We start from the raw sequence: 49,502 nt of genomic DNA, 5'->3' as shown, positions 1-49,502 counted from the left end.
GGCCCTCCCCGCCCCTGCGGGTCACTCCTCGGAGGCCGGTGCCGACACCGCTCCGGCTCCGCCTTCCTGCTCTGCGGCGGCCGTCTTCCTGGCGGCCGACTTCTTGGCGGCGGTCTTCTTCGCCGTCGACTTCGCGGCCGGCTTCTCCGCCGCCTTGCCGGTCGCCTTCGCGGCCGACTTCGCCGTCGTCTTCTTGGCCGCCGTCTTAGCCGCCGTCTTGGTTGCGGTCTTGGCCGCGGTCTTCTTGGCCGCCGCCTTCTTCGCCGGGGCCTTCTTGGCCGCCTTCTTCCCTGCGGTCTTCTTCGCCGGAGCGACGGCCTCGCCCTCGTCCGCCGGAGCGGTGGTGGTGACCGTACGGGTCACCCGCCGCCGGGGCCGGGCCGGGGCCACGTCGGTGACGACCTCGCCGACCACGGGCTCGGACTCGGCAGGGGCGGCAGCCGGAGCGGCCACCTCGTCCGAGGGGACGACCAGCACGGCAGCCGCGTCGTCACCCGTACGGGGAGCACCGGCCGGTGCGCTGGCCTTGCGCGTCACCCGCCGCCGACGCCGCGCGCCGGTGGCCGGCTCGGCCTCGGCAGGTGCGGCCTCGGGAGCTGCCGACTCGGCCGGGGCCCCGGCCTGCACCGGGGCCGCGGCGGACTCCGGCACAGCGGGCTCTGCGGCAGCGGGCTCGGCGACAGCCGATTCCGCGACCGCAGCCTCGGCGACAGCGGGCTCCGCTGCTGCGGGCTCGGTGACCACCGGCTCGACCACCTCGGCGGTCTCGCGCACCGCGCGCTTGGGCGACCCCGCGGGGGCGCTCGCCTTGCGGCTGCCCCGGCGCCGACGGCCGCCGCGCGAGGCGGAAGCCGCGGCCTCCGCCTCGGCGGCGCTGCTGAACAGCTCCTCGTCCGGTACGAACTCCACCGGTGCGGGTGCCGGAGCCGAGACGTCGGCGGCCTCGGCCACCGCCTCGGCGGGCTCCACGGCGACAGCGGCAGGCGCGGTGGCGGGCGAGGGCTCCGGCTGCGCCGGTGTGGGCTCGACCGGCGCGGGCTCGACGGGGGCCGGCTGCGGCTGTACCGCCTGCTGGGCCTTCGCCTCGGCCTTCTCCGCCTTGCCCTTGCCCTTCTTGCCCTTCTTGCCGCCGCCACCGGTCGCGGCGGCGGCGGTGGCCTGGTCCATGTGCACGATGACGCCGCGGCCGTTGCAGTGCACGCACTGCTCGGAGAAGGACTCCAGCAGCCCCTGCCCGACCCGCTTACGGGTCATCTGCACCAGGCCCAGCGAGGTGACCTCGGCCACCTGGTGCTTCGTACGGTCCCGGCCCAGGCACTCCAGCAGTCGGCGCAGCACCAGATCGCGGTTGGACTCCAGGACCATGTCGATGAAGTCGATCACGATGATGCCGCCGAGGTCGCGCAGCCGCAGCTGGCGCACGATCTCCTCGGCCGCCTCCAGGTTGTTCCTGGTGACCGTCTCCTCCAGGTTGCCGCCCTGGCCGGTGAACTTGCCGGTGTTGACGTCGACGACGACCATCGCCTCGGTCCTGTCGATCACCAGCGAGCCACCGCTGGGCAGCCACACCTTGCGGTCCAGCGCCTTGGCGAGCTGCTCGTCGATGCGGTACGTCGCGAAGACGTCCACGTCCGAGGTCCACTTCTGCAGCCGCTCGCCGAGGTCGGGGGCCACGTGCGAGACATAGCCGTGGATGGTCTCCCACGCTTCGTCGCCGCTGACGATGACCTTGGAGAAGTCCTCGTTGAAGATGTCCCGCACCACGCGGACGGTCATGTCCGGCTCGCCGTAGAGCAGCGTGGGCGCGTTGCCCTTCTGGGCCTTCTTCTGGATGTCCTCCCACTGCGCCTGCAGCCGTTCGACGTCGCGGCGCAGCTCCTCCTCGCTGGCGCCCTCGGCCGCCGTACGGACGATCACGCCGGCGCCCTCGGGGACGACCCGCTTGAGGATCTGCTTGAGCCGCGAGCGCTCGGTGTCCGGGAGCTTGCGGCTGATGCCCGTCATGGAGCCCTCGGGCACATAGACCAGATAGCGGCCCGGGAGCGAGACCTGGCTGGTCAGCCGGGCGCCCTTGTGACCGATCGGGTCCTTGGTGACCTGCACCAGCACCGACTGGCCCGACTTGAGCGCGGTCTCGATCCGGCGCGGGCCGCCCGCCATGCCCAGCGACTCGAAGTTGACCTCGCCCGCGTACAGCACGGCGTTGCGGCCCTTGCCGATGTCGACGAAGGCGGCCTCCATCGACGGCAGCACGTTCTGCACCTTGCCGAGGTAGACGTTGCCGACGTACGAGGTCGACTGCTCCTTGTTGACGAAGTGCTCGACCAGCACGTCGTCCTCGAGGACGGCGATCTGGGTGCGCTCACCGCTCTGCCGGACGATCATCTCGCGCTTGACGGCCTCGCGGCGGGCCAGGAACTCCGCCTCGGTGATGATCGGCACCCGGCGGCGGCCCTGTTCACGGCCCTCGCGGCGGCGCTGCTTCTTGGCCTCAAGACGGGTGGAGCCCTTGATGGCCTGCACCTCGTCGGAGGGCTCGTCCTTCTTCTTGCGCGGCTCGCGGACCTTGACGACGGTGCGCTCGGGGTCGTCCGAGGTGACCGTCTCGCTCGCGGCCTCCGCGTCGCCGGACCGGCGACGGCGCCGGCGGCGACGGCGCGAGCTGCTGCTGGAAGCGCCGCCGACAGGCGCTGCCTCCTCCTCGTCCTCAGCTGCTGCCGCGGCAGGCTCGCCCGCCTCGGTCTCCTCGGCGGCCTCGGAGCGCTCCTCGCGCTCCTCCTGCTCTTCGGCCTCCGCGCCCTCGGGCTGCTCGGCGCTCTCGCCCCGGCGGCGACGGCGGCCACCACGGCGACGACGGCGCGCGGGACGCTCGTCCGCCTGGCCGCCCTCCTGCTCCTCGGCTCCCTCGGCCTCGGGCTCGGGCTCGGCCTCGGGCTCCTGAGCCTGGGCGGCGCCCTCGCGCTCCTCCCGGGCCGCGGGCTGCTCGGCTGATTCCGCGCGGCGGCGACGGCGACGGCGCGGGGCACCGGCGGTCTCGTCCTCGACGGCGGCCTCCGGCTCCGCTTCCGCTTCCGCCTCCTGCTCGGCCTCGGCCCGGCGCTCGGCCTCTGCCGCGGCGGCGGCCGACTGCGGGGTCTGGAAGGCCGGCTCGGTGAAGACAGGCGGCTGGAACATCGCCATGGGCGGCGCGGGCCGCCTACGACGACCGCCCCGCGCCTCGGCCTTCTCGGCCTTGTCAGCCTTGTCGGCCTTCTCAGCCTTGTCGGTCTTCTCCGTCTTCGCGGGCTCGGCCGGTTCGGCGGCAGCGCCCGCCTCGGCCTTCCGGGCCGCCTCGCTCGTGGGGGCCGCGAAGCCCTTGGCCACCTTCGGCTCCGCAGCCTCCGCCTCCTGCGTCCCCTCGGCTGCCTTGGCGCCCTTACGGGTCGCACGGCGCCGGGTACGGGTGGGCGCGGCAGTCTCCTCACCGGCCGCGGGCCGCTCGGCGGCGACGGGCTGCTCGGCGGGGGTCTCGGTCGACTCGGTGACCTCGCTGGCCTCTGCCGCCTCCGCGGAGGCCGGTGCGGTACCGGCACGGGTCGCACGGCGCCGGGTGCGGCCACCGGACGCGGGTTCGGCGGCAGCCGCCGTCCCCGGCTCGGCCTCCGGCTCGGTCTGCGGCTCCTCCGTCACCTGAGCGGCGGCGCCCTTGCGGGTGCTCGCACGGCGACGGCTGCGCGCCTTCGGCGCCTCGGCCCCGGTCTCCGCCGCGGCCGCGGCCTGCGGGCCCTCGGCGCTCTCGCCGGTCTCCTCCGGCCCGGCCGCCGGTGCGGAGGTCTCGCGGGTGCTGCGCCGGCGCCCGGTCTTCGCGGGCTGCCCGGCCGCCGTCTCGTCGGCGTCCTCGGCCGGTGCCGCCCTGCGGCTGGTGGCACGGCGCCGGGTACGGGCCTTCGGCGCCTCGGCCTCGGCTTCGGCCTCGGCCGTAGCCTGCGGGCCCTCGGTGCTCGCGGCGCTGTCGGTGCTGTCGGTCTGCTCGGCGCTCACGGCCTCGGCGGGCTCAGCCGGGGGCGGCGAACCCGCCGGAGCTGTCGCCTTACGGGTCGCGCGGCGACGGCCACCCGACTTCGGCGGCTCCGTCCCCACCTCGACAGTCCCCCCGACAGCCTCAGACGGCGCGGCCGCAACGACCTGCTCAGCACTCCCAGCCTGCTCAGCAGGCTCAGCCGGAGCCGGGGACCCCGCAGGGGCAGTCGCCTTACGCGTCGCACGGCGGCGCGTGCGTGCCGCGGGGGCCGGAGCGGACTCGGCGGGCGCCCCGGTAGCGGCGCCCTCGGGCGCAGCACCCTCGGAGTCGCCCTCCCCGGAGCCGTCCGCCCCGGCGCTGTCCAGCGCGGTCGGCGGCGCCGGATCCGCGGCGGTCACGGCGCCGAGCTCAGCGCTCTCCTCCGGCTCCCCGTCCTCCTCGGTCTGCGGCGCGGCCGGCGGACCCGCGGGGCGGCTGGCGGCGCGGCGACGGCGGCGCGGGGGGAGGGTGTCGCTGGGGGTGCTCAGGGCGCCGCCGGCGGTCTCGGGCGGCCCGGCGGCTCCGCCGCCGACAGTGGCCTCGCTGTCGACGACCGACCCGCCGGACGCGGTCGATCCACCGGGAACGGCGGACGTGGCGGCTTCCGCTGAAGCGGCATGACCCGCTGCGGCTGCCTCGGCTTCGTTGGATTCAGTTGGTTCGAGCATGCGGGCGGTTCTCCCGTCACGCTCCCGGGCGCCGCGCTCTGGATCCGGGGCGACCCACCTCGCGGGCGGGTCGCTCTCCGGGGCGCGGGCGCCGCACGGGAGCTCGTTGTCTCACTCGCCGGTTCCGGTTCTTGTCCGACCCGGCTACGGCAAAAGTCTGCTGGTCTGTGCGCTCGTCTGCCGTACGGCTGCCCGGGTGGCTCCCTGGCGTGCGTCGGCGGCGGCGCGCTTCGGCGGCTGTCCTACGCGGCGCCGCCCGGCACCGTCGCGACGCTGGAGATCCCTGAGCCGATGGGCTCCGGAAGCGCGTCGCGGTCAGGTGCGAACGGGTCGGTCACCGTGCCGCTCTCCTCATCGAGCGGCCCCTGCGCCAGCCTGATCACCGCTGCGGGTGTCGGCGGCGCCAGGTCGGCCGTAGCGCGGAGACCGGACAGGACGTCGTCGGGTCGTACGGCAGGTGTCACGTGTCGTACTACCAGGCGCAGTATCGCACAGGCCCCCTTGCCGGGCCTATCGGTGCTGGTGGCGGCGTCGGCTTCGGCGTGCTGTCCGGTGACCGTGAGTGAGCGGACGGCTGCCCGCGCGTCGAAGGAGCGGATGCCCTTCTTGGTCTGCCGCTGCACCTCGACCGCTTCGGCCGCCAGGAACGCGTCTGCCGCCTTCTGTGCCTCTTGCGGGGTGACGCCGTCGAGCCTCAGCTCCCATACGGATGCCTGGAGCCGGTCGCTGAAGTCGGAGCCCTGTGCCTCGACGGCGTCGACGATGTCGAGGCCGTCCGGCATGCAGCTGTCGAGCAGCGCACGCAGCTGTTCCGGGTCGCGCTGCTGGACGAGGGCGATCTCCAGGTACTCGGCCTCGCTGCCGGTGCCGGTGGGGGCGGCATTGGCGTAGCTGACCTTGGGGTGCGGGGTGAATCCGGCGGAGTACGCCATGGGTACCTCCGCCCGGCGCAGTGCCCGTTCGAAGGCGCGCTGGAAGTCGCGGTGGCTGGTGAACCGAAGGCGGCCTCGCTTGGTGTAGCGCAGGCGGAGGCGCTGCACGGTGGGTGCGGGCGGCGGGCCTTCGGGCTGTCGCTTGCCCAGTGGTTCTCTCCTCGGTGCCGGGCGGCGCGCGGGGCGCGGCCACCCATGTCTTATAGGTCTGTCTTCTGCGTCGCGTACGAAGGCGGAAGTCCGCACCGGCCAGGCGGCGCCCTCGGTGACGAGGCGCCTCACCTGCGGCCGAACCCGCCCGGAGGCGGCGGGACGCCGGGGGCGCTTCCACCAGTACCGGGCCCGGGAGGCTCTCCGGCCTGCGGCCGGGGAACCCCGGGTTGCTGCGGATGATCCTGCTGCCCAGGGTACGCGGCTGCCCTAGGGCAGCCGCTCCCGCTCCTTGGAGCGCGGCGCTCCCCCGGTCTCCGGCCGGGGCGAGCCCCACAGGGCACGCCGTATCTCTGCCCGCGTCGCGCGTACCGATTCCCGCGCTGCCCGAAGAGCCGCCCGCACCGACCGGCCGGCGGCCCGCAGCGCGCCGCCCGCCGCCCGCGCGGCGGAGGCCAGCGGACGCCACAGCCAGTCCCGCAGCACCCGTCCCACCGGCGCCAGCACAAACCGCCACAACCCCACGAACGGGACCACCAGCAGCACGTACAGCACCCGTCCGGCGAACCGGAAGACCGCAGCCGTCACCCGGCCCGCCACCCGCCAGGCGACCACCACAGCGCCCGCGATCTCCCGTACGGCCAGCGCGAGGCCCCGTCCGAGAGGTGTGAGCACCCAGCGGTGGAGGGCCAGTGCGGGCACCACGAGCAGATACCGCCCCAGCCACGCCAGCCCGGCGCCGGCCCCGCGCACCACGGCCACCACCGCGTGCCCCAGCGGCGTGAGCACATAGCGGTAGAGCCCCGCGACCGGCGCCACCACCAGCCACCGCCACAGCCAGGCGAGGGTCGCGGCGACACCCCGGCCCAGCGGGGCGAGCACATACCGCCACAGCAGCACCATGGGCAACAGCAGAAGGTGCCGCCCCAGCCAGGCCAGGCCACGGCCCAGGCCGCGCAGCACGGCCAGCACCCCATGGCCGAGCGGCGTGAGGACGTGTGCGTACACCCACGCCAGCGGCACGACGATCAGCACTCGGACGAGGAAGGCGACGGCGACGGAGATCCCGCGCGCCGCCGGCACCACCACATAGCGCCACAGACCGGCCCACGGCCAGACGAAGAGGGCCTTGCCCGTCCAGACCAGCACCAGCCCGATACCGCGGAACAGCGGTGCCAGGACAGCGCGCCACAGCCATCTCGCCGGGGCCACCACGAGGGTGCGCCACAGCCATCCCAGCCCGCGCCCCAGCGGCACCAGCACTCCGCGCCGCACCGCACGCCCCGCCAGCACCAGCCCGTCCCACGCCAGGCGGACGGGCAGCACGAGCACGAACATCACGATCCGCACCGGCAGTCGTACCGCCGCCGTCAGACACCCTTCGGGTTCCTTCGCGCGCGCGGTGGAGCCGTGGCGTGGCTGGTATGCGTTCACGCAGGCGAGGACGGGAGAAGGCGGGGCACCGGTTCGGCGGCCGGTGTGCGGATCCGGTAACGGGCCGGACTGCGGAGCGGCTACTTGTTGACCACGCTCAAGGGCAGCAGCTTCTTGCCCGTCGGGCCGATCTGGATCTCGGTGTCCATCTGCGGGCACACGCCACAGTCGAAGCAGGGGTCCCAGCGGCAGTCGGGGACCTCGGTCTCGTCCAGGGCGTCCTGCCAGTCCTCCCAGAGCCAGTCCTTGTCGAGACCGGAGTCGAGGTGGTCCCAGGGCAGCACTTCCTCGTAGGAGCGCTCGCGGGTGGTGTACCAGTCCACGTCGACGCCGGTGCCGTCCAGCGCCTTGGCCGCGGACTCCATCCACAGGTCGTACGAGAAGAACTCGCGCCAGCCGTCGAACCGGCCGCCGCGCTCGTAGACCTCGCGGATGACCGCGCCGAGGCGGCGGTCGCCGCGGGAGAGCAGGCCCTCGACGATGCCGGGCTTGCCGTCGTGGTAGCGGAAGCCGATGGAGCGGCCGTACTTCTTGTCGCCGCGGATCTTCTCCCGCAACTTGCCGAGCCGGGCGTCCGTCTCCTCGGCGGACAGCTGCGGCGCCCACTGGAAGGGGGTGTGCGGCTTGGGCACGAAGCCGCCAATGGAGACGGTGCAGCGGATGTCGTTGGACTTCGCTACCTCGCGGCCCTTGGCGATGACGCGGGTGGCCATGTCGGCGATCTGGAGCACGTCCTCGTCGGTCTCGGTGGGCAGCCCGCACATGAAGTAGAGCTTCACCTGGCGCCAGCCGTTGCCGTAGGCGGTGGCGACGGTGCGGATCAGGTCCTCCTCGGAGACCATCTTGTTGATGACCTTGCGGATGCGCTCGCTGCCGCCCTCGGGGGCGAAGGTGAGGCCGGAGCGGCGGCCGTTGCGGGTGAGCTCGTTGGCCAGGTCGATGTTGAAGGCGTCCACGCGGGTGGAGGGCAGGGAGAGGCCGACCTTGTCCTCCTCGTAGCGGTCGGCCAGGCCCTTGGCGATGTCGCCGATCTCGCTGTGGTCGGCGGAGGAGAGGGAGAGCAGACCCACTTCCTCGAAGCCGGTGTTCTTCAGCCCCTTGTCGACCATCTCACCGATACCGGTGATGGACCGCTCGCGCACCGGACGCGTGATCATGCCCGCCTGGCAGAAGCGGCAGCCGCGGGTGCAGCCGCGGAAGATCTCCACGGACATCCGCTCGTGCACCGTCTCCGCGAGGGGGACCAGCGGCTGCTTGGGGTAGGGCCACTCGTCCAGGTCCATCACGGTGTGCTTGCTCACCCGCCACGGGACGCCCGAACGGTTGGGCACGACACGGGAGATCCGGCCGTCGGCCAGATACTCGACGTCGTAGAAGCGCGGTACGTACACCCCGCCGGTCTTCGCCAGCCGCAGCAGCAGCTCGTCCCGGCCGCCGGGGCGGCCCTCGGCCTTCCAGGCGCGGATGATCTCGGTGACCTCCAGCACGGCCTGTTCGCCGTCGCCGATCACCGCCACGTCGATGAAGTCCGCGATCGGCTCCGGGTTGAAGGCCGCGTGCCCGCCCGCCATCACGATCGGGTGGTCCTCGGTGCGGTCCTTCGCCTCCATCGGGATGCCGGACAGATCGAGCGCGGTGAGCAGATTGGTGTAGCCCAGCTCGGTGGAGAACGAGACGCCGAGCACGTCGAAGGCGCCGACCGGGCGGTGTGCGTCGACGGTGAACTGCGGGACGTCGTGCTCCCGCATCAGCTGCTCCAGGTCGGGCCAGACGCTGTAGGTGCGCTCGGCCAGCACGCCCTCGCGCTCGTTGAGCACCTCGTAGAGGATCATGACGCCCTGGTTGGGCAGGCCGACCTCGTAGGCGTCCGGGTACATCAGGGCCCAGCGGACGTCCGCAGAGTCCCAGTCCTTGACGGTGGAGTTCAGCTCGCCGCCCACGTACTGGATCGGCTTCTGGACATGCGGGAGGAGGGCCTCAAGCTGGGGGAAGACCGACTCGACGGGCATCACGGGCGCGCTTTCTGGGGGTACCCCCGGCCGGAGGCTGGGGGAGGGGGACAGGGCCAGTCGTCCAGCGTAACGGTTGGCCGCGCATGCCCCGGCGGGCCGCGGCCCCGCCCCCGGGAAGACCGAAGGGGGCGGGACCGCAAGGTTCATACCCCTATCGGCCGCTGCGTCCGGATCGACTGGAGCAGCCCGACCGCGATCCACACCGCGAACATCGACGTACCACCGTAGGAGACGAACGGCAGCGGAAGTCCGGCCACCGGCATGATGCCCAGCGTCATCCCGATGTTCTCGAACGCCTGGAAGGCGAACCAGGCGATCACCCCGGCCGCGATGATCGTGCTGTACAGCTCCGTCGACTCGCGGGCGATCCGGCAGGCGCGCCAGATCAGCACGGCGAGCAGAACGAGGATCAGCCCGCCGCCCACGAAGCCCAGTTCCTCGCCGGCGACCGTGAAGACGAAGTCGGTCTGCTGCTCGGGGACGAACTGCCCGGTCGTCTGCGTGCCCTCGAACAGCCCCTTGCCGGTCAGCCCGCCGGAACCGATGGCGATGCGGGCCTGGTTGGTGTTGTAGCCGACGCCGGCCGGGTCGAGCGCCGGGTTGGCGAAGGCCGCGAACCGGTTGATCTGGTACTCGTCCAGCAGCCCGAGCGCCCACACCAGCACCGCTCCCCCGGCACCCGCCAGGCACAGCCCGATGACCCAGCGGTTGGAGGCGCCGGAGGCGAGCAGCACCGCGAGCACGATGATGACCAGCACCATCACCGAGCCGAGGTCGGGCATGGCCAGGATGACCACTATCGGCAGCGCCGCCAGGCCGAGCGCGTGCAGCACGGTGCGGTGGTCGGGGTGTTCCTGGTCGCCCGCGTCGACCTTGGCGGCGAGCAGCATCGCCATCCCCAGGATCACCGTGATCTTGATGAACTCGGCGGGCTGGACGGTGAATCCGCCGCCCAGGTTCAGCCAGGCCCGGGAGCCGTTGATGGTGGCGCCGAGCGGGGTGAGGACGCAGACGGCGAGCAGCACGGTGATGCCGTAGAGCACCGGTACGGCGCTGCGCAGTCTGCGGTGGCCGAGCCAGACGGTCCCTATCATCAGCGCGATCCCGATACCGAGGCTGATGACGTGCCGCACCAGGAAGTACCGCGGGTCGCCCTGGTTGAGCTCGGTGCGGTTGCGGGTGGCCGAGTAGACCAGCAGCGAACCGATGACCGCCAGCGCGATCCCGGACAGCATGATGACCCAGTCCAGCCGCCACACGATCGAGTCACGCGCGGTCAGCCGGTCCCAGGCCGAGCGGCGACGGGGGCCATAGCCGCCCAGGGCGAACGTCCGGGTGCTCACGGGCGTTCACCTCCGGCGAGTGCGCGGACGTCGCGGACCTGCTGGGCACCGTCCCGGCGGCGCTGCTGCTGTTCGGCTTCGTTGCGTACGGCCTCGGCCTCGCGGCGGGTACGCGGACTCTCCCCGGGCGGCGAGGCCGAGGGGCTCCCGGAGGGCGAGGCGGACGGGCTCTTGGAGGCGTCGGCGGGCTTGTCGCCGGGCTTTTCGGCCTGCTTGTCCCGCTGCGCGACGATGGTGCCGTCCTTGTCGATCTTCGGCAGCTTGGTCTCCGGCTTGGGCAGCAGCGCCTTCTTCTTGTCGATGTCGCCGTCCTTGGTGACGCCGTACATCGCGTCGTAGATCTTGCGCACGGCGGGCCCGGAGGCGCCCGAGCCGGTGCCGCCCTGGGAGATGGTCATCACGACGGTGAAGTCGTCGGTGTAGGTGGCCAGCCAGGAGGTGGTCTGCTTGCCGGCGACCTCCGCCGTACCGGTCTTGGCGCGCATCTTGATCTTGTCCTGGGGCCAGCCCGCCTCACCGAACCGCCAGGCCGCCGTGCCGTGGGTGGCCACGCCCTGGAGGGCCTTGTCCATCTGCGCGAGCGTCTTCTTGCCCAGCGGCAGCTTGCCGTGCGAGTGCGGCTTGATCTCCTTGACCGAGTCGCCGTCCGGGCTGACGACCGCCTTGCCGAGGGTGGGGTCGTAGAGGGTGCCGCCGTTGCCGAGCGCCCCGTAGATGGTGGCCATCTGGATCGGGGTGACGAGAGTGTCGCCCTGCCCGATGGAGTAGTTCACGCTGTCACCGGCTCGCATCTTCATGCCGGAGACGCAGTTCTCCTTGGCGATCCGCTCCGCGTAGCTGGGCCGGCCCTTGGCGTTGTCGGCCTGCTTGCACCAGGCGTCCTTGTTGGCCTCCCAGTAGTTCTTCTTCCACTTGCGGTCCGGGACGCGCCCCTCGACCTCGTTGGGGATGTCGATCCCGGTCTTCTTGCCGAGGCCGAAGTCGTGCGCCGTCCGGTAGAACCAGTCCTTGGCGCCCTTCTTGGGCAGGTTCCCGCCGTCCTTCTTCCACTGCTTGTAGGCCAGGTCGTAGAAGACGGTGTCGCAGGAGACCTCGAGTGCGCGGCCGAGGTTGATGCTGCCGTGGCCCTCGGACTCGAAGTTCTTGAAGACCTGGCCGCCCACCTTGTAGCTCGGCGAGCAGTCGTACCTGCCGTTGAACGGGTAGCCCGCCTTGACGGCGGCCGTGGTGGAGATGACCTTGAAGACGGAACCCGGAGCCGACAGCCCCTGGATGGCGCGGTTCAGCAGCGGGTAGTTGGACTTCTTCCCGGTGAGCTTGGCGTACTCCTTGCCGGAGATGCCGCCGACCCAGGCGTTGGGGTCGTACTCGGGGTTGGAGGCCATGGACACGACCCGGCCGGTCTTGTTCTCCATCACCACGACGGCGCCCGCGTCGGCCTTGTAGTTGCGGCCGGTGTTCTTGTCGAACTCCTTGCGGGCGTCCTTCATCGCCTTGTCGAGCTGCTTCTCGGCCACCGCCTGGACGCGGGCGTCCATCGAGGTGACCAGGTTGGAGCCGGGGCGCGCCTTGTCGCTCTCGGCCTCGCCCATCACCCGGCCGAGGTTGTCGACCTCGTAGCGGGTGACGCCGGAGGAGCCGCGCAGCTGGCTGTCGTAGGAGCGCTCCAGGCCGTTGCGGCCGATCTCGTCGGAGGCGAGGAACGGCGAGTCGGTGTCCTTGGCCTTCTCGATCTCCTCGTCGGTGACGGGCGAGAGGTAGCCGAGGGCCTGCGAGGTGTTGGCCCCGTACGGCGCCGGGTAGCGGCGGACGGCTTCCGGCTCGGCGGTGATCCCGGGGAAGTCCTCGGACCGCTCCCGGATCTGCAGGGCCTGCTGGGGCTTGGCGTCGTCGGTGACCGGGATCGGCTGGTAGGGCGAGCCGTTCCAGCACGGCTGCGGCGTCTTCGCGTCACACAGCCGGACCTTCTCCCTGACGGTCTTGGGCGACATGCCCAGCACCTTGGCGAGCCGTTCCAGCACCGCCTTGCCGTCGTCGTCCTGCTTCATCAGCTCAGTGCGGGAGGCCGAGACCACCAGCCGGGTCTCGTTGTCGGCGATGGGCACACCTCGGGCGTCCAGGATGGAGCCGCGCGTCGCCGGCTCGACGACCTGCTGGACGTGGTTGCCCTTGGCCTCCTTCTGGTACTCGTCGCCGTTGCGGACCTGGAGATACCACAGCCGGCCGCCCAGCGTCAGCAGCAGCGACAGCACCAGGATCTGGATGGCGACCAGCCGAATGGTGACCCGGGAGGAACGGCCGGTCTCAGGAATGTTTGTCACGGCGCGCAGCGCCTCCTTGAGGGGCGGTGGTCGGGCTGGGGGTACCTCCCGGCCGAAGGCTGGGGGAGGGTGGAATTTGTCACAGCCGCTTGACCCCCTTGATCTTGCCCGTCTTGCCGCCGCCGAGGCTCACCGTCTTGTTGCGCGGGGTGCGCTTGCCGGCCTTCAGCCCCTTGCCGCCCTTGCCCGCCTTGCCGAGCAGGCTGCTCCCGGCGGAGGCGCTGAGGCCGGTTCCCGAGGTGAGCCAGCCGTAGGCGCGCATCCCGCCGTCCGCGCTGCCGCCGCCGGGCTCGGTCCCGATCGGGTCCTTCTCACCGCGCCGGGCCAACGACATGATCAGCGGAACGACGAACGGCGCCAGCAGCAGGTCATAGATGGTCGCCGTGATCAGCAGCCCGCTGAGTCCGACCTGGCGGGCCACGGTGTCCCCGACCAGCGCCCCTACCCCCGCGTACAGCAGCGTGGAGCCGATCGCGGCGGAGGCGACGACGAGCATGGGCACGGTTGCCGAGCGGTGCTGCCCGGCCTCCGGCTTGGTCAGCCCGGCGGCGTAGCCGATCAGGCAGAGCACCAGCGCGTAGCGGCCCACGGCGTGGTCGGCCGGCGGGGCGATGTCGGCCAGCAGCCCGGCGCAGAAGCCGACGACGGCGCCTGCGGTGTGGCCGTAGACCAGTGCGAGGCCGAGGACGACGAGCAGCAGCAGGTCCGGCACGGCGCCCGGCAGTTGGAGTCTGGCCAGCACGGTGACCTGGAGCATCAGGGCGACGACCACGAGAGCGGCCGAGAGCAGCATCCGGTTGAGGTACACGTGGATCAGCTCCTGGGCGAGGGCGTACCGCTGGGCGTCTTGGTCACGGTCACCGTGGGGGCGGGCTTGGGCTTCGGGGGCTTCTTGGCCTTGAGGACCTCGTCGCGCGGGTCCTTGCGAGGCGGCTGGACGACGACGCCGACCACATCGAGCCGGGTGAAGCCGACGTAGGGCCGCACCCGCACCGTCCGGGTGAGGTCGCCCCGGTGCCGGTTGACCTTGATGACCTCGCCGACGGGGACGCCCGGCACGAACGGCTTGTCGTTGCTGGAGCCGAAGGTGACCAGCCGGTCGCCCTTCTTCACCCGGGCGTTGCCGTTGAGCAGCTGGACGTTGAGCGCGTTGCCGCCGCGCCCGGCGGCGAAACCCAGCTCGTTGCTCTTCTCCATGCGGGTGCCGACGGTGAAGTCGGGGTCGTTGGCCAGCAGCACGGTGGAGGTCGAGGAGCCGACGGTGGTGAGCCGGCCGACCAGCCCGTCACCGTTGAGGACGGTCATGTCGCGGCGCAGCCCGTCCTCGCGGCCCGCGTCGATGGTGACGGTCCAGGAGAAGCCCTGGGCCGCGCCGATCGCGATGACCTGGGCGCCCTTGACGCCGTAGCCGCCCGCGCCCGCGGTCTTGAGGAGCTTGTCCAGCTCTCTGGCCCGGGACCGGTTGCGGTCGGTGGAGCCGAGCTTCTGCCGCAGCGCGGCGTTCTCCTGCTCCAGCCGGCTGACGCGCTCGTGATGGGCGCCCGAGTCGCGGACGGCGGCGATGGCGTTGCCGACGGGGTCGACCGCCGAGGCCATTCCGTTCTCGACCGGGCCAAGGACGGAGGCGGCTGATCGCCGCGCACCGTCGAGCGGAGACTGCTCGCCCCCTCTGAGGTCCACCGTGATCAGTGCGAACGCGATGGCGATCAGAAGGACGAGCAGCAGCCGGCTTTCTCGTGTGTCCCTCACGTGCGGCGGCCGTGCCTTTCTCTGGGGCAGCCCCGCGTCCACGGGGTGCAGGGCGGCGGCCGCCACAGCGTTCGAACGACCCGCCGCGTGAACGGTCAGTTATTGCGAACAGGCGTATTCGCCGGCTCGGCGCTCAGCGGCGCGGCTGGGCGTCGAGCACTTGCTGGAGCGCCTCGAACTCCTCCACGCACTTGCCGGAACCCAGCGCGACCGAGTCCAGCGGGTCCTCCGCGATGTGGATGGGCATCCCCGTCTCGCGGCGAAGGCGCTCGTCCAGGCCGCGCAGCAGGGCGCCGCCACCGGTGAGCACGATGCCGCGGTCCATCACATCGCCGGACAGCTCCGGCGGGCACTTGTCGAGGGTGGTCTTGACCGCGTCGACGATCGCGTTGACCGGCTCCTCGATGGCCCTTCGGACCTCGGCCGCGGAGATCACCACGGTCTTGGGGAGCCCGCTGACCAGGTCACGGCCGCGGATCTCGGTGTGCTCGTCCTTGTCCAGGTCGTGCGCCGAACCAATGGTGATCTTGATGCTCTCGGCGGTGCGCTCGCCGAGCAGCAGGCTGTACTCCTTCTTGATGTGCTGGATGATCGCGTTGTCGAGCTCGTCGCCCGCGACCCGGATCGACTGTGCGGTGACGATGCCGCCGAGCGAGATCACGGCGACCTCGGTGGTGCCGCCGCCGATGTCCACCACCATGTTGCCGGTGGCCTCGTGGACCGGCAGACCGGAGCCGATCGCCGCGGCCATCGGCTCCTCGATGATGTGCACCTGGCGGGCGCCCGCCTGGGTGGACGCCTCGATGACCGCGCGCCGCTCGACACCGGTGATCCCGGAGGGCACGCACACCACCACACGGGGCCGGGCGAGATAGCGCCGCTTGTGGATCTTCAGGATGAAGTAGCGGAGCATCCGCTCGGTGATCTCGAAGTCGGCGATGACGCCGTCCTTCAACGGCCTTACGGCAACGATGTTGCCAGGGGTGCGGCCGATCATCTTCTTCGCCTCGGCGCCGACCGCCAGGATTCCGCCTGTGTTGGTGTTGATCGCGACGACGGACGGCTCGTTGAGGACGATCCCGCGACCCCTGACGTACACCAGCGTGTTGGCGGTCCCGAGGTCGACAGCCATATCACGGCCGATGAACGACATGTTGGTTCCCATGGATGCGTCTGGCCTTCCAAGTGGGGCGATGTGGTGTGCGGCTACGGAAGGAGGTGGAGTACCGCGCAAGCATGCTCAAAGCGCGAGGCTTCCATCGTAGACGCGCTTGCTCGAACACGTGGAGACGGTTCCTCCGCCATTGTCGGCGGAAGTCCGAACGGCCACCGTAATGGTGACGTCGTGTCGGAGCCGAGCCCCGGTCCATTCCGCCACAGGCGGCCGATTCGGCGTCGAAGGAGGTCGAGCCCGGACGAGCTCAGGAAAAGCTGGGGAAGAAAATTTTCATCTCCCGCTGCGCGGACTCCTCCGAGTCCGAGGCGTGAATCAGGTTCTCCCGCACGATGGTGCCGAAATCGCCGCGTACGGAGCCGGGAGCAGCAGCGATCGGGTCGGTGGGGCCCGCCAGTGCCCGGATGCCTTCGATCACCCGTTCGCCCTCGACCACCATGACGACGGACGGCCCCGAGGCCATGAACTCCACCAGCGGCTCGTAGAACGGGCGGCCCTCGTGCTCCGCGTAGTGCTGCTCCAGCGTGGCCCGATCCAGCGTACGCAGCTCCATGGCCGCGATGGACCAGCCCGCCTTGCGCTCGATACGGCCGATGATCTCGCCTACCAGGCCACGTCGGACCGCATCGGGCTTGAGGAGGACGAGGGTGCGCTGGCTCATGTGTGCGGCTCCTTGGCTGGGCTCGTACGGTGACCAGAGGTTACCTGCGGCCCACGGATGCGGTGACGCCGGGGATCACTTTCCGCCGCCACCTTGCACCGTCTCGCAGCGCTTAGGCGTCACTTATCAGCCATTTATGCGCCACTTCCGCCATCAGCCCGCGGATTCCGCTCCCGCGGCAGGTTCGGCAGCGGCCGCGAAGCGGGCTTTCGCCTCGTCGATCTTCTTGCCGAAGTGCACCGAAGCCCACCACAGCCCACCGAAACAGGCGCCCAGGAAGAACATCGCGGGAACCACGAATCCACTCGCGATCAGCGCGATCTGCAGCACCCAGCCGAGCTGTACGCCACCCGGACGGGTGAGGACGCCACACAGCAGCAGGCACAGCGCCATGGCGATTCCGCTGACTGTCCAGACGGTGCCCGCCGAAAGGTCACTCGTTCGCATTGCGACCAATCCGGCGAAACCGATGACGAAGAACTCGCCGATCAGCGTGGACGCACACAGCGTTCGCATCTAACGCCTCCCTCCCAGCAGCAGCCGGGCCTCGCCGACCGTGATGACCGAGCCGGTGACCAGCACGCCGGCCCCCGCGTACTCACCCTCCTCCTCGGCGAGGGTGACCGCCTCCTCCAGCGCCGCGTCCAGCCGGGGCTCCACCTGGACCCGCTCGTCTCCGAAGACCTCGACGGCGACGGCGGCCAACTCGTCCACGTCCATGGCGCGGTGGCTGGAGTTCCGGGTGACCACGATCTCCGCGAAGATCGGCTCGAACGCCTCCAGCAGTCCCCGCACATCCTTGCCGTCGCTGGTCCCGACGACGCCGATCAGCCGGCTGAAGTCGAAAGCCTCGCTGATGGCCGCCGCGGTGGCCTGCGCCCCGCCGGGGTTGTGCGCGGCGTCCAGCAGCACCGACGGGCTGGTCCGCACCAGCTCCAGCCGGCCGGGCGAGGAGACCGAGGCGAACGCCTGCCGCACCACATCGATGTCGAGGGTGCGGGCCTGCTGCTGGCCGATACCGAAGAACGCCTCCACGGCGGCGAGCGCCACACAGGCGTTGTGCGCCATATGGGCACCGTGCAGCGGCAGGAAGACGTCCGGGTACTCACCGCCGAGACCGCGCAGCGTGAGCTGCTGGCCGCCGACGGCCAGCTGCCGGGAGACGACGCCGAACTCCATGCCCTCGCGGGCGACCGTGGCGTCCACCTCGACGGCCTTCTTCAGCACCACCGAGGCGGCCTCCACCGGCTGCTGTGCCAGCACCACGGTGGCGTCCGGCTTGACGATGCCGGACTTCTCCTGGGCGATCCGCTCCGGCGTGTCGCCGAGCCGGTCGGTGTGGTCCAGGGAGATGGGGGTGATGACGGCGACGTCCGCGTCGATCACGTTGGTCGCATCCCAGGTGCCGCCCATCCCGACCTCGACGACGGCCACGTCCACCGGCGCGTCCGCGAACGCGGCGAACGCCATGCCGGTGAGCACCTCGAAGAAGGAGAGCCGGTACTCCTGCTGGGCATCGACCATCTCGATGTACGGCTCGATGTCCCGGTACGTCTCGATGAAACGCTCGGCGGAGACGGGCGCGCCGTCGATGCTGATGCGCTCGGTGACCGACTGGACGTGCGGCGAGCTGTAGCGCCCGGTGCGCAGCTCGAAGGCGCCGAGCAGCGCTTCGATCATGCGGGCCGTGGTGGTCTTGCCGTTGGTGCCGGTGATGTGGATGGACGGGTAGGAGCGCTGCGGCTCGCCCAGCACGTCCACCAGTGCGGCGATGCGCTGCACCGAGGGGTCCAGCTTGGTCTCGCCCCAGCGGGTGGCCAGCTTCTCCTCCACCTCGCGCAGCGCCCGGTCCAGCTCGGGGTCCTCGGGCCGGCTGGGCACCACGTCCGGCTGCGGGGGTCCGGCCTGGGCCCGCAGGGTGCGGCTGCCCGCCTCGATCACTGCGAGGTCGGGGTCGCGGTCGGTCTCCTCCCCGACGATCTCCTCGAACGAGGAGGGCTCGGGCGAATCGGGCTCGGGCTCGTGGGGCTGGGGCGTGTCGCTCACGACGCCCAGTCTACGGAAGAGCCTCCGCCGGTTGGGCCGCCGACCATTCCCGCCGCAACGGCGACCGACCACATACGGCGTGCTGGGGGTGCCCCCTGCTCGCAGAGCTTGGGGGAGGTGCCCAACCAGCTCAGGCCGGTTCGGCACCGCCGGTCACCTTGGACGTGGTGCTCGCCGTCGCGGCGGGAAAGAATCAGAGCCGGTCCAACTGCTGCTGCAGCCGCTCGATGTCGGCCTCCGCTGCAGTCTTGCGGGTCCGGATCTTCTCGACCACATGATCCGGGGCCTTCGCCAGGAACGCCTCATTGGAGAGCTTCGCTCCGGTCTGCGCCAGTTCCTTCTCCGCGGCGGCCAAATCCTTGGCCAGCCGCTTGCGTTCGGCCTCCACGTCGATCGCGCCCGACAGGTCGAGGCTGACCGTCGCGCCCGCGACCGGCAGCGAGGCCGTGGCCTGGAAGTCCTCCCCCGCGGGCTGGAGCCGCAGCAGCTGCCGGACGGCGTCCTCGTGGGCCACCAGCGGGGTGCCGTCCAGGTCGAGCCGGGCCGGGACCTTCTGGCCCGGCTGGAGGCCCTGGTCGGCGCGGAAGCGGCGCACCTCGGTGACCGCCTGCTGCACCACGGCGATCTCCTGCTCGGCAGCCGCGTCGCGGAAGCCGGAGTCCTTCGGCCAGTCCGCGACGACGACGGACTCGCCGCCGGTCAGCGTCGTCCACAGCGTCTCGGTGACGAACGGGACGACCGGGTGCAGCAGCCGCAGCGTCACGTCCAGGACCTCGCCCAGCACGCGGCGGGAGACCTCGGCGGGCCTGCCGCCCTTGGCGAAGATGGTCTTGGACAGCTCGACGTACCAGTCGAAGACCTCGTCCCAGGCGAAGTGCCGCAGCGCGTCGGAGAGCTTGGCGAACTGATAGTCGTCGTAATAGCCGTCGACCTCGGCCAGCACCTCGTTCAGCCGGGAGAGGATCCAGCGGTCGGTGGCGGCCATCTCGGACGCGTCCGGCAGCGGGCCGTCGACCGTGGCGCCGTTCATCAGCGCGAAGCGGGTGGCGTTCCACAGCTTGTTGGCGAAGTTGCGGGACGCCTTGACCCAGTCCTCGCCGATCGGCACGTCGGTGCCGGGGTTGGCGCCGGAGGCGAGGGTGAAGCGGAGCGCGTCGGAGCCGTAGGCGTCCATCCAGTCCAGCGGGTCGACGACGTTGCCGAAGGACTTGGACATCTTCTTGCCGTGCTCGTCGCGGACGAGGCCGGTCAGCGCGATGGTGTGGAAGGGCGGCTCCTCCATCACGTACATACCGAACATCATCATCCGCGCGACCCAGAAGAAGATGATGTCGTAGCCGGTGACCAGGACGTCGGTGCCGTAGAACTTCTCCAGGTCCGGGGTCTGGTCGGGCCAGCCCAGGGTGGAGAAGGGCCACAGGCCGGAGGAGAACCAGGTGTCCAGGACGTCCGGGTCCTGGTGCCAGCCCTCGCCGGTGGGAGGCTCCTCGTCGGGGCCGACGCAGACGACCTCGCCTTCGGGGCCGTACCAGACGGGAATGCGGTGGCCCCACCACAGCTGGCGGGAGATCGTCCAGTCGTGCATGTTGTCGACCCAGTCGAAGTACCGGGACGACATGTCGGCGGGGTGGATCCGGACGCGGCCGTCGCGCACGGCGTCACCGGCGGCCTGGGCGAGCGGGGCGACCTTGACCCACCACTGCATGGACAGCCGCGGCTCGATGGTCGTCTTGCAGCGGGAGCAGTGCCCGACGCTGTGCACGTAGGGGCGCTTCTCCTGCAGGACGCGGCCCTGCTCGCGCAGCGCGGCCACGATGGCCGAGCGGGCCTCGAAGCGGTCCAGGCCTTGGTAGGGGCCGTGTGCGGTGATGACGCCGCGCTCGTCCATCACCGTGAGCATGGGCAGCCCGTGGCGGCGGCCGATCTCGAAGTCGTTCGGGTCGTGCGCCGGGGTGACCTTGACCTGGCCTGTGCCGAACTCGGGGTCGACGTGGCTGTCGGCGACGACGGGGATGGAGCGGTCGGTCAGCGGCAGCTTGATCAGCTTGCCGATCAGGTGCTGATACCGCTCGTCGTCCGGGTGGACGGCGATGGCGGTGTCGCCCAGCATCGTCTCGGCGCGGGTGGTGGCGACGACGACGGTGTCTTCGCCCTCGCCGTACTTGAGCTGGACCAGCTCGCCGTCGTCCTCCTGATACTCCACCTCGATGTCGGAGATGGCGGTCAGACAGCGCGGGCACCAGTTGATGATCCGCTCGGCGCGGTAGATCAGCCCGTCGTCGTACATCTTCTTGAAGACGGTCTGGACGGCGCGCGAGAGGCCCTCGTCCATGGTGAAGCGCTGGCGGGACCAGTCGACGCCGTCGCCGAGGCGCCGCATCTGGCCGAGGATCTTGCCGCCGTACTCCTCCTTCCAGCGCCACACCCGCTCGACGAACGCCTCCCGGCCGAGGTCCTGCCGGGACTTGCCCTCCTCGCCGAGCTGCTGTTCGACCTTGTTCTGGGTGGCGATGCCCGCGTGGTCCATGCCGGGCAGCCACAGCGCCTCGTAGCCCTGCATCCGCTTGCGGCGGGTGAGGGCGTCCATGAGGGTGTGCTGGAACGCGTGCCCGAGGTGGAGAGATCCTGTGACGTTCGGGGGCGGGATGACGATGGTGTACGGCTGCTTGCCGCTCTTGGGGTCCGCCTCGAAGTAGCCCCGCTCCACCCAGCGCTCGTACAGCTTCCCCTCTACCTCGGCCGGCGCGTACTGGGTCGGCAGGTCTGCGGGAATGGCGCTGTTCGGCCCGTTGATCTCCGGGCTCTGCTGAGTGTTGTCGGTCACGACGGCCAGTGTACGGGCGCCAATGTCCCGGTCTCGAATCGGTTTGAGGACCGGTGCAGCGCTTGTCGGAGCTATCCGTCACTATAAGCGGAGCGCATTCGACTACTTGTTCACGGAGGGGAAGCGCCGCTCATGAGTAACAACCAGCCCGGCCCTTACGGCCAACAGCCAGGGCAGCCCGGGCCGTACGGCCAGCAGCCGGGCCCGTACGGGCAGCCCCCGCAGCAGGGCGGCCCCAACCCGTACGGCGGCGCCCCCGGCCAGCCCGGTTACGGCTACCCGCAGCAGGGCGCACCGCAGCAGCCCCCGGGACCGCCGCAGCAGGGTTACGGCTACCCGCAGCAGGGCGGCCCCGGCATGCCCGGCCAGCCGGGCCCCTACGGTCAGCCCGGCCCGCCGATGCCCCCGCAGGGCGGCGGCGGCAAGGGCAAGACGATCGGGATCGTCGTCGGCGCCCTGGTGGTTGTGGCCGCCGTCATAGGCGGCGTCGTCCTCTTCACCGGAGGGGACGACGACGAGGGCGGCGGAGGCGGCGGCAAGGGCGGCGGCTCCAAGGTCGCCGACGACGGCAAGAGGTACAAGCTGATCACCCCCGCCACGGTCGCCGGCGAGTACGACAAGAAGCCGGGCTCGGAGAACAGCTCTTCCGGGGGCTTCAGCGAGTCCGACAAGCAGAAGTTCGAGCAGTTCGGCGTCAAGGACCCCAAGAACGTCAACGCCGCCTACAAGAGCGGCACCGGACTCGACACCAAGCAGCTCAACTTCGGTGGCGTCTACGGCGAGATCGAGAACCCCGAGGCCGTCGTCAACGCCGCACTGCTGATGGTGGCCAAGGAGGCCAAGGAGGACCCCAGCACGGGCGGCGGCGGCAAGGCCGAACTGGACGGCGAGCCGCAGGAGGTCAAGCCGAGCGGGCTCGGCGACGACGCGGTGATGAAGTGCCAGAAGGTCAAGTACAGCGCGCCTCCCGGTGACACCTCCGGCATCAAGGGCTTCACGATGCCGTTCTGCATGTGGGGCGACCACAGCACCATCGGCTTCGTGGTGACCGCCTCCTCGGCCGACGTGCTCAGCGGCAAGGACACCCCGGTCTCCGAGGCCGGCGAGACGACCGCCAAGGTCCGCAAGGACGTGCGCGTCCCGATCAACTGACGCCGGCCGCCCCGCGGGGCGTGCGGTAGTGCCGCGCAGCGAGCGATCCTCGACGGCGCCCGGCCGGACTCGGCCGGGCGCCGTCGGCGCTCGAACCGCAGGGCCGCGGCGGATCACAGCGGGCCGCAGCTGAAGCAAGCGGAACATAAGCGGGCAACTCGCCGAGAATTTTTCACGATTAGGTTCCCAGCCGGCTCCGATTCGGCGCCCGGTGCGGCGCTCTCGTCGTGCATCCGTCAAGATGTCCGAGCGCGTTCAAGCACATCCACGGAGGGGAAGCGCCACCATGAGCCACAACCAGCCAGGCCCGTACGGTCAGCAAGGACCGTACGGCCAGCAGCCGCAGCAGCCGGGCCAGCCCGGTCCTTACGGTGGCGCTCAGGGCCAGCCGCAGCAGCCTGGCTACGGCTACCCGCAGCAGGGCCAGCCGCAGCAGCCCGGTTACGGCTACCCGCAGCAGGGCCAGCCGCCGCAGGGCGGGGCCCCGTACGGTCAGCCGGGACAGCCGGGTCAGCCGGGTCAGCCGCACCCCGGTATGCCGATGCCGCCGCAGGGCGGCGGGGGCAAGGGCAAGACCATCGGCCTCGTCGTCGGCGCCCTGGTCGTCGTCGGCGCGATCGTCGGCGGTCTGTTCATGTTCGGTGTGATCGGCGGGAGCGAGTACAAGCTGACGACGCCGGACACGGTGGCGAGCGACTACAAGATCCAGGGCGAGGGCAAGACCTTCAACGGCAAGAAGGGCTCGTTCGGCCAGAGCGAGGACAAGATCCCCGGCATGACGGCCGACAAGGGCGTCGGGGCCAAGTACACCTCCGGGTCCAAGCAGCTCCAGTTCCAGGGTGCTTGGGGCTCGGTCGACGACCCCGAGAAGGCTGTCGACTGGGTCATGGACGAGGTGGGCAAGAGCGCGGGCTCCAGCGGCAAGACCGGTGAGGTCAAGGACGTCTCCCCGTCCGGCTTCGACGGCGACACGATGAAGTGCCAGACCCTCTCGGCCATGGGCCGGAAGGCCGACCTGTGCGTCTGGGCCGACGGCAGCACGCTGGGCGAGGTCGTCCTGATGGACCCGGCCGGCGGCAGCGGCGGCGACCTCGACAAGGCCGCCGAGACGACCGCGCAGGTCTTCAAGGACTCCCGCGTCGAGAAGTGAGCCGACGATGACCCAGCCTCCCGGACCTTCCGGGCCCTACGGGGCGGGTGGGTACGGGCAGCAGCCACCGGGTCCCGGAGGCGGTCCCTATGGACCGCCGCAGGGGCCCGGTTTCGGCGCTCCCGGCCCCTACGGCGGCTGGCCGCCCGCTCCCCCACCGCGCCGCCGCGGACTGAGCTCGGGCGCCATCACGGCCATCGTGCTCGGCAGCCTGGCGGCGGTCGGTGTGGTGCTGTTCGCCCTGGCGGCGCTGGTACGCGCCGGGCAGCCGCAGGGCACCGAGAAGATCGCCTTCCCCTCCACCCTGGAGGACGGGAAGTACCACCGCATGGACGGCAACGCCCAGGTGGAGGCGCAGGAACGGCAGCTGCAGGACAAGCTGCCCAGCAACGGAACCGCCAAGGTCGCCACCTACTCGGCCAGTTCGTCGGGCGATCCCACGGCGGGCGGCCTGGCCATCGCCGGCGCGTACGGCGACATCGACGTCTCCTCCGCCAAGATGCGCGACGACATGCTGGACGGCATGCGGCAGAGCCAGAGCGGCGAGGTCGTCGGAGGGCGCCGGGAGTTCACCCCGGGCTCGGGCGAGGTGGAGGTCTCCTGCCAGCTGACACGGATCGCCCAGGGCAGCACCGCGGTGTACGCGCCCGCCTGTGCCTGGGCCGATCACTCCACGGCGGCCACCGTGCTGGAGATCGACCTCGCCAACACCTCGCCGGGCGATGTCGACTTGGAGGAGTTCGCGAGCGTCACGGCGCGGGTCAAGGACAAGGTGACGATGCCCAAGTAGTACCGCGGCAGCCGGCCTACCCGGCAACGCGAAGGCCCGCCCCCGCTTTCCGGGGGCGGGCCTTCGCCGCAGTCAGGAGAGGCTCTCAGGCGCTCTTCTCGTGCCGCTGCTGCTCGCCGTTGCCCCGGGCGCGGGGCACCAGGGTCGGGTTCACGTTGGAGTGCACGACCTCCTCGGTGATCACCACGCGCTCGACGTCCTTGCGGGACGGCACCTCGTACATCACCGACTGGAGGACCTCCTCCATGATGGCGCGCAGGCCGCGGGCGCCGGTGCCGCGCAGGATGGCCTGGTCGGCGATGGCCTCCAGCGCGGGGCGGTCGAAGTCCAGCTCCACGCCGTCGAGTTCGAAGAGCCGCTGGTACTGCTTGACGAGCGCGTTCCTGGGCTCCATGAGGATCTGCAGCAGCGCCTCGCGGTCGAGGTTGTGCACCGAGGTGATGACCGGAAGGCGGCCGATGAACTCGGGGATCATCCCGAACTTCACCAGGTCCTCCGGCATGACCTCCTCGAACTGGTTGGTCGCCTCGATCTCCCGCTTGGAGCGGATGTCGGCGCCGAAGCCGATCCCCTTGGCACCGGCCCGGGACTCGATGATCTTCTCCAGCCCGGCGAAGGCACCGCCCACGATGAACAGCACGTTCGTCGTGTCGATCTGGATGAACTCCTGGTGCGGGTGCTTGCGCCCGCCCTGCGGCGGCACCGAGGCCGTGGTGCCCTCCAGGATCTTCAGCAGCGCCTGCTGCACACCCTCGCCGGAGACGTCCCGGGTGATGGAGGGGTTCTCGCTCTTCCGGGCCACCTTGTCGATCTCGTCAATGTAGATGATCCCGGTCTCGGCCTTCTTGACGTCGTAGTCGGCCGCCTGGATGAGCTTCAGCAGGATGTTCTCGACGTCCTCGCCGACATAGCCCGCCTCGGTGAGCGCCGTGGCGTCCGCGATGGCGAAGGGAACGTTCAGCATCCGGGCGAGGGTCTGGGCCAGCAGCGTCTTGCCGGATCCCGTGGGGCCCAGCAGCAGGATGTTGGACTTGGACAGCTCGATGCCGTCGTCCCTGCCCTGGCCGTTCTCGCCCGCCTGCACCCGCTTGTAGTGGTTGTAGACGGCCACCGAGAGGGCCTTCTTGGCGGCTTCCTGGCCGACGACGTAGCCCTCCAGGAACTCATAGATCTCCCGGGGCTTGGGCAGCTCGTCCCAGCGGACCTCGGAGGACTCGGCGAGCTCCTCCTCAATGATCTCGTTGCAGAGATCGATGCACTCGTCACAGATGTACACACCTGGACCCGCGATGAGCTTCTTCACCTGCTTCTGGCTCTTGCCGCAGAACGAGCACTTGAGCAGATCGCCGCCATCACCGATGCGTGCCACGAGGAGCTTCCCCTTCGCCTGGGATCCGTCAGGGATACGGACCGAGGTACGTGCTCTCCGACGGTACCTTGCCCGGCCGCCGGAATGGGCCCCCCTTGGAACGACCCGACCGACAGTTGTACCGCCGGAGCCGGTCGCGCCAAGGGGGCACGGGTCGTACGTGCTAGCCCGTCAGAGTCCGACGGAGGTCTTCCGGGTGGAGACGATCTGGTCGATCAGGCCGTACTCCAGCGACTCCTCAGCGGTGAGGATCTTGTCGCGCTCGATGTCCTGCGAGATGATCTCGCGCTCCTTGGTGGAGTGCTTGTGCAACATCTCCTCCAGCTGCTCGCGCATCCGCTGGATCTCGTTGGCCGCGATCTCCAGGTCGGAGACCTGACCGCGCCCCGTCTCGCTGTAGGGCTGGTGGATCAGGATACGGGCGTTGGGCAGCGCCATCCGCTTGCCGGGCGTGCCCGCGGCCAGCAGCACGGCGGCCGCGGAGGCCGCCTGCCCCATGCAGACCGTCTGGATGTCGGGCTTGACGAACTGCATCGTGTCGTAGATCGCGGTCAGCGCCGTGAAGGAGCCGCCCGGCGAGTTGATGTAGACCGAGATGTCGCGGTCGGGGTCCATTGACTCCAGGCACAGCAGCTGCGCCATGACGTCGTTGGCCGAGGCGTCGTCGATCTGCACACCGAGAAAGATCACGCGCTCTTCGAAGAGCTTCGCGTACGGGTCGTACTCCCGCACGCCCTGCGAGGTGCGCTCGACGAAGCGCGGCACGACGTAGCGGGACTCGGGCGCGATGCCGGTGAACTCGGCCCGGGGAACCGGGGGAAATTCGGCGAATGAGGTCATCGGGAGGTTCTCCTGGAGATGAGCTGGTGGCTGCGGTAGGGGCGTGTGCCGTACGGCGCTGTGGCGGGGCTCACGCGCCCGTGCCGCCACCGCCGGGGAGCTGCGCGGCGTTGCCGTAGACCTCGTCGATGAGGCCGTACTCGCGCGCCTCCTCGGCGGTGAACCAGCGGTCGCGGTCCGCGTCGCGGGTCCACTGCTCGACGGTCTGACCGCTGTGTGCGGCTGACAGCTCCGCCAGCCTCTTCTTGGTGCGCAGCAGCTGCTCGGCGTGGATCTTGATGTCGGTGGCCGAGCCCGCCAGGCCCGCCGAGGGCTGGTGGATCAGGATGTCGGCGTTCGGCAGCGCGAAACGCTTGCCGGGCGTGCCCGCGGTCAGCAGGAACTGCCCCATGGAGGCGGCCAGGCCCATGGCGATGGTGACGACATCGTTCTTGATGTACTGCATGGTGTCGTAGATCGCCATGCCCGCCTGGACCGAACCACCCGGGCTGTTGATGTACAGGAAGATGTCCTTGTCCGGGTCGGCGGCAAGGAGCAGAAGCTGGGCGGTGATCTTGTTGGCGATATCGTCGTCCACCGGCTGGCCGAGGAAAATGATGCGCTCGTCGAGCAGCCGGTTGTAGACCTGGTCGCCGAGGCCACCACCGAAGTTGGGCTCGCCGGCGGCGGAAGGCATCGGAAGCGTCACGTGTCCACCTGCTCGTGTCCGGACGGCCACGCGAAGCTGGCCGTCACTGGGGTCTTCGTCTACTGGGGACCCTAACGCGCCGGTCGTCGGCCGCCATCCCGAGCCGAGCGCATTTCGCTGTGAGCGCAGGTGCCCCGTACGGCCACCGACGTCGCGGTCAACAGCCGAACGGGGGGCGCCCGGGCGTGCACTCGCGCGCCCCGGCGCCCCCCGTTCGTGGGTCAGGCGGGCCGGATCAGCTCTCGGCCTTGTCGCCGGCGTCCGCGGCCTTCTCGGCCGTCTCGGCGCCCTCGGCAGCGGCCTCCGTGCCGGCGGCCTCGGCAGCCTCGTCCTCGGTGGCCTCGTCCTCGTCGCTCAGGTCGACGACCTCGCCGTTGGTGTCCTTGACGGTCACGGCCTCGACCACGGTGGCCAGGGCCTTGCCGCGGGCAACCTCGCCGACGAGGACCGGCACCTGGCCGCCCTCGACCACGGCCTGCGCGAACTGGTCGGGGCTCATACCGGAGGACTGCGCACGGCGCATCAGGTGCTCGGTCAGCTCTTCCTGGCTGACGTTGAGCTTCTCCTTGCTGACCAGCTCGTCGAGGACGAACTGGGTGCGGATGCCCTTCTCCGCCTGCTCCTTGAGCTCGGCGTCGAACTCTTCCTCGCTCTTGTCCTGCATCTTCAGGTACGAGCCGAGGTCCAGGCCGAGCTGGGCGAGCTGGTGGTTGACCAGGTTGTGCTTACGGCTCTCGATCTCGTCCGCGAGCAGCTTCTCGGGCACGGGGACCTCGGCGAGCTCCAGGAGGGCGTCGAGCACCTTCTCCTGGGCCTGGGTGGCCTGCTCGTGCTTCTTCTGGTCGGTCAGCCGCTTGCGGCTGTCCTCGCGGAGCTCCTCGAGCGTGTCGAACTCGCTGGCCAGCTGGGCGAACTCGTCGTCCAGCTCGGGCAGTTCGCGAGCGGAGACGGTCTCGACGGTGACGGAGACCTCGGCCTCGCGGCCGGCGCCGGAGCCGCCCTTCAGCTCGGAGGTGAAGGTGGCGGTGCCGCCGGCCTCCAGCCCGGTGACGGCCTCGTCGATGCCGTCGAGCAGCTCACCGGAGCCGATGGTGTAGTCGACGCCCTTGGCGACGCCGTCCTCCAGGACCTCGCCGTCGATCCGGGCCTCCAGGTCGACCTTGACGACGTCGCCCTCGGCGGCCGGGCGCTCGACGACCGAGGTCGAGGCGAAGCGCTCGCGCAGCTGCTCGACGGCAGCGTCGACGTCCTCGTCGGAGACCTCGGCCGCCTCGACCTCGACCTCGATGCCGGAGTAGTCCGGGATCTCGATCTCGGGGCGGACGTCCACCTCGGCGGTGAAGGCCAGCAGCTCGTTGTCCTTCAGCTCCGTGATGTCCACCTCGGGCTGGCCGAGCACGTTGAGCTCGCCCTCCTCGACGGCGGACTGGTAGAGCTTCGGAAGCGCGTCGTTGACGGCCTCCTCCAGGACGGCACCGCGGCCGAAGCGCTGGTCGATCAGGCGCGCAGGGATCTTGCCCTTACGGAACCCGGGCACGGTGACCTGCTGGTTGATCTTCTTGTACGCCGCGTCGAGGCTGTCCTTGAGCTCCTCGAAGGGCACCTCGACAGTGAGCCGAACCCGGGTGGGGTTCAGAGTCTCCACGGCGCTCTTCACGGTCGGTCTCCTTGGGGCTGGCATTGGGGTTCTGCTGATTCTTGGCTGCGCCCCGTATGCATGCAGACACGACACAGGCACGCGCGTCTTTCATAGTACGTGGTCGGGGTGGCCGGATTCGAACCGACGACCTTCCGCTCCCAAAGCGGACGCGCTACCAAGCTGCGCCACACCCCGTCGGTGCGACACGTAGAGTACATGTCGTAGGATGCGGGCTGTGCCGATCCGGCCGCCGATCCGGTCCACGCGGGCGTAGCTCAATGGTAGAGCCCTGGTCTTCCAAACCAGCTACGCGGGTTCGATTCCCGTCGCCCGCTCGCATGAACGAAGGCCCGGCCCCCGTGGGGGCCGGGCCTTCGTCGTCGCGGCATGTGGGGGTGCGCTGTGACAGTGAGGGGTCACAGGGAGTGCGGGCCCCGGCAGCGCCGTGCTCCTGTGGAAGCCTCGTGCCCCTGCCGGGCGGAGCCCCTAGAAGCTGATCTGGTTGATCGTGTCCGCGACCGAGTTCAGGAACCGGTTGATCGACGGGGCCATGCCGGTGGAGGCGAGGAAGAAGCCGAAGAGCACGGCGACGACGGCGGGGCCGGGCTTTATGGACTTGCTCCGGATCATCACGACCAGGATGACCGCCAACAGCAGGACTACGGACAGCGAGATCGCCACAACTGCTCACACCCTCATGGTCGGAAGCCTCACCCGGCCTTGGGGGTCTGCCACCGTGGCCGCACCCCCGCGCGCACAGCGCTTCCCCATCGTGCCACCAACTCCCGTGCGGGTGGAGCCGGGTGAGGGGCCGACGGCGCCATCATCGGGTAAATACTGATCGCCGGAGACGGACACTACGGGACGCTTGGGGCGTAGTCGGCGTAGCTGACAAGGCGTCCGGGCAACAGTGAGAAATCCAGCCATCAATTCGGCTTGATCAATACCCGGTCGCTTGACGAATGTGCGAATGCGCTGCGCGGACACCGGCACAAGGGGTGCACCTGGTGCATAAAGTCCGGCACGCCGTGCCGCCCGGATCACACGCCCGGAAAATCACCCGCACACCCGAAATCTCTGCGCCCCGCTGTGAATTGTGTCCTCCCTCACAGCCGGTGCCGGGCGACACCGGCAGGCCGACCTCAGACGCCTCAGCGGGCTCATACACCACGCTTAGGTGGGACATCGGGCATCAGACCGACCATTCGCGTCACGGTCCGTCAGCTTCGTCCGGTAAGCCGGAGGAATAGCGTGCGGTGAGGCGGGAAGGAGGAGCCTGGCGAGAATTTACGGCTCACATGTTCAACCGCTATGGTGCGGCAGATGTTGCACGCTGGTTATGAGCGGGCGCCGCTCCCCCCCGTCCGCCAGGAGTCCCCCTCCCAGACGCCACCGGCGTCTGTGGACCAACCTGCGAAGTCGCAGCCCGCGAAGGCGCAGAAGAAGCCAGCAGCCAAGCAACGGGACCCGTTCTTCGACAACGCGAAGTACCTCACGATCGTCCTCGTCGGGATCGGCCACGCGTGGGATCCGCTGCGCAGTGACAGCCGTACGGCCGAAGCGCTGTACTTCGTCCTCTACACGTTCCACATGCCGGCGTTCATCATCATCTCCGGCTATCTGTCCAGGAGCTTCGAGGGCAAGCCGAAGCAGGTCCAGCGGCTGGTCACCGGCGTCGTCGTGCCCTACCTGGCGATCCAGTTCGCCTACACGTACTTCATGCGCTGGGCCAACGACGACCCGGACCGTGAGTTCCATTTCCAGGAGCCCGGGTTCGCGCTGTGGTTCCTGTGCGCGCTGTTCCTCTGGCGGCTGACGACACCGCTGTGGAAGAGCCTGCGCTGGCCGATGCCCGTCGCGCTGGCGATCGGCGCCGCCGCGAGCGTGACGCCGACCATCAGCAGCGATCTGAACCTGATGCGGGTGGCACAGTTCCTGCCGTTCTTCGTGCTCGGGCTCCAGCTGCGCCCCGAACACTTCAAGCTGGTCAAGCGCAAGCAGGCGCGCTATCTCGCGGTCCCGGTGACGTTGTGCACGATGGTCTTCGCCTACTGGGCCGTACCCAGGATGTCCAAGGCGTGGTTCCTGCACGACAAGGCAGCGGCCGACATGCACGTCCCCTCCTGGGCGGGCGCGGTGATGTATCTCGCGCTGTTCGGCTGCGGCCTGGTGATGACGGCCTGCTTCCTGTCGTGGGTTCCGCGGCGGCTCATGTGGTTCACGCCGCTGGGCGCCGGGACGCTGTACGCCTATCTGCTGCACATCTTCTTCATCCAGAGCTCCCGGCAGTTCGACTGGTACGAGATGGACTGGGTCGACCATCCGCTGAGCCGGGTGGCCATCACGCTGCTGGCCGCCGCGATGATGACGGTGCTGTGCACTCCGTGGGTGACGCGGATGTTCAAGTTCATCATCGAGCCGAAGATGGACTGGTTCTTCAAGCGGGACCCGGGGGCCATCGCCCGCCGGAGGGAAGCCGGAAAGCCCGCCTCCCACCGCAAGAAGTAGCCAGGAGCACTGCACGCAGCCCCTCGGAGCGAAGCAGCCCCGCCCCCGAGAGCTGCTTCCGGCCCCCTTCCGCAACTGCGGGAGGGGGCCCTTGTGTTGCTCGCCTCCGTCGCTCACCTGTCGCTCCGCGCCGTGCTTTCGAACGTGCGGACAGTGGGTGAGCCAGGGCCTCCCGGTTTGCCGCGGGTCAGTCGCGGCAGATCAGCAGCAGGGCCCGGTCGTCGTTGACGTCCCGCGCCACCGACTCGATCAGGTGCCAGGCGGCGCCGTGGAAGCTGGAGGCGACATAGCGGTCGGCCTCGCCGGTGAGCCGGTCCATGCCCTCGGTCAGATCGCGCTCGGCGGTCTCGACCAGCCCGTCGGTGAAGAGCATCAGCACATCGCCGCGCCGCAGCGTTCCCTTGACCGGGTCGAACTCGGCACCGTCGTACACCCCCAGCAGCGGGCCCTCGGCGGCCTTCTCCTCCCACTTGCCCGACCCGGCGTTGAGCTGCATCGCCGGCACGTGCCCCGCGGACAGCAACTCGTAGTCGCCGCTGTCCAGATCGAGGACCAGGTGCACGGAGGTGGCGAAGCCCTCGTCCCAGGACTGGCGCAGCAGATAGCCGTTGGCGGCCGGCAGGAAGGCGTGCGGGGGCAGCGAGCCGAGCAGTCCGCCGAAGGCGCCGGAGAGCAGCAGCGCCCGGGAGGCGGCGTCCATGCCCTTGCCGGAGACGTCGGTGAGGACGACTTCCAGGGTGCGGCGGCCGGGCCCTGTGCGCGCGGCGACGACGAAGTCCCCGGAGAAGGACTGGCCGCCCGCCGGGCGCAGCGCCATCTCGTGGTGCCATCCGGCGGGCAGCTTGGGCAACTTGCTCTGGACACGAATGCGTTCGCGCAGGTCGAAGAGCATGGTGCCGCCGCGCCGCCAGGGCACGCCGACGCGGCTGCGGAACTGCGCCACCAGCAGCCCGGAGAGCCCGGCCGCCGCCACCACCAGGATGGTGCCCGGCGTGACGCTGCCCGCGCCGTTCGCCAGCTCCCACGGCCGCAGCAGCAGCGACTCCACCATGAGGGCGATCGCGGCGGCGGCGTACAGCCCGAGCAGGCTGGCGGGCCGCAGCAGCAGTCCGCCCGCGATCAGCGGCAGTACGAGGGCTTCCGGCGCGAACCACAGCGGGTTGAGGACGGTGGCGCAGGCCAGCGCCGGGACGGTGAGCACGAGCCCGGCCAGCGCGACCCAGTCGGAGGCGCCGCCTCTGAAGTAGTCGACGGCGGATTTGCGCAAGTTGATGCGGACCCGGTGCCAGGCTTTGTACGCCTGGTGCCACCGGGCCGTCGCTGCGATGAGTCCCGCGCGGCGATCCGCCATGTTCAGGGAGCCTAGCCACCCCGTCGGCGGCCCGTCGATTCCCGGCACCGGTCAGGGGGCGTGCGCGCGGTCCGCGCGCACAGGGGGCGGCGCGCCCGCGGGTAAAAACGTTCGCCCTCGTTCGAACTGCCTGCTAGGCATGGCCGTATGACGATGGAGCCGCGGGTTCTTCAACGGTCGGAGTGGGATGCCTGGTACGACGTGCTGCTGAGCGCGTTCGCCTCCGAGGAGACGTCTCAGGAGCGGGAGCTGTACCGCTCGCTGACGGAGGTCGAGCGGTCGCTGGGGATTTGGGACGAGGGCCGGCCGGTTGCGACGGCGGGGCTGCTGTCCTTCCGGATGGCGGTGCCCGGCGGCGCGGTGGTCCCGACTGCCGGGGTGACGATGGTGAGCGTCGCGCCCACCCACCGCAGGCGGGGGCTGCTGCGCTCGATGATGCGGCGGCAGCTGGAGGACGTGCGGGCCGCGGGCCAGGAGCCGCTGGCCGCGCTGACGGCGTCCGAGCCGGCGATCTACGGCCGCTTCGGGTACGGACTGGCCGCCCGCGCTCTCTCAGCGCGTATCGACACCAGCAGGGTCGCGCTGGAGCTGCCCGCGCCGACGGCTGCCGAGGCGGACGGGCTGCGGCTGCGTCAGTCCGACGAGGCGGCATCGCTGCTGGCGGAGTGCGAGGCCGTCTACGCGCGGGTGGTGCCCCGGCGGCCGGGGATGCTCGCGCGGCGCCCTGGCTGGGAGCGGATGCCGCTGCTCGACCCGGAACGCAGCCGTGCGGGCGCCTCGCCACTGCGCTGTGTGGTGGCGCTGCGCGACGGCGAGCCGGTGGGGTACGCGCGCTACGCGGTGAACGTGCGCTGGACGGAGACGGGCGCCTCGGACGGCGAGGTGCGGCTGCGGGAGCTGGAGGCGCTCGATCCGGCCGGATATGCAGCCCTCTGGCGGTTTTTGTGGGACATCGACCTGACGACGTCGATCGTCGCCGGGGACCGGCCACTGGACGATCCATGGCTGCACCTGGTGAACGACCCGCGCCGGTGCGGTACGGCTGTCGGTGACTCGCTGTATCTGCGCCCGGTGGAGGTCGGTGCCGCGCTGGCAGCGCGCTGCTATGCGGCGCCGGTGGATGTGGTGCTGGAGGTCGAGGACGCGTTCTGCCCGTGGAACACCGGGCGCTGGCGGCTGTCGGGCGACGAGAAGGGCGCGGTGTGCGAGCCCACCCGGGACGCCGCCGACCTGTCGCTGTCCGTACGGGAGCTGGGGCGCGCCTATCTGGGCGGTACGTCCCTCACGGCGCTGGCGGGCGCCGGGCTGGTGGCCGAGCAGCGGCCAGGCTCAGGGGCGCTGCGGGCCACGGCCGCGGCCTTCACGAGCGAGGTACAGCCGTGGCTGCCGCACGGGTTCTGACCGGGCCCGGGCCCGGTCAGCGCAGCCGCGCCAGCGCCTCCCCGGCCGGCAGGTGCCGCAGGGCTTCGGCCGACGGCAGATGCGGTGCGCAGAACCACACGGCGTTGTCCGGATGGCCGGCCCAGCCGTCCTCGTCGATATCGGTCTGCGGCGGTCCCGTCTCGCGGAAGTACACCAGCCGGAACTGCCGGTACTCGGCATCGGACCCCGGACGGGCACCGCAGACGGCACACCAGGGCGGCATCATGCTGTCTCACTCCTTCGGACGGTGGGCGCGCCCCGAAGGGGCGCGCGGAAACGGCGTGACAAGCCCCCAGCACACCGGCAGACCGCAGACAACAGAAAGCAGCACCCCCTCACCGGACAACGGTGAGCCGGGCCCTCACCGGCGCTGGCACGTGGGGCACCAGAACAGATTGCGGGCCGCGAGTTCGGCGGTGGCCACAGGGGTGCCGCACACCAAGCACGGCTGGGCCGCCCGGCGGTAGACGTAGACCTCGCCGCCGTGGTCGTCCACGCGCGGCGGCCGTCCCATGGCCTCGGGGGTGTGCTCGTCCCGCACGGTGTCGATGCGGTTCTTCCGCACGCCGTCAGTCATCAGGGCGACCAGATCCGACCAGATGGCTTCCCATTCGGCACGCGTGAGATCGCGTCCGGCACGGTACGGGTCGATGCCGTGCCGGAACAGCACCTCGGCGCGGTAGACATTGCCGACCCCGGCGACGATCTTCTGGTCCATGAGCAGCGCGGCGATGCTGGTGCGGCTGCGGGAGATCCGCGCCCAGGCGGCCTCGGGCTCCGAGGCGGGGCGCAGCGGATCGGGGCCGAGCCGGTCGCTGACCGCCTGCTTCTCCGGCGCGGTCAGCAGCTCGCACCGGGTGGGCCCGCGCAGCTCCGCGTAGTGCAGCGGACCCTCGGGGGGTGCGCCGGGGCGGGTGGCGAGGCGCAGCCTGACCTGCCCCACGGGCGCGGGCGGCGGGCCCTCGCCGAAGCGGAGGGTGCCGTACAGGCCGAGGTGTATGTGCACCCAGCCGAGCGGGCCGAAGCCCAGGAACAGGTGTTTGCCGTGCGCCTCGGTGGCGGTCAGCGCCGCGCCGTCCAGCAGCGCGGCGCCGTCCGCGAACTTGCCCTGCGGGCTGGACGCGTCCAGCGGGTGACCGGCGAACCGGTCCGCGACATCGCGCGCGAGCCGGTGGATGGTGTGGCCCTCGGGCACGGCTCAGGGCTGCGGGTGGTGGGCGGGGACGGGCGGCAGGTCACCGGTGCGCTGGTAGTCGGCGAGCATGCCGATACGCCGCTGGTGGCGCTCGCCCTCGGAGAACGGGGTGTTCAGGAAGGTCTCCACGAAGGAGACGGCCTCCTCGGTGGTGTGCATCCGCGCGCCCACGCTGACCAGGTTGGCGTCGTTGTGCTCGCGGGCCAGTGCCGCGGTCTCGGTGCTCCAGGCCAGCGCGCAGCGGGCGCCGGGGACCTTGTTGGCGGCCATCTGCTCGCCGTTGCCGGAGCCGCCGATGACGATGCCGAGGGAGCCGCTGTCCGCGACGGTGCGCTCGGCTGCGCGGAGGCAGAAGGGCGGGTAGTCGTCTTCGGCGTCGTAGATGTGGGGGCCGCAGTCGACGGGCTCGTGGCCCGCCGCCTTGAGCCACTCGACGAGGTGGTTCTTCAGTTCGAAGCCGGCATGGTCGGAGCCGAGGTACACGCGCATGACGCAGAGTGTGCCATCCCCGTCGGCCGGCCGGCCGCGCAGGGCGCGGTCAGGAGACGGCGCAGGACGTGCTTCTCAGTCTTACGGCACTGTTTCCCCGATGTTCCGTAGGCAACAATCGGGATTCACCTCTTCCATAGGGGGCGGTGAGGGCCGTTACATGTGATCGCTCGATTCAAGAACGACGCATAGGAGCCGGCTGCAGCATGAGTTCTCAGCACACCCCGCAGACGTCGGGGGAGCCGCAGAAGCCGCCGTCCGACCAGAACGGGGGCGACGGCCTCCAGGCGGGTCTCAAGAACCGCCATCTGTCCATGATCGCCATCGGCGGCGTCATCGGCGCCGGTCTGTTCGTCGGTTCGAAAGCCGGCATCGCGGACGCAGGCCCCGGCATTCTGCTGTCCTACGCGCTCGCCGGGCTGCTCGTCGTCCTGGTGATGCGGATGCTCGGCGAGATGGCCGCCGCCGACCCGGCCTCCGGGTCGTTCTCCACCTACGCCGACCGCGCGCTGGGCCGCTGGGCCGGGTTCACGATCGGCTGGCTGTACTGGTTCTTCTGGTCCGTCGTACTCGCCGTCGAGGCGACCGCGGCGGCGGAGATCCTGGAAGGCTGGGTGCCCTCGGTGCCGCAGTGGGCCTGGGCCCTGCTGGTGATGCTGGTGCTGACCGGCACCAACTTGATCTCGGTAGGGTCCTACGGCGAGTTCGAGTTCTGGTTCGCGGGGATCAAGGTCGTCGCGATCATCGCGTTCATCGTCGTCGGCCTGATCGCCTTCGCCGGCCTGCCGCCCGCCGACCACTTCGCCGGCGCGGCGAATCTGACCGGTCACGGCGGGTTCCTGCCCAACGGTCCGGGAGCGATCCTCTCCGGCATGCTGCTGGTGGTCTTCTCGTTCATGGGCAGCGAGATCGTCACGCTGGCCGCCGCCGAGTCGCCGAACCCGGTCACCGCGGTCCGCAAGGCCGTCAACAGCGTGATCTGGCGGATCGGCCTGTTCTACCTGGGCTCGATCTTCGTGATCGTCTCGCTGCTGCCGTGGGACTCCAAGGCGATCGCCACCGACGGCCCGTACGTCGCGGTGCTGAACATGCTGGACATTCCGTACGCGGGCACCGTCATGGACATCGTCGTACTGACCGCCGTGCTCTCCTGTCTGAACTCCGGCCTCTACACCGCCTCGCGGATGGCCTACTCGCTCGGTGAGCGCAAGGACGCGCCGGCCTCCTTCGGCCGCACCAACGCGCGCGGGGTGCCGGTTGCCGCGATTCTGGCGTCGGTGGCCTTCGGGTTCGTCGCGGTGTTCTTCAACTACATCGCCAAGGACACCGTGTTCGAGTTCCTGCTGAACTCCTCCGGTGCCGTCGCGCTGTTCGTCTGGCTGGTCATCTGCGCCTCGCAGCTGCGGATGCGGCGCCGGATCGAGCGGGAGTTCCCGGAGCGGCTGACGGTGCGGATGTGGCTGTATCCGTATCTGACCTGGGCCACCATCGCCCTGATCGTCTTTGTGATCGGCTACATGTTCACCGACCCCGACGGGCGCACCCAGATGATCCTCTCGCTGGCCGTCGGCGCCGTGGTGCTGGTGGCCTCGCTGGTCAAGGACCGCGTCCAGCAGGGGCCGAGCGGGCAGCAGGCCGCCTCGGCGGCCGTGCCGGGGCCGGCGGGCGAGCCGGACCCGCTGGAGAAGACCGCGGGCGAGCCGGAGTCCTCGCGGCGCTGAACCGGGCGCGGGCCCGGCGCCGTGCGACGCCGGGCCCGCGCTGCGGACGGGTGGACGGGACCGGCAGGACCGGCCCGTCAGCCCTTGCGGCCCGCGAGCTTCCAGGCGGCGGGCAGCGCGCCCATCGCCAGCGCGGCCTTGACGGCGTCGCCGACCAGGAACGGCACCAGCCCGGCGGCGACCGCCTCACCGGCCGGCATACCGGTGGCGAGCGCCAGATAGGGGACGCCGATCGCGTAGGTCACCGCCATGCCGACCGCCATCGTGCCCGCCGTACGCAGCGCGCCGCGGTCACCGCCGCGGCGGGCCAGCGCGCCCACGGCGGCGGCGGCCAGCATCATGCCGAACACATAGCCGAGCGAGGGCATCCCGACCCCGGCGGACGCTTCGGCGAACCACGGCATCCCGGCCATCCCCGCCACGGCGTACAGCGCCAGGGCGAGGAAGCCGCGCCCGGCGCCCAGTCCCGCGCCGACCAGCAGCGCGGCGAAGGTCTGGCCGGTGACCGGCACCGGGGAGCCCGGGATCGGCACCGAGAGCTGGGCCGCCATCCCGGTCAGCGCGGCACCGCCGACCACAAGTGCGACATCCCGGATGCGGGCGCGAGCAGCGCTGGAGGCGGGCAGCAGATCCGCGAGCACGGCTCCCGGACGCGGTGTGGCTGCGGAAGTGAGGGCACTCATCAGGCATCTCCCGTGAAGTGTGCGAGCTGGTCGAAGCAGGCACGGGCGCGCAGGACGACGGCCTCGTGCCCGTCGACGCTAGCCGAAACCACTCGAGCGCCGAGCGTGAGCGGGGCGTGAGCTTGGCGACAGTACGGGCGCGCGCCGGACCCGCTCACCCCGCTTCACCTCGGCTCATCCCGCTCCCCCGCGGTTCCGCCGCCGAAAAGGGGCTGTCCGCAATACGGAAAGCCCTGCACGATTATTGCTGCGCCGGGGCAGCCTCACGAAGACTGAGCCCCCAGTAGCAACCCGTAGCCGCCAGTAGCAACCCGTAACAACCCGACAGTGCCCCGTAGCACCCCAGCAGTACCGACAACAGCACCGATAGCAGCACCCGCAGCAGTCTTCCCACCTCACTACACCCAGGAACGGCCACTGATGACGCGCACCGAGACCTCCGACGCGCCAGACTCCTCCGGCGAGCCCACCCCGGCCACCGGACCTCCGGACGGGACCGACCCCTCCCGCCGCTCCCTCGCGCACGGCCTCAAGCAGCGCCACCTGTCCATGATCGCCCTCGGCGGCGTGATCGGCGCCGGCCTCTTCGTCGGTTCCGGCGCGGGTATCGCCGCCGCAGGGCCCGCCATCGTCCTCGCCTACGCCGCCTCCGGCGCGCTGGTGATGCTGGTGATGCGGATGCTGGGCGAGATGTCCGCCGCCCGCCCGGCCTCCGGCTCCTTCTCCGTACACGCCGAACGGGCCCTGGGCCCCTGGGCGGGCTTCACCGCCGGGTGGATCTACTGGACGCTGCTGTGTGTGGCCATCGCCACCGAGGCGACGGCCGCCGCGAAGATCATGACGAAGTGGCTGCCCGAGACCGAACAGTGGATGTGGGTCGCGCTGTTCATGCTCGTCTTCTGCGCCACCAACCTGGCGCAGGTGCGCAACTTCGGCGAGTACGAGTTCTGGTTCGCCGCCATCAAGGTGCTGGCCATCAGCGCCTTCCTGGTGCTCGGCGTACTGGCGATAGCCGGTCTGCTGCCGGGCACCGACTCGCCGGGTGGGAGCCATCTGACGGGCGACGGCGGCTTCTTCCCCACCGGCGCCGACGGACTCATCGCGGGGCTGCTCATCTCGGTGTTCGCGTTCGGCGGCCTGGAGACGGTGACGATCGCGGCAGCCGAGTCGGAGAAGCCGGTCTCCGGCGTCGCCAAGGCAGTCCGTACGGCGGTGTGGCGGATCGCGCTGTTCTACGTCGGCTCGATGCTGGTGATCGTCACGCTGATCCCGTGGCACGACAAGACGGTGCAGGACGGACCGTACGCCGCCGTGCTGGACTACCTCGGTATCCCGGCCGCCGCGCAGGTGATGAATGTGGTGGTGCTGATCGCGCTGCTGTCCGCGATGAACGCCAACATCTACGGGGCCTCGCGGATGTCCTACTCACTGGTGGAGCGGGGCGAGGGCCCGGCGTTCCTGAACCGGGTGAGCGCACAGGGTGTGCCGCGCTACGCCGTGATCGCCTCGTCGTTCTTCGGCTTCGTGGCGGTGCTGCTCAACCTCTTCTGGGAGAAGACGGTCTTCCAGTGGCTGCTGAACATGGTCGGCGCCGCCACGCTGGTCGTGTGGGGCTTCATCGCCGTCTCGCAGCTGATCACCCGCAGCCGGCTGGAGCGCGAGGCGCCCGAGAAGCTGGTGGTGCGGATGTGGCTCTTCCCGGGGCTGACCCTCGTGGCGCTGGCGGGTATCGCGGCCGTACTGCTGCTGATGCTGCGCGAGGGCGACACCCGCACACAGCTGGGCTTCACCGCGGGTCTGACGGTGGTGCTGGCCGCCGTCGGCTATCTGCGGCAGCGCGGCAAGCCGCGTACGCCGGTTGCCGCTGAAGAAGCCTGACCCGCTCAGGGTTCAAGACTCTCCGGCCTCCAAGGGCGTGCCCTTGGAGGCCGGATACGTCTCCGGAGGCGGGATGCGCCCCCGAAGGCGGGACAGGGAGTCGGGAGTCAGCCCGTTCCCTTGAAGCTCACCGGCCGGTCGTCCCGCAACTCGGCGAAGAGCTTCTTGGCCTGCTGCTCGTTCCACTTCACCGCGCTGCCCTTGGACGTCTTGAAGCCGAGGCTGGAGATGGGGATCTTCACCTGCTTGCCCTTGCCGGACGAGACGCCGCTCATCGCCTGGAACAGCGTCGTGAGGTCCCGCAGGCCCGTCTTCTTGTCCACGATGAGCGTCTCAAGCCCCGCGTTCATGGCCGGGTACGCCGTGAACGGGTTGAGTGCGACGCCTGGTTGGGCGGCCTTGTGGGCGAGGGCCGACAGGAACTTCTGCTGGTTCTTGTTGCGGCCCAGGTCACCCTCGGCCTCCTGGTGGCGCTGGCGGACGAACGCGAGCGCCTTGGAGCCGTCGAGGACGTGGCAGCCCTTCGTCAGGTCCAGGCCCGATTTCTCGTCCCTGATGTGCCTGTCCACACACATCTTGACGCCGCCGACCGCGTCCACGACCCCCACGAAGCCGGCGAAGCCGATCTCCGCGTAGTGGTCGATGTGCAGCCCCGTGTTGTGCTCGATGGTCCGTACGAGCAGGTCGGGGCCGCCCAGCGAGTAGGCGGCGTTCAGCTTGTTGCCCGCAGCGCGGTGGCGCTTGCCCGTCTCCGGGCGGATGAAGGACGGGATCGTCACCCACGAGTCGCGCGGCAGGCTCATCATCGTGGTGCCGTGCGCGCCGGTGTGCAGCAGGATCATCGAGTCGGTGCGGCCGCCGGCGGCGGAGCCGGTGTGCAGGTTCTTCTTGTCCCCCTCCGACAGGCCCTCACGGCTGTCCGAGCCCACGATCAGATAGTTGGTGCCCTTGCCCCGCGGGGGGCGGTCCTTCACCTTGTCGAGGTCGACCTTGCGGTTGAGCCCGGAGTCGGCCCACACGTAGGTGCCGCCGGATCCGAGGAGCAGCACGCAGACCATCAGCAGGAGCAGCCGCATGATCCTGCGGGGCCGCCGGCGGCGGGCTCTGGCAGCTCGCGGGGATCTGTTTCTGGAGAGGTTCCCGGGGCCCCCGGCCCGCGGCGTGCCGTTTCCGGGGGTGCCGTTCGCGCGGGGGCCGTTCGCCGGGGTGCCGGGGCCGTGCTGCTGGTAGCCGCCTCGCTGCCGCGGGATCAGCGGACGTCCCGCGTCACCTTGGCCGTAAGCACCCGGGTAGTCGTCATCACCCGGGCCGTAAGCACCCGGGTCGTAGGGGAATGCGTCCGCGGGCTGCACCAGACGCGGCTCTTGCAAGTGCGCGGCGTAGCTGGGCCACGCCTCCGCCGGGATGATGCGCGGCGCACCCGCTTCGCCGTCGTGGTGGTTGTCATGGGGCCACCCACCCAGCGGTTCACTCATGGATCACCTCGCTGTCAGTTCCCGTTCGGGTTGGGGCAGGCGCTGCCCGAGATGCTGGGCAGCGGTGCCGGAGCGGCGCATACGGCCCCACGTGAGCCGGCTGCCGAGCAGGATGGCGACCACGGACTGGATGACCACCAGATACATCAGCTGCCGGTAGACCAGTAGCTGGAACGGCATCGCCCACAGCGTCCGCATCCGCTCGCCGTCCAGCCGGAGCGCGTATCCGGCCGCCAGCAGCTGGACGACGAGGAAGCCGAGCCACACTCCGGTCGAGCGCACGGGGTCGAGGAAGAGCACCCCGTAGAGCGCGAACAGGTCGACGATCGGCGCGATCAGCGGCAGTACGACCTGGAAGAGCGTGAGGTAGCTCAGGGCGCGGCGGCCGAAGCGTCCGGCCGGGCCGAGTTCGACCGCGGCGCGGCGGTGCTTCCACATGGCCTGGAGCGTGCCGAAACACCACCGGTAGCGCTGGCGCCACAGCTGGCCCAGCGAGCTGGGCACCTCGGTCCAGGCGATGGCGGACTCCTCGTAGACCACCCGCCAGCCGGCCCGCCACAGCGCCATGGTGAGGTCGGTATCCTCGGCGAGGGTGTCCTCGCTCACACCGCCGACGCCCATCAGCGCGTCCCGCCGGAAGGCCCCGATGGCGCCGGGGACCGTCGGCATGCACTCCAGGACCTCGAACATCCGGCGGTCGAGGTTGAAGCCGAAGACGTACTCCAGGTGCTGCCACCTGCCCAGCAGCCTGCGCCGGTTGCCGACCTTGGTGTTCCCGCTGACCGCGCCGACGGCCGGGTGGGCGAGGGGCTGAATGAGGCGGTATATGGCATCCGGCTCGAAAACGGTGTCGGCGTCCACCATGACCACGATGTCGTATCTCGCGTGCGCCAGGCCGGTGTTGAGCGCCGCGGCCTTGCCCGCGTTGGGCTGCCGCAGCACCATCACGCGCGGGTCGTCGATCCAGGTGGCGAGGTCCGCCGTCCGGTCGGTCGACCCGTCGTCGATCACGATGATCTGCAGATGCGGGTGCGTGGAGGCGAGCAGCGAATGCACGGTGGACTCGATCCCCGCCTCTTCGTTGTAGGCGGGTATGAGCACCGTCACCGGTTCGTGCACCTCCCGCAGCCAGGGTGAGCCGGGGCGGAAGTTCGTCAGCCGCCGGACGTGGGTGCGGGCGAAGAGGACGAGCAGCAGCAGCCGCAGCAGCCCCAGCGCACCCGCGATCCCGAGCACCCAGGCCATACCGCTCACGAAGGCGTGCCCGAGCTTCTTGATCCAGATCAGCGCCGTGCCCTCCCAGCGTTCGAGCGGGGAGGCCGACTCCGCAGGCGGCAGCCGCAGGCCGTCCGACACGGTGGTGAACCTGTCGACGTGCCGGTTGCCGAGCAGCTTCTTCGCCTCGTGGTAGGCGAGGTCGGTCTGGCTGTACTGCCGGATCAGCCCCTGCGACGGCTTACGGGACGAGTGGTCGGCGGCGACCAGCAGATAGCCGTCGCCCGCTGCCCGCTTCGCCGCCTGCCACTCGGCGCCGCACAGCGTGTCCACCGTGGTGGTCTGCGGCATCCGCAGCAGCTTGGTGTGCGTACCGGCGGAGTGCGCCAGCGCCTTCTGGGTGAGGCCCAGCTCCAGCTTGGCGCGTACCGACGAGGAGGCGCCCAGGTCGGCACCTGTGTACGTGTTCGAGCCGATCTCATGGCCCGCTGCGCGGATCTTCCGCACCAGATCCGGATGCTGGGCGGCCTTCGCGCCGCTCAGGAAGAAGGTGGCGTGCGCCCGGTGCTTGCGCAGCAGGGCGAGCAGTCGCGGCGTCCACACGGGGTCGGGGCCCCCGTCGAAGGTGAGCGCGACGGTACGGGCCGGCATCGCGGAGGACTTCACCTCCCCTCCGTTGATCCGCAGCACAGGGCCGCCCTTGTCCACGGCCTCGGGCACGGGCCTTGTGCAGTCGCGCCGCGTCTTGGCGGCGTCGACCTCGTGATTGGTCCAGCCTTCGAAGAGCAGCGCGCCGAACATGGCGGGCAGGACGATGAGCAGCAGCAGCCAGTGCGCGCGCGGGTCGCGGGAGCGCGCGTGCCGGCCCTTCATCGAGCGGCTCATCCTCGCGGAGCCGGGATGGCATCCGGCACGTCCGGCCTCGCACATCTTCGCCCGCGGTCACCGGCCTTCACACACCGGCCAAAACCGTCCGGCCGGGGCAGGCGGTTGTGAATTTTCTGTCGGCTTCTATTCCGGCTGGCCTTACACATGGTCGGCGAGTGTAGCCATTCCTGGGGCAGGGTATGACCATAGGCCGCTCACCGCGCGAGGGTTCTGTGGCTGCTGTAACACAAATCCTCCTCCTGACGCTGAGACAGACAGGAGCAGCGCTGTGCGGCCACAGCACCGCATGACCTGTGCCGCTCCGTCCACTTGTCACCACCCCTCCTGGAACTTCGTTCCGACGCCGTAGCGAAGGGCCAGGACCAAGCGTTGTCTGCCCGTCACCGACGGGTTGGGAGATGAGGTTGAAACGGGATAACCGGCTCGATTTCCGGCGCACATCGGCGCGTATACCCGATCCGTCCCCATAGGGCGGAAAGCCACACCTTTCAGCAGGTCAGGCCGGTCGGCGGGGCGACATCCGCCCCTTGCGGCCGACCTCGCGGCCGGACTTCTCGGCTGCGCGCCGGGTTATCGCCACCACGATGCCCGCTCGCCGCACGGAAATCTGTGACGGCACTCACCGTGCCGCTCACGCGGATAGCGATGTCTGCGATGACGTCTGCGATCTTCCTGGATTACGCCCGTACTTGAGAGTAGCGAGTGACGTAATCCTCACTCTGTTGTGCCCGCTTCGCCGAGATTCACTCTTCAACGAATCCGGCGAGGCTCTTCCGGCTTGCCGTTCAGCCATTACCTGGCATTTACCCCGAGCATTCCGCGACCTCATTCGGCGGCCCCGAAAGCGTCCTCTCAGCAGAGCACATGAACGCACGGGAATGAACTGGCCGCCTCTCGTCGCCGGTTGACGAAAATTCCGCCGAACCGAACCGGACCGGGCCGGACCCGGAGCCGGGCCTTGGCCTGGACCGGCTCCGCCCCTTCACCTCCACCCCCGCCTCCCGGAGCCGGGGGCGGCCTCTTGCTGCTACGTTCTTGTTGCAAGTAATGTGCAATAGCGAGAGGGGCGGGAGAGCATGCCGACACCGGCCTACACCTTGCCGGAGCTGCCGTACGACTACTCCGCGCTGGAGCCGGTCATCAGCGGCGAGATCATCGAGCTGCACCACGACAAGCACCACGCCGGGTACGTGAAGGGGGCCAACGACACCCTCGAACAGCTGGCGGAAGCCCGCGACAAAGACCAGTGGGGCGCCATCAACGGGCTGGAGAAGAACCTGGCCTTCCATCTGTCCGGGCACATCCTGCACACCATCTACTGGCAGAACATGACGGGCGACGGCGGCGGCGAACCGCTGGGGAAGGACGGCACGGGCGAACTGGCGGACGCCATCGCGGAGTCGTTCGGCAGCTTCGCCAAGTTCAAGGCCCAGCTGACCAAGGCAGCCGCCACCACGCAGGGCTCGGGCTGGGGCGTGCTGGCGTACGAGCCGGTCACCGGCCGGCTCATCGTCGAGCAGGTCTACGACCACCAGGGCAACGTCGGCCAGGGTTCGGTGCCGCTGCTCGTCTTCGACGCCTGGGAGCACGCGTTCTATCTCCAGTACCGCAACCAGAAGGTCGACTTCGTCGAGGCCATGTGGCGCGTCGTCAACTGGCAGGACGTCGCCGCCCGCTACACCGCCGCGAAGGAGCGCGCCACCAATCTGCTGCTGAAGCCGTGACCGTACGGCGCCGCCAAGTGCTTCCTCCCTCGTGATCGTCTTCTCACCGTTCCGGGGGCGGAAAACGGCGAGGGCCCCTGCGTGGACGGGACACGCAGGGGCCCTCGCACTGCGGGGCGAGCCGGCTCAGTCGAAGATCGGGCCGACGTCGCGGGTGCGCTTGATCTCGAAGAAGCCGGGGGTGGAGGCCACCATCAGGGTGCCGTCCCACAGCTTGGCAGCGGCCTCGCCCTTGGGAGCCGGGGTGACCACCGGGCCGAAGAAGGCGATCCGGCGGCCGTCCGCACCCGGTACGGCGATGACGGGCGTGCCGACCTCCTGGCCGACCAGCCCGATGCCCTCCTCGTGCGAGATGCGCAGCGCACCGTCATAGCTGTCCGACTCTGCGGCGTCCGCCAGCGAGGCGGGCAGCCCGGCCTCCTCCAGCGACTCCAGGATCACCTCCCGGTCCAGCGCCCGCCCGCCCGGGTGGGCGTGGTTGCCCAGCGCGGTGTAGAGCGGCCCCAGCACCTCGTTGCCGTGCTCCTGCTCGGCCGCGATGCAGACCCGTACCGGCCCCCAGGCGCGGGCCATCATCTCGCGGTAGTTCTCCGGCATCTCGTCCAGCCGCTTCTCGTTGAGGACGGCCAGGCTCATCACGTGCCAGCGGACCTCGACCGGCCGGACCTTCTCGACCTCCAGCATCCAGCGCGAGGTCATCCACGCCCAGGGGCACAGCGGGTCGAACCAGAAATCGACGGGCGTCTTCTCCGACATGCGTTCTCCTCGACAGTGTGAGCTGATCAACAGTTGTCACGGTGACCGGCAATGTGACAGTGGCCGGCAGTGTGGCGGCGATCGGCAGTGTGACGATGATCGGCAGTGTGCTGCGATCGCGGTTTCAAACGTGGTCTCGAACGCCGACAACGTTCCGGGCGGTCGCTCACATTCCCGGGTGTCCGGTGTCGGACCCGCATGCGATCCTGAGCGGGCTGTCGACCATGCGGTCCGCTGCGCCGGCCTGGGGCCCGCAGCCGATGCCGCAGCCGATGAGGAGAGGGAGCGCCGCGTGCCCGGAGAGAACCTGACCCGCACCGAGGCCCGGCAGCGGGCAGCGCTGCTGACCGTGAGCGGGTACGACGTGGCGCTGGATCTGCGCTCGGCGATCGAGCCGCCCCCCGCCACCGGACCGCGCACTTTCCGCTCCACGACGACGATCACGTTCGCCAGCGCGGAGGAGGGCGCCACCACCTTCGTCGACCTCGTGGCCCCGCACGTCCACTCCGTCACCCTCAACGGCGAGTCGCTGAACGTGGAGGAGATCTTCGACGGCGCCCGGATCACCCTGCCCGGGCTGCGGGCCACGAACGAGGTGACCATCGACGCGCAGTGCGCCTTCAGCCGCACCGGCGAGGGCCTGCACCACTTCCTCGACCCGGAGGACGGCGAGGTCTACCTCTACACCCAGTACGAACCGGCCGACGCGCGCCGCGTCTTCGCCAACTTCGAACAGCCCGATCTGAAGGCCCCCTTCGACTTCACCGTCACCGCTCCCGCGCGCTGGACGGTGCTGAGCAACGGCGCCCAGGAGGGCGAGCCGCGCCCGGTCGACGACGGGTCGGCCGCGCTGTGGCGCTTCGCCCGCACCAAGCCGATCTCCACCTACATCACCGCGGTCGTCGCGGGCCCGTACCACTACGTCTCCGATACCTACCGCCGCACCTTCGGTGGGGGTACCTCCCGTTCGAGCGAAGCCGAGAATGGGGGCAGCGAGCTGGAGATCCCGCTGGGCGCGCTCTGCCGCAAGGGGCTGGCGCGCCACTTCGACGCGGACGACATCTTCACCGTCACCAAGCAGGGCCTGGACTTCTTCCACGACCACTTCGACTATCCGTACCCGTTCGGCAAGTACGACCAGGCGTTCGTGCCGGAGTACAACATCGGCGCCATGGAGAACCCCGGCTGTGTGACCTTCCGCGAGGAGTTCGTCTTCCGCGGCAAGGTCACCGACGCCTCGTACGAGGGCCGGGCCAACGTCCTCCTGCACGAGATGGCCCATATGTGGTTCGGCGATCTGGTCACCATGGAGTGGTGGGACGACCTGTGGCTCAAGGAGTCGTTCGCGGACTTCATGGGCGCCTTCGCACTGGTGGAGGCCACCCGCTTCCGTGACGGCTGGATCACCTTCGCCAACCGCCGCAAGTCCTGGGCCTACCGCGCCGACCAGCTGCCCTCCACCCACCCGGTCACCGCCGACATCCGGGACCTGGAGGACGCCAAGCTCAACTTCGACGGCATCACCTACGCAAAGGGCGCCTCCGTCCTCAAACAGCTCGTGGCCTACGCGGGGCAGGACGCCTTCCTGGAGGGCGCCCGGCGCTATTTCAAGCGCCACCAGTGGGGCAACACCCGGCTGGAACATCTGCTCGGCGCCCTGGAGGAGACCTCGGGGCGCGACATGGCCGAATGGGCCAAGGCATGGCTCCAGACCGCCGGGGTCAACACCCTCACCCCGCAGCTCACCTACGACGCGGAGGGCCGCGTCACCGAGCTCGCCGTCCTGCAGGAAGCCGCCTCCGAAACCCATCCCACGCTGCGCCCGCACCGCGTCGCCGTCGGCCTCTACCGCCGCGACCCGGCCGACGGCACCGTACAGCGGTACGCACAGGCGGAGGTCGACGTCGCGGGCCCGCGCACCCTGGTCGCCGAGCTGGCCGGCGCCGAGCGGCCCGACCTGGTGCTGGTCAACGACGCGGACCTGACCTACTGCAAGGTCCGCTTCGACGAGGTGTCCCTGGCGACCCTGCGCAGCCATCTCGGCGAGCTCACCGACCCGCTGGCCCGCGCGCTGTGCTGGTCCGCGGTGTGGAACCTCACCCGCGACGGGCTGATGCCGGCGCGGGACTTCATCGATCTGGTGCTCAGATTCGCCGGGCAGGAGACCGAGATCGGCGTCCTGCAGATGCTGCACGGCCAGGCCAAGCTGGCCCTGGACCGCTACACGGACCGCGGATGGCGCCCCGAGGGCGGGCAGCTGCTGTCGGAGGGCGCCGTCACCCAGTTGCGGAGCGCCGAACCTGGCAGCGGGCACCAGCTGGCCTGGGCCCGATTCCTGGCCTCCGTCGCCTCCGGGGAGCAGGAACTGCGCCTGCTGCAGGGCCTGTTGGACGGCACGGCGCGGATCGACGGCCTGGAGGTGGACCAGGAGCTGCGCTGGGCCTTCCTGGAGCCACTCACCGCCCAGGGCCTCGCCGACGAGTCCGCGCTCGGCGCCGAGCTGGCCAGGGACGACACGGCTTCCGGCAAGCGGCACCAGGTGCGGTGCCTGGCCGCCCGGCCGTCGGCCGCCGTGAAGGCGCAGGCGTGGGCCTCCGTCGTGGAGTCCGACGCGCTGTCCAACGCGCTGGTGGAGGCGACGATCTCCGGCTTCGACCAGCCCGGACAGACCGAGCTGACCGCGCCGTACGCGCCGCGCTACTTCGAGGTGCTGGAGTCCGTGTGGGCCACCCGGTCGATCGAGATCGCCATGGCCATCGTGCGGGGCCTCTTCCCCGCCTCCCAGGGGGACCAGGCCACGCTGGACGCGGCCGATGCGTGGCTGGCCGGGCATCCGCATGCGGCGCCGGCGCTCCGGCGTCTGGTCGTGGAGGCTCGTGATGATCTGGCGCGCGCTTTGCGGGCCCAGCGGGCGGATGCGTAGCGCCTGCGGCGCGCTCTTGTTCCGGTGGGGGCCGGTGAGGGGGTGCCCCTGTCCCTCGTTCGCGGGCTGCGGGTGCGTTGTGGCTGTGGGGGCACCCCCTGCTCGAAGAGCTTGGGGGAGCAGTTCCCCGCGCCCCTTCGGGGCGCGGCCCCCTCAAGCCACTACGGGCAGTCCGGGGTTCTGCTGCGCCGACAGCCAGCGGGCGTAGGCCGGGCTGCCACGGGCCACCTCCTGGTAGGAGGCCCACAGGTCGTCGAAGACGGCGTCGCACTCGGCGCCCAGCCCCCAGCCCC

The 49,502-nt window shown here is 70.3% G+C and carries 35 protein-coding genes and 2 tRNA genes; 10 read left to right on the top strand and 27 right to left on the bottom strand.

Annotated features, from left to right (window positions below; all coding sequences use genetic code 11):
* Nucleotides 1-21: 21 nt before the first annotated feature.
* From ITI46_RS08425 to ITI46_RS08365, 13 genes are all read right to left on the bottom strand, one after another.
* On the bottom strand, nucleotides 22-4,707 hold the full coding sequence (locus ITI46_RS08425) for a ribonuclease E/G (RefSeq protein WP_209238802.1): 4,686 nt from the start codon (nucleotides 4,705-4,707) through the stop codon (nucleotides 22-24).
* A gap of 242 nt (nucleotides 4,708-4,949) precedes the next feature.
* Complete coding sequence (locus ITI46_RS08420) at nucleotides 4,950-5,747, bottom strand: TIGR03936 family radical SAM-associated protein (RefSeq protein WP_209238801.1); 798 nt, start codon at nucleotides 5,745-5,747, stop codon at nucleotides 4,950-4,952.
* Nucleotides 5,748-6,059: 312 nt separating this feature from the next.
* Complete coding sequence (locus tag ITI46_RS08415) at nucleotides 6,060-7,223, bottom strand: hypothetical protein (protein WP_209238800.1); 1,164 nt, start codon at nucleotides 7,221-7,223, stop codon at nucleotides 6,060-6,062.
* Between the two features lie 80 nt (nucleotides 7,224-7,303).
* Nucleotides 7,304-9,232 (bottom strand): TIGR03960 family B12-binding radical SAM protein, encoded by a 1,929-nt coding sequence (locus tag ITI46_RS08410; protein ID WP_209238799.1) that lies wholly within the window; start codon nucleotides 9,230-9,232, stop codon nucleotides 7,304-7,306.
* Nucleotides 9,233-9,378: 146 nt separating this feature from the next.
* Entirely contained in the window at nucleotides 9,379-10,578 is a 1,200-nt protein-coding gene (gene rodA / locus ITI46_RS08405) for a rod shape-determining protein RodA (protein WP_209238798.1), read from the bottom strand.
* Entirely contained in the window at nucleotides 10,575-12,899 is a 2,325-nt protein-coding gene (gene mrdA, locus ITI46_RS08400) for a penicillin-binding protein 2 (protein ID WP_209238797.1), read from the bottom strand. The genes rodA and mrdA overlap by 4 nt, the downstream gene beginning before the upstream one ends.
* Nucleotides 12,900-12,978: 79 nt before the next feature.
* The gene (mreD, locus tag ITI46_RS08395) at nucleotides 12,979-13,707 is read right to left on the bottom strand and encodes a rod shape-determining protein MreD (RefSeq protein WP_209238796.1); all 729 of its coding nucleotides are present in this window, start codon (nucleotides 13,705-13,707) and stop codon (nucleotides 12,979-12,981) included.
* Between the two features lie 5 nt (nucleotides 13,708-13,712).
* Nucleotides 13,713-14,648 carry a rod shape-determining protein MreC gene (mreC, locus tag ITI46_RS08390; protein ID WP_209238795.1) on the bottom strand — a complete coding sequence of 312 codons (936 nt, stop codon included), beginning with the start codon at nucleotides 14,646-14,648 and terminating at the stop codon, nucleotides 13,713-13,715.
* Nucleotides 14,649-14,781: 133 nt separating this feature from the next.
* A complete protein-coding gene (locus ITI46_RS08385; protein WP_026004902.1) occupies nucleotides 14,782-15,801 on the bottom strand; it encodes a rod shape-determining protein in 1,020 nt (339 codons plus the stop codon).
* Nucleotides 15,802-16,069: 268 nt separating this feature from the next.
* Nucleotides 16,070-16,483 carry a nucleoside-diphosphate kinase gene (ndk, locus tag ITI46_RS08380; RefSeq protein ID WP_209238794.1) on the bottom strand — a complete coding sequence of 138 codons (414 nt, stop codon included), beginning with the start codon at nucleotides 16,481-16,483 and terminating at the stop codon, nucleotides 16,070-16,072.
* A 153-nt stretch (nucleotides 16,484-16,636) separates the two neighbouring features.
* Nucleotides 16,637-16,999: a DUF4233 domain-containing protein gene (locus tag ITI46_RS08375; protein ID WP_209238793.1), complete on the bottom strand. Its 363-nt coding sequence runs from the start codon at nucleotides 16,997-16,999 to the stop codon at nucleotides 16,637-16,639.
* Nucleotides 17,000-18,529, bottom strand: coding sequence for a bifunctional tetrahydrofolate synthase/dihydrofolate synthase (folC, locus tag ITI46_RS08370; protein WP_209238792.1), 1,530 nt, complete (start codon nucleotides 18,527-18,529; stop codon nucleotides 17,000-17,002).
* 193 nt (nucleotides 18,530-18,722) lie between these two features.
* Complete coding sequence (locus tag ITI46_RS08365; protein ID WP_209238791.1) at nucleotides 18,723-21,353, bottom strand: valine--tRNA ligase; 2,631 nt, start codon at nucleotides 21,351-21,353, stop codon at nucleotides 18,723-18,725.
* 132 nt (nucleotides 21,354-21,485) lie between these two features.
* On the opposite strand from ITI46_RS08365, the gene ITI46_RS08360 reads away from it, so the two are divergent.
* From ITI46_RS08360 to ITI46_RS08350, 3 genes are all read left to right on the top strand, one after another.
* Nucleotides 21,486-22,505 carry a hypothetical protein gene (locus ITI46_RS08360; protein ID WP_209238790.1) on the top strand — a complete coding sequence of 340 codons (1,020 nt, stop codon included), beginning with the start codon at nucleotides 21,486-21,488 and terminating at the stop codon, nucleotides 22,503-22,505.
* 286 nt (nucleotides 22,506-22,791) lie between these two features.
* Nucleotides 22,792-23,655, top strand: coding sequence for a hypothetical protein (locus tag ITI46_RS08355; protein WP_209238789.1), 864 nt, complete (start codon nucleotides 22,792-22,794; stop codon nucleotides 23,653-23,655).
* A 7-nt stretch (nucleotides 23,656-23,662) separates the two neighbouring features.
* Nucleotides 23,663-24,445, top strand: a complete 783-nt coding sequence (locus tag ITI46_RS08350; RefSeq protein WP_209238788.1) for a hypothetical protein — start codon at nucleotides 23,663-23,665, stop codon at nucleotides 24,443-24,445.
* An 85-nt stretch (nucleotides 24,446-24,530) separates the two neighbouring features.
* Here the strand turns inward: ITI46_RS08350 and clpX are convergent, their stop codons facing one another.
* The 5 genes from clpX to ITI46_RS08325 form a co-directional block, all read right to left on the bottom strand.
* Nucleotides 24,531-25,814 carry an ATP-dependent Clp protease ATP-binding subunit ClpX gene (gene clpX / locus ITI46_RS08345; RefSeq protein ID WP_209238787.1) on the bottom strand — a complete coding sequence of 428 codons (1,284 nt, stop codon included), beginning with the start codon at nucleotides 25,812-25,814 and terminating at the stop codon, nucleotides 24,531-24,533.
* 171 nt (nucleotides 25,815-25,985) lie between these two features.
* The gene (locus ITI46_RS08340; RefSeq protein WP_209238786.1) at nucleotides 25,986-26,654 is read right to left on the bottom strand and encodes an ATP-dependent Clp protease proteolytic subunit; all 669 of its coding nucleotides are present in this window, start codon (nucleotides 26,652-26,654) and stop codon (nucleotides 25,986-25,988) included.
* Nucleotides 26,655-26,724: 70 nt separating this feature from the next.
* Entirely contained in the window at nucleotides 26,725-27,330 is a 606-nt protein-coding gene (locus tag ITI46_RS08335) for an ATP-dependent Clp protease proteolytic subunit (protein WP_209238803.1), read from the bottom strand.
* 247 nt (nucleotides 27,331-27,577) lie between these two features.
* Entirely contained in the window at nucleotides 27,578-28,999 is a 1,422-nt protein-coding gene (tig, locus tag ITI46_RS08330; protein ID WP_209238785.1) for a trigger factor, read from the bottom strand.
* A gap of 100 nt (nucleotides 29,000-29,099) precedes the next feature.
* Nucleotides 29,100-29,176, bottom strand: a tRNA-Pro gene (locus ITI46_RS08325).
* Between the two features lie 69 nt (nucleotides 29,177-29,245).
* Between ITI46_RS08325 and ITI46_RS08320 the strand changes: the two genes are divergently transcribed.
* Nucleotides 29,246-29,316: transfer RNA gene (locus ITI46_RS08320), tRNA-Gly, on the top strand.
* A 151-nt stretch (nucleotides 29,317-29,467) separates the two neighbouring features.
* Here ITI46_RS08320 and ITI46_RS08315 read toward each other — a convergent pair.
* The gene (locus ITI46_RS08315; protein ID WP_209238784.1) at nucleotides 29,468-29,662 is read right to left on the bottom strand and encodes a hypothetical protein; all 195 of its coding nucleotides are present in this window, start codon (nucleotides 29,660-29,662) and stop codon (nucleotides 29,468-29,470) included.
* Between the two features lie 630 nt (nucleotides 29,663-30,292).
* On the opposite strand from ITI46_RS08315, the gene ITI46_RS08310 reads away from it, so the two are divergent.
* On the top strand, nucleotides 30,293-31,489 hold the full coding sequence (locus tag ITI46_RS08310; RefSeq protein ID WP_209238783.1) for an acyltransferase family protein: 1,197 nt from the start codon (nucleotides 30,293-30,295) through the stop codon (nucleotides 31,487-31,489).
* A gap of 187 nt (nucleotides 31,490-31,676) precedes the next feature.
* Here the strand turns inward: ITI46_RS08310 and ITI46_RS08305 are convergent, their stop codons facing one another.
* Complete coding sequence (locus ITI46_RS08305) at nucleotides 31,677-32,840, bottom strand: PP2C family protein-serine/threonine phosphatase (protein WP_209238782.1); 1,164 nt, start codon at nucleotides 32,838-32,840, stop codon at nucleotides 31,677-31,679.
* A 147-nt stretch (nucleotides 32,841-32,987) separates the two neighbouring features.
* Here ITI46_RS08305 and ITI46_RS08300 point away from each other — a divergent pair, with 147 nt between their 5' ends.
* Nucleotides 32,988-34,241 carry a GNAT family N-acetyltransferase gene (locus ITI46_RS08300; protein WP_209238781.1) on the top strand — a complete coding sequence of 418 codons (1,254 nt, stop codon included), beginning with the start codon at nucleotides 32,988-32,990 and terminating at the stop codon, nucleotides 34,239-34,241.
* 16 nt (nucleotides 34,242-34,257) lie between these two features.
* Here the strand turns inward: ITI46_RS08300 and ITI46_RS08295 are convergent, their stop codons facing one another.
* The 3 genes from ITI46_RS08295 to ITI46_RS08285 form a co-directional block, all read right to left on the bottom strand.
* Nucleotides 34,258-34,488, bottom strand: a complete 231-nt coding sequence (locus ITI46_RS08295) for a hypothetical protein (RefSeq protein ID WP_209238780.1) — start codon at nucleotides 34,486-34,488, stop codon at nucleotides 34,258-34,260.
* A 135-nt stretch (nucleotides 34,489-34,623) separates the two neighbouring features.
* Nucleotides 34,624-35,457 carry an Fpg/Nei family DNA glycosylase gene (locus tag ITI46_RS08290; RefSeq protein WP_209238779.1) on the bottom strand — a complete coding sequence of 278 codons (834 nt, stop codon included), beginning with the start codon at nucleotides 35,455-35,457 and terminating at the stop codon, nucleotides 34,624-34,626.
* A 3-nt stretch (nucleotides 35,458-35,460) separates the two neighbouring features.
* Entirely contained in the window at nucleotides 35,461-35,946 is a 486-nt protein-coding gene (locus tag ITI46_RS08285; protein ID WP_209238778.1) for a ribose-5-phosphate isomerase, read from the bottom strand.
* A gap of 206 nt (nucleotides 35,947-36,152) precedes the next feature.
* Here ITI46_RS08285 and ITI46_RS08280 point away from each other — a divergent pair, with 206 nt between their 5' ends.
* Nucleotides 36,153-37,667, top strand: a complete 1,515-nt coding sequence (locus tag ITI46_RS08280) for an amino acid permease (RefSeq protein WP_209238777.1) — start codon at nucleotides 36,153-36,155, stop codon at nucleotides 37,665-37,667.
* A gap of 77 nt (nucleotides 37,668-37,744) precedes the next feature.
* On the opposite strand, the gene ITI46_RS08275 is transcribed toward ITI46_RS08280, so the two are convergent.
* Nucleotides 37,745-38,350 carry a biotin transporter BioY gene (locus ITI46_RS08275; protein WP_209238776.1) on the bottom strand — a complete coding sequence of 202 codons (606 nt, stop codon included), beginning with the start codon at nucleotides 38,348-38,350 and terminating at the stop codon, nucleotides 37,745-37,747.
* A gap of 420 nt (nucleotides 38,351-38,770) precedes the next feature.
* Here ITI46_RS08275 and ITI46_RS08270 point away from each other — a divergent pair, with 420 nt between their 5' ends.
* The gene (locus tag ITI46_RS08270) at nucleotides 38,771-40,228 is read left to right on the top strand and encodes an amino acid permease (RefSeq protein ID WP_209238775.1); all 1,458 of its coding nucleotides are present in this window, start codon (nucleotides 38,771-38,773) and stop codon (nucleotides 40,226-40,228) included.
* A 107-nt stretch (nucleotides 40,229-40,335) separates the two neighbouring features.
* On the opposite strand, the gene ITI46_RS08265 is transcribed toward ITI46_RS08270, so the two are convergent.
* Both ITI46_RS08265 and ITI46_RS08260 read right to left on the bottom strand, forming a co-directional pair.
* A complete protein-coding gene (locus tag ITI46_RS08265; protein WP_209238774.1) occupies nucleotides 40,336-41,703 on the bottom strand; it encodes an LCP family protein in 1,368 nt (455 codons plus the stop codon).
* A 3-nt stretch (nucleotides 41,704-41,706) separates the two neighbouring features.
* Nucleotides 41,707-43,791 (bottom strand): bifunctional polysaccharide deacetylase/glycosyltransferase family 2 protein, encoded by a 2,085-nt coding sequence (locus tag ITI46_RS08260; RefSeq protein WP_247745653.1) that lies wholly within the window; start codon nucleotides 43,789-43,791, stop codon nucleotides 41,707-41,709.
* A 1,091-nt stretch (nucleotides 43,792-44,882) separates the two neighbouring features.
* On the opposite strand from ITI46_RS08260, the gene ITI46_RS08255 reads away from it, so the two are divergent.
* A complete protein-coding gene (locus tag ITI46_RS08255; protein WP_209238772.1) occupies nucleotides 44,883-45,530 on the top strand; it encodes a superoxide dismutase in 648 nt (215 codons plus the stop codon).
* Nucleotides 45,531-45,656: 126 nt separating this feature from the next.
* On the opposite strand, the gene ITI46_RS08250 is transcribed toward ITI46_RS08255, so the two are convergent.
* Nucleotides 45,657-46,286 (bottom strand): mycothiol-dependent nitroreductase Rv2466c family protein, encoded by a 630-nt coding sequence (locus tag ITI46_RS08250; RefSeq protein WP_209238771.1) that lies wholly within the window; start codon nucleotides 46,284-46,286, stop codon nucleotides 45,657-45,659.
* Between the two features lie 292 nt (nucleotides 46,287-46,578).
* On the opposite strand from ITI46_RS08250, the gene pepN reads away from it, so the two are divergent.
* Nucleotides 46,579-49,209, top strand: coding sequence for an aminopeptidase N (pepN, locus tag ITI46_RS08245; RefSeq protein WP_209238770.1), 2,631 nt, complete (start codon nucleotides 46,579-46,581; stop codon nucleotides 49,207-49,209).
* Nucleotides 49,210-49,502 lie beyond the last annotated feature (293 nt).

This window comes from Streptomyces oryzae, from assembly GCF_017676365.1.
Classification (GTDB): domain Bacteria; phylum Actinomycetota; class Actinomycetes; order Streptomycetales; family Streptomycetaceae; genus Streptomyces; species Streptomyces oryzae.
Note: the sequence above shows the minus strand (reverse complement) of the source record. Positions and strands in the feature narration are given on the sequence as shown.

Bases quoted from the DNA above. Each gene is read 5' to 3' on its own strand.
- ITI46_RS08340 (WP_209238786.1), bottom strand. From the start codon at position 26,654: ATGACCTCATTCGCCGAATTTCCCCCGGTTCCCCGGGCCGAGTTCACC.
- ITI46_RS08280 (WP_209238777.1), top strand. From the start codon at position 36,153: ATGAGTTCTCAGCACACCCCGCAGACGTCGGGGGAGCCGCAGAAGCCG.
- ITI46_RS08255 (WP_209238772.1), top strand. From the start codon at position 44,883: ATGCCGACACCGGCCTACACCTTGCCGGAGCTGCCGTACGACTACTCC.
- ITI46_RS08270 (WP_209238775.1), top strand. From the start codon at position 38,771: ATGACGCGCACCGAGACCTCCGACGCGCCAGACTCCTCCGGCGAGCCC.
- ITI46_RS08335 (WP_209238803.1), bottom strand. From the start codon at position 27,330: ATGCCTTCCGCCGCCGGCGAGCCCAACTTCGGTGGTGGCCTCGGCGAC.
- ITI46_RS08310 (WP_209238783.1), top strand. From the start codon at position 30,293: ATGGTGCGGCAGATGTTGCACGCTGGTTATGAGCGGGCGCCGCTCCCC.
- ITI46_RS08360 (WP_209238790.1), top strand. From the start codon at position 21,486: ATGAGTAACAACCAGCCCGGCCCTTACGGCCAACAGCCAGGGCAGCCC.
- ITI46_RS08410 (WP_209238799.1), bottom strand. From the start codon at position 9,232: ATGCCCGTCGAGTCGGTCTTCCCCCAGCTTGAGGCCCTCCTCCCGCAT.
- ITI46_RS08385 (WP_026004902.1), bottom strand. From the start codon at position 15,801: ATGTCGTTCATCGGCCGTGATATGGCTGTCGACCTCGGGACCGCCAAC.
- ITI46_RS08375 (WP_209238793.1), bottom strand. From the start codon at position 16,999: ATGCGAACGCTGTGTGCGTCCACGCTGATCGGCGAGTTCTTCGTCATC.
- ITI46_RS08300 (WP_209238781.1), top strand. From the start codon at position 32,988: ATGACGATGGAGCCGCGGGTTCTTCAACGGTCGGAGTGGGATGCCTGG.
- ITI46_RS08355 (WP_209238789.1), top strand. From the start codon at position 22,792: ATGAGCCACAACCAGCCAGGCCCGTACGGTCAGCAAGGACCGTACGGC.
- ITI46_RS08250 (WP_209238771.1), bottom strand. From the start codon at position 46,286: ATGTCGGAGAAGACGCCCGTCGATTTCTGGTTCGACCCGCTGTGCCCC.
- ndk (WP_209238794.1), bottom strand. From the start codon at position 16,483: ATGAGCCAGCGCACCCTCGTCCTCCTCAAGCCCGATGCGGTCCGACGT.
- ITI46_RS08305 (WP_209238782.1), bottom strand. From the start codon at position 32,840: ATGGCGGATCGCCGCGCGGGACTCATCGCAGCGACGGCCCGGTGGCAC.
- ITI46_RS08425 (WP_209238802.1), bottom strand. From the start codon at position 4,707: ATGCTCGAACCAACTGAATCCAACGAAGCCGAGGCAGCCGCAGCGGGT.
- ITI46_RS08285 (WP_209238778.1), bottom strand. From the start codon at position 35,946: ATGCGCGTGTACCTCGGCTCCGACCATGCCGGCTTCGAACTGAAGAAC.
- ITI46_RS08295 (WP_209238780.1), bottom strand. From the start codon at position 34,488: ATGATGCCGCCCTGGTGTGCCGTCTGCGGTGCCCGTCCGGGGTCCGAT.
- ITI46_RS08350 (WP_209238788.1), top strand. From the start codon at position 23,663: ATGACCCAGCCTCCCGGACCTTCCGGGCCCTACGGGGCGGGTGGGTAC.
- ITI46_RS08260 (WP_247745653.1), bottom strand. From the start codon at position 43,791: ATGAAGGGCCGGCACGCGCGCTCCCGCGACCCGCGCGCGCACTGGCTG.
- ITI46_RS08265 (WP_209238774.1), bottom strand. From the start codon at position 41,703: ATGAGTGAACCGCTGGGTGGGTGGCCCCATGACAACCACCACGACGGC.
- ITI46_RS08275 (WP_209238776.1), bottom strand. From the start codon at position 38,350: ATGAGTGCCCTCACTTCCGCAGCCACACCGCGTCCGGGAGCCGTGCTC.